The 57,671-nt window shown below is 43.4% G+C and carries 44 protein-coding genes, 2 tRNA genes, 1 pseudogene and 1 riboswitch (1 of these 48 running past the window's edge); of the genes and pseudogenes, 24 read left to right on the top strand and 23 right to left on the bottom strand.

Translation table 11 applies throughout. From position 1 onward, the window contains the following. Nucleotides 1-1,895, top strand: partial view of a chemotaxis protein CheB gene (locus AC6RV6_RS20460; protein WP_500242728.1) — the 3' end only. Its footprint begins 2,605 nt before the window's first position; the window shows 1,895 of its 4,500 coding nt (coding positions 2,606-4,500); its start codon lies beyond the left edge, outside the window; its stop codon occupies nt 1,893-1,895. 44 nt (nt 1,896-1,939) lie between these two features. Here the strand turns inward: AC6RV6_RS20460 and AC6RV6_RS20455 are convergent, their stop codons facing one another. The 5 genes from AC6RV6_RS20455 to AC6RV6_RS20435 form a co-directional block, all read right to left on the bottom strand. Next, nucleotides 1,940-2,389 carry a PPC domain-containing protein gene (locus AC6RV6_RS20455; protein WP_500242727.1) on the bottom strand — a complete coding sequence of 150 codons (450 nt, stop codon included), beginning with the start codon at nt 2,387-2,389 and terminating at the stop codon, nt 1,940-1,942. Nucleotides 2,390-2,565: 176 nt separating this feature from the next. Beyond that, nucleotides 2,566-3,192 carry a hypothetical protein gene (locus AC6RV6_RS20450; RefSeq protein WP_500242726.1) on the bottom strand — a complete coding sequence of 209 codons (627 nt, stop codon included), beginning with the start codon at nt 3,190-3,192 and terminating at the stop codon, nt 2,566-2,568. A 55-nt stretch (nt 3,193-3,247) separates the two neighbouring features. Continuing rightward, complete coding sequence (gene argS / locus AC6RV6_RS20445; protein ID WP_500242725.1) at nt 3,248-5,356, bottom strand: arginine--tRNA ligase; 2,109 nt, start codon at nt 5,354-5,356, stop codon at nt 3,248-3,250. A gap of 16 nt (nt 5,357-5,372) precedes the next feature. Beyond that, entirely contained in the window at nt 5,373-7,232 is a 1,860-nt protein-coding gene (locus AC6RV6_RS20440) for a CHASE2 domain-containing protein (protein ID WP_500242724.1), read from the bottom strand. Between the two features lie 35 nt (nt 7,233-7,267). Continuing rightward, a complete protein-coding gene (locus AC6RV6_RS20435) occupies nt 7,268-7,633 on the bottom strand; it encodes a hypothetical protein (protein ID WP_500242723.1) in 366 nt (121 codons plus the stop codon). A gap of 79 nt (nt 7,634-7,712) precedes the next feature. Here AC6RV6_RS20435 and AC6RV6_RS20430 point away from each other — a divergent pair, with 79 nt between their 5' ends. Both AC6RV6_RS20430 and AC6RV6_RS20425 read left to right on the top strand, forming a co-directional pair. Continuing rightward, nucleotides 7,713-7,853: a hypothetical protein gene (locus AC6RV6_RS20430; RefSeq protein WP_500242722.1), complete on the top strand. Its 141-nt coding sequence runs from the start codon at nt 7,713-7,715 to the stop codon at nt 7,851-7,853. Nucleotides 7,854-8,065: 212 nt separating this feature from the next. Continuing rightward, on the top strand, nt 8,066-9,409 hold the full coding sequence (locus AC6RV6_RS20425) for a helix-turn-helix domain-containing protein (RefSeq protein WP_500242721.1): 1,344 nt from the start codon (nt 8,066-8,068) through the stop codon (nt 9,407-9,409). A gap of 42 nt (nt 9,410-9,451) precedes the next feature. Here the strand turns inward: AC6RV6_RS20425 and AC6RV6_RS20420 are convergent, their stop codons facing one another. Then, nucleotides 9,452-10,300, bottom strand: coding sequence for a FecR family protein (locus AC6RV6_RS20420; protein WP_500242720.1), 849 nt, complete (start codon nt 10,298-10,300; stop codon nt 9,452-9,454). A 127-nt stretch (nt 10,301-10,427) separates the two neighbouring features. Between AC6RV6_RS20420 and AC6RV6_RS20415 the strand changes: the two genes are divergently transcribed. Both AC6RV6_RS20415 and AC6RV6_RS20410 read left to right on the top strand, forming a co-directional pair. Then, complete coding sequence (locus AC6RV6_RS20415) at nt 10,428-11,558, top strand: AZOBR_p60025 family cell surface glycopolymer formation protein (RefSeq protein WP_500242719.1); 1,131 nt, start codon at nt 10,428-10,430, stop codon at nt 11,556-11,558. Nucleotides 11,559-11,610: 52 nt separating this feature from the next. Beyond that, on the top strand, nt 11,611-12,150 hold the full coding sequence (locus AC6RV6_RS20410; protein WP_500242718.1) for a tetratricopeptide repeat protein: 540 nt from the start codon (nt 11,611-11,613) through the stop codon (nt 12,148-12,150). Nucleotides 12,151-12,181: 31 nt separating this feature from the next. Here the strand turns inward: AC6RV6_RS20410 and AC6RV6_RS20405 are convergent, their stop codons facing one another. Together AC6RV6_RS20405 and def are read right to left on the bottom strand one after the other, a co-directional pair. Beyond that, entirely contained in the window at nt 12,182-13,054 is an 873-nt protein-coding gene (locus tag AC6RV6_RS20405) for an ArsR/SmtB family transcription factor (protein ID WP_500242717.1), read from the bottom strand. A gap of 60 nt (nt 13,055-13,114) precedes the next feature. Beyond that, nucleotides 13,115-13,645 (bottom strand): peptide deformylase, encoded by a 531-nt coding sequence (def, locus tag AC6RV6_RS20400; RefSeq protein ID WP_500242716.1) that lies wholly within the window; start codon nt 13,643-13,645, stop codon nt 13,115-13,117. A gap of 144 nt (nt 13,646-13,789) precedes the next feature. Here def and dnaA point away from each other — a divergent pair, with 144 nt between their 5' ends. From dnaA to AC6RV6_RS20375, 5 genes are all read left to right on the top strand, one after another. After that, nucleotides 13,790-15,130, top strand: coding sequence for a chromosomal replication initiator protein DnaA (gene dnaA / locus AC6RV6_RS20395; protein ID WP_500242715.1), 1,341 nt, complete (start codon nt 13,790-13,792; stop codon nt 15,128-15,130). A 246-nt stretch (nt 15,131-15,376) separates the two neighbouring features. Further along, nucleotides 15,377-15,664 carry a hypothetical protein gene (locus AC6RV6_RS20390; protein ID WP_500242714.1) on the top strand — a complete coding sequence of 96 codons (288 nt, stop codon included), beginning with the start codon at nt 15,377-15,379 and terminating at the stop codon, nt 15,662-15,664. 168 nt (nt 15,665-15,832) lie between these two features. Beyond that, complete coding sequence (locus tag AC6RV6_RS20385) at nt 15,833-16,462, top strand: YqiA/YcfP family alpha/beta fold hydrolase (protein ID WP_500242713.1); 630 nt, start codon at nt 15,833-15,835, stop codon at nt 16,460-16,462. A gap of 52 nt (nt 16,463-16,514) precedes the next feature. Further along, on the top strand, nt 16,515-16,652 hold the full coding sequence (locus tag AC6RV6_RS20380) for a hypothetical protein (RefSeq protein ID WP_500242712.1): 138 nt from the start codon (nt 16,515-16,517) through the stop codon (nt 16,650-16,652). A gap of 13 nt (nt 16,653-16,665) precedes the next feature. After that, nucleotides 16,666-17,631, top strand: coding sequence for an Npun_F2552 family protein (locus tag AC6RV6_RS20375; protein WP_500242711.1), 966 nt, complete (start codon nt 16,666-16,668; stop codon nt 17,629-17,631). 75 nt (nt 17,632-17,706) lie between these two features. On the opposite strand, the gene egtD is transcribed toward AC6RV6_RS20375, so the two are convergent. Next, nucleotides 17,707-18,708, bottom strand: coding sequence for an L-histidine N(alpha)-methyltransferase (egtD, locus tag AC6RV6_RS20370; RefSeq protein ID WP_500242710.1), 1,002 nt, complete (start codon nt 18,706-18,708; stop codon nt 17,707-17,709). A 156-nt stretch (nt 18,709-18,864) separates the two neighbouring features. Then, nucleotides 18,865-19,320: a hypothetical protein gene (locus AC6RV6_RS20365; protein WP_500242709.1), complete on the bottom strand. Its 456-nt coding sequence runs from the start codon at nt 19,318-19,320 to the stop codon at nt 18,865-18,867. 13 nt (nt 19,321-19,333) lie between these two features. On the opposite strand from AC6RV6_RS20365, the gene AC6RV6_RS20360 reads away from it, so the two are divergent. Beyond that, nucleotides 19,334-20,455, top strand: coding sequence for a DegT/DnrJ/EryC1/StrS family aminotransferase (locus AC6RV6_RS20360; RefSeq protein WP_500242708.1), 1,122 nt, complete (start codon nt 19,334-19,336; stop codon nt 20,453-20,455). Nucleotides 20,456-20,535: 80 nt separating this feature from the next. Here AC6RV6_RS20360 and ftsH3 read toward each other — a convergent pair whose 3' ends face one another. Continuing rightward, nucleotides 20,536-22,395, bottom strand: coding sequence for an ATP-dependent zinc metalloprotease FtsH3 (ftsH3, locus tag AC6RV6_RS20355; RefSeq protein ID WP_500242707.1), 1,860 nt, complete (start codon nt 22,393-22,395; stop codon nt 20,536-20,538). 386 nt (nt 22,396-22,781) lie between these two features. On the opposite strand from ftsH3, the gene AC6RV6_RS20350 reads away from it, so the two are divergent. Next, nucleotides 22,782-23,918, top strand: a complete 1,137-nt coding sequence (locus tag AC6RV6_RS20350; RefSeq protein ID WP_500242706.1) for a 5-(carboxyamino)imidazole ribonucleotide synthase — start codon at nt 22,782-22,784, stop codon at nt 23,916-23,918. A gap of 63 nt (nt 23,919-23,981) precedes the next feature. After that, nucleotides 23,982-24,062: transfer RNA gene (locus tag AC6RV6_RS20345), tRNA-Leu, on the top strand. 50 nt (nt 24,063-24,112) lie between these two features. On the opposite strand, the gene AC6RV6_RS20340 is transcribed toward AC6RV6_RS20345, so the two are convergent. Both AC6RV6_RS20340 and AC6RV6_RS20335 read right to left on the bottom strand, forming a co-directional pair. Continuing rightward, entirely contained in the window at nt 24,113-24,784 is a 672-nt protein-coding gene (locus tag AC6RV6_RS20340) for a CsgG/HfaB family protein (protein WP_500242705.1), read from the bottom strand. A 209-nt stretch (nt 24,785-24,993) separates the two neighbouring features. Next, nucleotides 24,994-25,065 (bottom strand) — tRNA-Asn (locus tag AC6RV6_RS20335). 165 nt (nt 25,066-25,230) lie between these two features. Between AC6RV6_RS20335 and AC6RV6_RS20330 the strand changes: the two genes are divergently transcribed. Both AC6RV6_RS20330 and map read left to right on the top strand, forming a co-directional pair. Beyond that, nucleotides 25,231-25,704, top strand: coding sequence for a hypothetical protein (locus AC6RV6_RS20330; protein ID WP_500242704.1), 474 nt, complete (start codon nt 25,231-25,233; stop codon nt 25,702-25,704). 88 nt (nt 25,705-25,792) lie between these two features. Further along, on the top strand, nt 25,793-26,563 hold the full coding sequence (map, locus tag AC6RV6_RS20325; protein ID WP_500242703.1) for a type I methionyl aminopeptidase: 771 nt from the start codon (nt 25,793-25,795) through the stop codon (nt 26,561-26,563). A gap of 232 nt (nt 26,564-26,795) precedes the next feature. On the opposite strand, the gene AC6RV6_RS20320 is transcribed toward map, so the two are convergent. Continuing rightward, nucleotides 26,796-29,510 carry a DNA methyltransferase gene (locus AC6RV6_RS20320; RefSeq protein WP_500242702.1) on the bottom strand — a complete coding sequence of 905 codons (2,715 nt, stop codon included), beginning with the start codon at nt 29,508-29,510 and terminating at the stop codon, nt 26,796-26,798. Between the two features lie 234 nt (nt 29,511-29,744). Between AC6RV6_RS20320 and AC6RV6_RS20315 the strand changes: the two genes are divergently transcribed. Continuing rightward, nucleotides 29,745-29,933, top strand: a complete 189-nt coding sequence (locus tag AC6RV6_RS20315) for a DUF4089 domain-containing protein (protein ID WP_500242701.1) — start codon at nt 29,745-29,747, stop codon at nt 29,931-29,933. Further along, the gene (locus tag AC6RV6_RS20310; RefSeq protein WP_500242700.1) at nt 29,930-31,309 is read left to right on the top strand and encodes an AtzE family amidohydrolase; all 1,380 of its coding nucleotides are present in this window, start codon (nt 29,930-29,932) and stop codon (nt 31,307-31,309) included. The genes AC6RV6_RS20315 and AC6RV6_RS20310 overlap by 4 nt, the downstream gene beginning before the upstream one ends. A 161-nt stretch (nt 31,310-31,470) precedes the next feature. Here AC6RV6_RS20310 and AC6RV6_RS20305 read toward each other — a convergent pair whose 3' ends face one another. From AC6RV6_RS20305 to AC6RV6_RS20295, 3 genes are read right to left on the bottom strand one after another with little or no spacing between them, the layout of a single operon-like run. After that, nucleotides 31,471-34,209: a protein kinase domain-containing protein gene (locus AC6RV6_RS20305; RefSeq protein WP_500242699.1), complete on the bottom strand. Its 2,739-nt coding sequence runs from the start codon at nt 34,207-34,209 to the stop codon at nt 31,471-31,473. Nucleotides 34,210-34,223: 14 nt separating this feature from the next. Continuing rightward, on the bottom strand, nt 34,224-36,986 hold the full coding sequence (locus tag AC6RV6_RS20300; protein ID WP_500242698.1) for a protein kinase domain-containing protein: 2,763 nt from the start codon (nt 36,984-36,986) through the stop codon (nt 34,224-34,226). Nucleotides 36,987-37,017: 31 nt separating this feature from the next. Further along, the gene (locus AC6RV6_RS20295) at nt 37,018-37,554 is read right to left on the bottom strand and encodes a GNAT family N-acetyltransferase (protein WP_500242697.1); all 537 of its coding nucleotides are present in this window, start codon (nt 37,552-37,554) and stop codon (nt 37,018-37,020) included. 154 nt (nt 37,555-37,708) lie between these two features. Between AC6RV6_RS20295 and AC6RV6_RS20290 the strand changes: the two genes are divergently transcribed. Beyond that, nucleotides 37,709-38,119: a VOC family protein gene (locus AC6RV6_RS20290; protein WP_500242696.1), complete on the top strand. Its 411-nt coding sequence runs from the start codon at nt 37,709-37,711 to the stop codon at nt 38,117-38,119. Nucleotides 38,120-38,227: 108 nt separating this feature from the next. Here AC6RV6_RS20290 and AC6RV6_RS20285 read toward each other — a convergent pair whose 3' ends face one another. The 3 genes from AC6RV6_RS20285 to AC6RV6_RS20275 form a co-directional block, all read right to left on the bottom strand. Beyond that, nucleotides 38,228-39,205, bottom strand: coding sequence for an SMP-30/gluconolactonase/LRE family protein (locus AC6RV6_RS20285; RefSeq protein ID WP_500242695.1), 978 nt, complete (start codon nt 39,203-39,205; stop codon nt 38,228-38,230). 79 nt (nt 39,206-39,284) lie between these two features. Further along, a complete protein-coding gene (locus tag AC6RV6_RS20280) occupies nt 39,285-40,142 on the bottom strand; it encodes an AraC family transcriptional regulator (protein ID WP_500242694.1) in 858 nt (285 codons plus the stop codon). Between the two features lie 8 nt (nt 40,143-40,150). Continuing rightward, nucleotides 40,151-40,351 carry a hypothetical protein gene (locus AC6RV6_RS20275; protein ID WP_500242693.1) on the bottom strand — a complete coding sequence of 67 codons (201 nt, stop codon included), beginning with the start codon at nt 40,349-40,351 and terminating at the stop codon, nt 40,151-40,153. Between the two features lie 66 nt (nt 40,352-40,417). On the opposite strand from AC6RV6_RS20275, the gene gloB reads away from it, so the two are divergent. The 4 genes from gloB to thiC all read left to right on the top strand — a co-directional run bounded on the left by gloB (nt 40,418) and on the right by thiC (nt 44,003). After that, entirely contained in the window at nt 40,418-41,191 is a 774-nt protein-coding gene (gloB, locus tag AC6RV6_RS20270) for a hydroxyacylglutathione hydrolase (protein ID WP_500242692.1), read from the top strand. Between the two features lie 85 nt (nt 41,192-41,276). Continuing rightward, complete coding sequence (rplI, locus tag AC6RV6_RS20265; protein ID WP_500242691.1) at nt 41,277-41,735, top strand: 50S ribosomal protein L9; 459 nt, start codon at nt 41,277-41,279, stop codon at nt 41,733-41,735. A gap of 160 nt (nt 41,736-41,895) precedes the next feature. Continuing rightward, the gene (locus AC6RV6_RS20260) at nt 41,896-42,444 is read left to right on the top strand and encodes a ferric uptake regulation protein (protein ID WP_500242690.1); all 549 of its coding nucleotides are present in this window, start codon (nt 41,896-41,898) and stop codon (nt 42,442-42,444) included. A gap of 70 nt (nt 42,445-42,514) precedes the next feature. Further along, a riboswitch (TPP riboswitch) is annotated at nt 42,515-42,609 on the top strand. A gap of 8 nt (nt 42,610-42,617) precedes the next feature. After that, nucleotides 42,618-44,003, top strand: coding sequence for a phosphomethylpyrimidine synthase (thiC, locus tag AC6RV6_RS20255; protein ID WP_500242689.1), 1,386 nt, complete (start codon nt 42,618-42,620; stop codon nt 44,001-44,003). A gap of 238 nt (nt 44,004-44,241) precedes the next feature. Here thiC and cdaA read toward each other — a convergent pair whose 3' ends face one another. Together cdaA and lysA are read right to left on the bottom strand one after the other, a co-directional pair. Beyond that, entirely contained in the window at nt 44,242-45,120 is an 879-nt protein-coding gene (gene cdaA / locus AC6RV6_RS20250) for a diadenylate cyclase CdaA (RefSeq protein ID WP_500242688.1), read from the bottom strand. A gap of 106 nt (nt 45,121-45,226) precedes the next feature. Continuing rightward, nucleotides 45,227-46,624: a diaminopimelate decarboxylase gene (gene lysA / locus AC6RV6_RS20245; protein ID WP_500242734.1), complete on the bottom strand. Its 1,398-nt coding sequence runs from the start codon at nt 46,622-46,624 to the stop codon at nt 45,227-45,229. 728 nt (nt 46,625-47,352) lie between these two features. Between lysA and AC6RV6_RS20240 the strand changes: the two genes are divergently transcribed. Together AC6RV6_RS20240 and AC6RV6_RS20235 are read left to right on the top strand one after the other, a co-directional pair. Next, complete coding sequence (locus AC6RV6_RS20240) at nt 47,353-52,152, top strand: GAF domain-containing protein (protein ID WP_500242687.1); 4,800 nt, start codon at nt 47,353-47,355, stop codon at nt 52,150-52,152. A 48-nt stretch (nt 52,153-52,200) separates the two neighbouring features. Then, entirely contained in the window at nt 52,201-56,952 is a 4,752-nt protein-coding gene (locus AC6RV6_RS20235) for a hybrid sensor histidine kinase/response regulator (RefSeq protein ID WP_500242686.1), read from the top strand. A 151-nt stretch (nt 56,953-57,103) separates the two neighbouring features. Here the strand turns inward: AC6RV6_RS20235 and AC6RV6_RS20230 are convergent. Then, a pseudogene (locus AC6RV6_RS20230) lies at nt 57,104-57,671 on the bottom strand (hypothetical protein); the annotation flags it as partial.

Here is a 57,671-nt window from a genome sequence, read left to right as displayed (position 1 = left end):
TTTTAAGAATCAATCAAGCCTTAGCCGATATTAATGGTTTTCCGATCGAGGCGCATCTGGGCAAACACATTGCCGACATCCTGCCCGAATTGCACGATCGCGTCGAACCTCTCCTGCAAGAAGTCATCGAGAAGGGGACTCCCATTGTGAATCTGGAAATTCAAGGCAGCACCCCCGCCGCCCCGGGGCAACAACGATGGTGGTTGGTGAGCTATTATCCTGTTGAATTTACCAATAGCGATCGCGGGGTGGGGGCTGTCGTCACGGAAATTACGGAACTCAAACGCATTCAGCAAGAACTACAAGACAGCCAACAACTTCTCCAATCGATTAGCGATTCCCTGCCCGGAATGGTTTATATTTACGATCTCCACCAGCAGGCGATTATCTACCAAAATACAGGCGGTGAGGGAATTCTTGGCTTTTCTCGCGCCGAAATTTTAACCCTAGAGACCAACTGGTTATTCGATTTGATACACCCCGAAGATCGAAAACGAATTACCGCTCATTACCAACGATTTTCAACTGCCCATCCTGAAGATATTTTCAGCATTGAATATCGCCTGAGACATCAAGATGGGGAATATCTTTGGTTTCGCAGTACCGATAAGATTTATAACGGTCTGACGAAGGGAACCCCCGAAAAAATCGTGGGGGTAGCGATCGATATTACTCCGCGCAAACATATCGAAGCCGAGCTCGAGGAAGCCAAAATTGTTGCCGAAACGGCCAATCAGGCCAAAAGTGATTTTCTCGCGAACATGAGTCACGAGATTCGCACCCCCATGACTTCGATTATTGGTTATGCGAGTTTGCTTGAAGATACTAATCTCAACGAACAACAAGTTAAATATATCAACAGAATTGAAAACAACTGTCAAATTTTATTGAATTTGATTGAAGATATTCTCGATTTATCGACTTTAGAAGCGGGGGAAATTACGACTGATTCGGATATTTTTTATCTCAATGGAACCCTCGATAATGCGATCGCGATTTTGCGACTCCAAGCGGATGAAAAAGGCTTGATGCTCTCTTCCCAAATTGCCCCCAATGTTCCCTTAAAACTGTACGGTCCTGAATTGCGCTTGCAACAAGTTCTGCTGAATTTGCTCAAAAATGCGATTAAATTCACCGATGAAGGGGAAATTGCGATCGAGGTTACTTGTCAATTGCCCCCCAATCCTTCTACTTCTTTTCTCATTGTGGAGTTTCGGGTACGGGATACGGGTATTGGGATTGACCCCAAAGATATTCATAAATTATTTAAACCCTTCAGTCAAATTGATGCCTCTAGCACTCGCCAATATGGAGGAACGGGTTTGGGTTTAGCCATTTGTAAAAAACTCGTTCACTTCATGCAGGGTGCGATCGGGGTTGAAAGCGAAGTGGGAGTCGGTTCTACTTTTTGGTTTACCGTACAGTTAAAGCTTCCCGATATGGCTCAACTCAATCTGAATTCTCCTCAACACGCGGTAACTCTAAATGTGGAAAATTCTCTCAACCCCGATCGCGTAAAAATTCTCATTGTTGAAGACGATCCTTCCAATCAAGAACTTCTCTTAGAGATGTTACAACTCTATGGGTATCATCACATTCTCATCGTCAATAACGGTCAGCAAGCCCTTGAATATTTAACTGTTTTCGACTGCGATATTATTTTAATGGATTGTCAGATGCCGATTTTGGATGGTTGGGAAACAACTCGAAGATTGCGACAAATTGAAGGAGAAGAACGACATACTATTGTTATTGGCGTAACGGCTCATGCGATGCCCAGCGATCGCGATAAATGCCTTGAAGCTGGCATGGATGATTATCTCAGCAAACCCGATATGCTGGCACATTTAATCAATCGCATTCGTTATTGGTCTTCTCTCGGGAATCAAGAGTAAAATGTGAGAAATGGGGAAGTTTTCCGGCTTTCCCCATTTTTCATTTAAATAGGTTTAAGGCGAGTCACTTTCAGGCGAAATTGTCCGCCTCCAGTTTCCCCAAAAGCCCGGACGCGGACGATATAATCCCCTTCATTCGTAATGCGGGCAAAAAGGAGAGAGTTTGTGCTTCCATCGGGTCCATCATCATTTTCAGCGACGGTAGAGCCATCCATCGCAATTAAAATCACGATAGGATCGAATTCGTCGGAAAGAAGATCGATCGCAACATTATCGCCTTGTTCTAATTTCACTTTATAGTCGCGAGAAAAACCTCCCTCTCCTGTCGGAATATCTTTTTGTGAGAGAAGGTCTTCAATCTCTTCTCCTGAAACTAAAGGTAAAGGGTTGTACATTTCTTGGGCTTTGACGGAAAGCGTTCCCAATCCAACGGTCAAAAACGTTGCACTCGCCAGTAATGTAGAGTACCAATAACGGGCAAAACGGTGTTTCATGAAATTTTTGCTCGAGCCTAACTCGTTCATTATGTCTTAATTTTCGTGGAATTGGCTAGTTTCTAACTAGCCTTTAAAGTTTACTCCAAACTCTCGGCTCTTGATTCCCGACTCTGTTTAGAACAGGTAGGATGTCAATCATCTTCTCTTCGTTCGATCTGCTGGAAATCCCGATCTCATTCTAAGCCAGTTTCTCTGTTGTCAAAATAGCGATCGATAATTCCTTGAAAAATGCCTAATACTTTTTCTAATTCATTAATATAGTATCTACGATCGTCGATGAGAATGCGATCGCCTTCGAGTTGCAAAAATTGCCAATCTTCTCCCGTTGTGACGCAACCGTAGATCGTAGGGATGGCATTGGCTTCGCGATCGTTAAATTGTTGCGCTCCGAGGCACTGAGCAATACACTGACCTAAACCACTTTTAATATCACTTTTTTTGGCTTCAACTAAGGAGATAATTGGGGGTTGCAAAGTGAGTGAGAGCGGTCCTTTTGATAAGATAAAATCACATTCTCCTTTTAGTCCTTTTTCTTCGTTTGCATCGAGTTTTTCTCCGGAGTAAATGGCAATGCGATCGGGATTTTGTCGTTCCAGTTCAATTAAAATTGGAGCAATGATAAACTCCGATCGCGCTTTTTCGCTCGATGAGGAAAGGGCTAATTTTAAACTATAACTGAGAGTTTCCTGCAGCCATTGACTCGCTTCTCGAGGCACAACATCTGGGAAAAGTGACTCGGATTGTTCTTTTAAGCCAAATACTTTTTTAACCCGAGCTAAAGAGAAATCACTATAGGACATAATGTCAATTCCACAATTTAGTCATTCCTTTTTTTGAGAATATCTAAAGAGTCTGTTACATTCGTTCCAGAACTGAAATTCCCAGTAAAGATAGTCCTTGTTTCAAGGTTCTCGCGGTTAGATCGCACAACATTAAACGGGAAGTACGAACGGGTTCTTCTGCTTTGAGAACCGGGCAGTTTTCAAAGAATTGATTGAATTTTTGACTGAGTTCATAGAGATATTGGCAAAGACGATTGGGATATAAATCTCGTTCGACTTCTGCCAAAATATCGGTGAGTTGTAAGAGGTGTTTGGCGAGGGTGAGTTCGGATTCTTCTTGGAGAAGAATGGGCTGAGAACTGGAGATGCGATCGCGGGCTGGGGGCAGTATTTTAACGGTATCGGGAGTTCCGAGAATTTCTTGTTTTGTCTGTTCGAGTTTTTGGTTCAATTGCTGGCGCTTTTTGAACAACAGGAGATGCTTAAAAGCAAACCACAATGTACATCCCACACCGGTTAATTGGAGAAGGGGAGAGAGAAAGGGAATGTAATGAATGGCGGTATGAAGTTTGACAATAACATCGAGAACAAAAATGCTTGCGACCAGAGTTCCCGTAGCGATCGCGATCGGTTTGAAAGTTGGCCAATTCTCTTGGAATTGTTGTTGGATATATTTGGGGCTGATTTTAGCGATCGCTGTTGTTTCTACTGTTGTGATTGCACTCGAACTAATTTTATCTTCTTTGCGTCCGATGCCTTGGGTTCTGACGTAAGCATATAAAAGATAAGGGGCGGTATTGCCTTTTAATGACAGCATGCGATCGTAATCAAAAATATATTCGCTGGTACGATTTTGACTCAAATCGGCATATTTAACGGCACTCACTCCCACGACTTCGGCCACATTTTCTTTAAAAGGTTCGCTTTCTGTGCGGTTATCTTCTTGCAAGCGAGTCTCTAAGTCTTGATAGGTACGAGAAACGGCTTCATCGAGTAAGTCTTTCAAACGGACGGTATCTCCCGCACGAGTTTTAAATTTCTTCCCGTCTTTACCTTTAACGACTCCAAAAGGAATGTGAACAGTCTCTACTGTATCGGGTAAAATGTCGGCTTTTCGAGCAACTTGAAAAACTTGAGCAAAATGATTGCCTTGTCCGGCATCAGTGATGTAAATAATGCGTTCTACTTCATCTTTTCCCGTGCGATATTGTAAAGCGGCTAAATCTGTGGTGGCATAATTAAAACCGCCATCGGATTTCTGGACGATTAAAGGCAGGCGATCGCCGTCTTTGTTGGTAAATCCTTCTAAAAATACGCACTTTGCGCCGTCGCTTTCCTCTAATAATCCTACGGAGTCTAAATGGTCGATAATACCGGGAAGTAAGGGATTATAAAAAGATTCTCCTCGTTCTTGCAGGTGAATATCGAGGCGATCGTAAATCTTTTGGAATTCTCGCCGCGATTGATCGCATAATAATTGCCAAGCGTGCAAGCTGTCTTCTGCGCCAGATTGCAAGCGCACGACTTCTTGACGCGCAGTTTCTTTAAATGTCTCATCTTCATCAAATCGCTGTTTAGCTTGGCGATAAAATGCGACTAAATCTTCCAATTCTAAAGCATCAGCCGTGGTGAGTGCGTCCGGTTGAACTTCCCGTAAATAGGCAATTAACATGCCAAATTGCGTTCCCCAGTCTCCTACGTGATTGAGGCGCAAAACATCGTGACCGCGAAATTCTAAAATTCTGGCAATACTATCGCCAATAATCGTAGAACGTAAATGTCCGACGTGCATTTCTTTGGCAATATTGGGGCTAGAAAAATCAACGATTATTTTTTGCGGTTGCTTTGCTGTTTCGACTCCCAACCGTCGATCGCTTGCCATCGCTGTTAACTGTTCTGTTATATAGTCCGGTTTAAGAGTGAGGTTTATAAATCCCCGGTCGATTTCAGGAGTCTCACAGAATAAAGATACATCAAGACGATGACAGAGTTCTTGGGCGATCGCAATCGGATTTTTCTTTAAGCGTTTGGTCAAACTCAAGGCAATATTAGATTGATAATCCCCAAATCTCGGATTGCTGGCCGGGACAACAAGGGGATCGGTATCGCGAAACTCATCACCAAAAGCGATGACTAAAGCATGACTAAATTTTTGCGTGAGTTGGTTTTGAATAGAAGACATGGTTATTGGTTATTGGTTATTGATTATTGGTTCTCTCTTCACTGTTCGCTGATAACTGTTCGCTGATAACTGTATAGATTTGGGTCATTTCTTGTCGCCCTCGCAGTTGAATTTCCATGACGGGTTTGCCTGTAAAGCGATCGCGGACTAATTCATAAGTTTCTCGGGAGATAAGAATATTATAGGGGCGTTCCTCCGTTATTTGTTTATTGAGGGATTCCAAGCGGGCGGCAATATTGACCGTATCTCCTACCACAGAATAGTTGAGGCGCTGCATTCCTCCCAAACTTCCCGCCATTAACAGCCCGGAATGGATGCCGACTCCGATGCGAATTTGGGGGGAATTGTTTTGTTGCAGTTCTACGTTCAATTGTTCTAAGCGCTGGTGCATGGCGATACTGGCGGCGATCGCATTCATGGCATCTTGTTGAATGTTTTGCGATTGAGTATGGGGAAAAGGCACGCCAAACACGGCCATAATGGCATCGCCGATATATTTATCGACAACTCCACCATGTTCCATAATACAGGCAGTCATGGTATCTAAATAGCGATTCAGCCAGCGAAAGAGTTCTGGGGGAGTCATCTTTTCCGAAATGCTGGTAAATCCGCGAATGTCCATAAAAAGAACCGTTGCAGCAAGTTCGGCGGCCAATAATTCCCCTTCTTGGAAAAATTCGTCTTTATGTTGCCAAATTAAACTCGCGGTTTCTGGAGAAACGTATTTTTCAAAGAGACTCATTAATTGCTGTTTTTCCCATTGTTCCCGCAATTGAATTCCTGTTGCGGTGAGGAAAAGGGTGCCGATGGGGGTGGCAACGGGAATCCAAAGGGTGCGCCATGTCAGCATCATTGAGGCAAGGGCAAACCAAACCAGAGGAAAAGCAAGAACCATGGCCAAGCGACGTTGTAGGGTGCGCTGAGCTAATAATAAACTGGCCAGCAGTCCGATGGGAATTAAGAGGAGAATTTCCCCCCATAAGGGCAAGCGACGCAAAAAGCGATCGCCGAGAAGATTATCGATAATGGCAGCATGGACGTATACCCCAGAGGTGGGCGGATTGACATCAAGAGGGGTTCTCAAAGGATCGTCCGCAGCAGTGGCGGTAAATCCCACGAGAACCAGTTTATTTTGTAAATCTTGGGGTTTAAAGTTTCCTTCCACAATATCGACAAAGGAATAGGTGGGTAAGAATTCTGTTTTTCCCACCCAATTAATGAGGCGATTTTGGAACTCGCGATCGCCATCCGGTGGGGGAATTTGAGCAATATTCGCTTTTCCTTCTGCTTCCCGCAAGAAGTTTTCCACTTCCACTACGGCTACCCCTAAATTGGGAATGGCAAAATTACTATTATTGACCCAGAGTGTGCCTTGACGGGAAATGCCATCGGGATCTCGTTTGTGGACGATTTGCCCTTGGTTGGCGGCAACTTCGGCGAGTAGAGGAACGGGTTCAAGGGGGGTCGATCGCCCATTTTCCAATCGCGTCCAAGTCCGTCCGAGGACGACGGTTCCTAAGTTGTCTATGGCGGCGGCAAGTTCTTGGTCTTGGGGGCTGCGATCGGCGAAAATAATATCGAATCCTACCACGAGGGGATAAGCGGGATCGAGGGATTGTAAAAGCTGGGCATAGCGATCGCGCTGCCATGATTGAAACTGTCCGTATGCTTGCAAGCTCTTTTCATCGATGCCAATAATGACGATGCGATCGTCCCATTCAAGGGGGGGTCGCAGTTGAAATAGGAGGTTATATCCCGTGCGTTCGAGGGGATTCCAGATTCCGGTTGGAAGAGAAATCAGGGTGAGAACCGTTGCGATCGCTCCCGCGATCCAAGGTGGATTCGTTCTCAAATAGTGTTGCAGGCGAGCAAACATTTAGATATTAATCATCGATGGTTTCTTCTCGATTATCAATTATCTTTCTGGGAAAAAAACGACTCACCCAGAGATTTTTTTTTCTCGGGATCGAGGGATTGATAAATGCCATCAATGCGATCGCTAAACAATTGTTGGATTTGGTCCGATAATTCTGCTTCTATTCTTGCTTTCAGGTGTACCAAAGTTTCACTATTTGAGGTGGTATTTTCCGCAATTTCAATGTTTGTGGCAAAATTCTTTAATAGGTTGCGTCTTGCTCTTTTGATTCTTTGATGCGCTTGCAGTTGAGAACACCCGAAAACAGTCCCGATTTGCGCGTGAGTCAGCGTCGTTCCGTTACAGAGAATTAAAGAATTTTGCAGGTCGAGGGATAAATTATTAATGGTTTCGTAAAGCATAACCCTAATCTTGTCGTGTTTTTTTGACTCCAACCCGCCTCTCTCTCAGGGACTGCGATCGCGAGAATCACGATCGGACATGGCTCGATCTCGGTTAGCCTTCAGAGTTTGTCCGGAATCTTGTCAACATACTAAAGCATACTTTATGGTTCGTCAAGTTTTTCTGGTGGAAAGTTTAAGAAGAAAAAGGGCAATCATTACAGCGATCGCCCTGAGTTAGATAGTTTGTTGATTATCTTTTTTCACCATAACATACTTAATAAGGGGCTTGACATAACTTACAATCAAGGTGATGGCTCTTGCTTAGCCGCGAACTCTAGCACGAACCTCAAACCCAAATATAATCGGGTTTTCCCCAATATTCAGTCATCGGGGAAACTTCGAGTTATGCTAAGTATAGTCCTTAAATTAATTCAGATTGCGCCAAAGTGTATGGAATTCGAGCAAGCTCTAAAACTGGTGGATGAAATCCTCTTTGTCAGGAAAAACAGGCATTTGAGCGATCCGGAGATGACAATCTTGCAAGGAACTTGGCAAGGGATCGCTTATGATGAGATGGCTTTGAGATCTCAATACAGCGTCAATTATTTAATGCGAGATGTCGGACCCAGCTTGTGGCGATCGCTATCGGAAATATTGGGAGAAAAAGTAAGTAAAAGTAATTGCCGCACGGTTCTCGAACGCTATCAAATGGGAGCAAAAAAGGGTCGTGAAGTTGCGATCGCACCTCAGTCCAAAAAGCAGAAACTTTCCCCAACTATTCCTCATATTTCCCCACAGCAAGACTGGGGAGAAGCTCCCGATATTACCCCATTTTACGGTCGCAAACAGGAATTACAAACCCTCGATCGCTGGGTGATGCAAGAACAATGTCGCATGGTTTGTCTTTGGGGAATGGGAGGAATCGGAAAAACGACTTTATCTCGTCAGTTTGTGGAAACTATTAAAGATCGCTTTGATTATTTATTTTGGCGATCGCTACGAAATTTTCCTTCACTTTTCGATTTATTGGCAGAAATTTTGCAGTTATTTAGCCAGAGAGAAACGTTAAAAGAGCGGGGAGTTTCGCTAATCTGGGAATGTTTGCAAAACCATCGCTGCTTGCTGGTTTTCGATGATGTTGAAACTATTTTACAGCCTAGCGATCGCTTAGGCGGTTATACCAAAGGATATGAAAATTACGGGCAATTTTTTAAACAGATAGGGGAAACGCTTCATCAAAGTTGCTTGCTATTAAATTCGCAAGAGAAGCTGAGGGAAATTATTCTGCTTGAAAATTCAACAAAAGTTGTCCATTCTTTAGAATTACCGGGTTTAACTTCAGAAGAAGCGAGAGAATTATTTCGAGACAAAAACTTGACTGGGGAACAAAGCTGGCCAGAGTTTGTTGAGTTGTATCAAGGAAATCCTTTGGCTTTAAATCTTATTCTGGTCACCATTCAAAAATTTTTCAATGGCGATGTTGCCAAATATATGAGGCTAAAAGCAACATATTTGCCCGCAGAAATTACCCATATTTTACAAGAACGATTTGCGAAAATATCAGCTTTAGAAATTAAAATTTTAACTCATTTGGCGCAATCTTCTCAGCCGCTTTCTTTGTTAGAGATCGCGAACAAAATTATAGATTGCTTAGAACTTGACGATGCGATCGCAGCGATCGAGTCTCTCCAACGGCGATCGTTAATTAAAATTAAAACTCAAGATAATGAAACAAGTTTTACTTTGCAACCTGTTGTGAGAAAATATGTTAAAAAATACCACTTAAAATTATAATCATTAAGGTGCGTTATGCTGTTGCTAACGCACCCAAAATTTCTAAGGAACGCGTAAGTTAGAGATATACTCTCGACCTAGAGGATCGACGATGGAAACTGTTAAGCGGCGATCGCTAGGAATGGGAATTTCGGCCACAAATTCACCCTGAGAATTCGGAGAGATTTCTTGACCGTTAAGATAAACAAAATGAATGGGATGAACCTCCGCCATCACGCGAACTCGTCCGTTAGATAAGAGTTCTAGATTCACTGTTTTTGCCTCTTTAATTTGACCCGAAGCAATGGGAGGTTTCCCCGGAAAAACAACTCCTCCACCTCCTTCACTGCATTCAATTTCTCCATCGGTTCCTTGGAGAATCACAGTGCCAGAAATGACAGCCATGCGAGTTTCTCCACTGGGTAATACCATTAAACCAAACTCCGTGCCTCGGACCCCGGCATTCCCGGAAGGTGTTTTAATATTAAACCGAGAGTCGGGATTATTAAAGCGGCGAACTCTAACTCTTGTTCTCCCTTTAGCTAGAAACATTCCGGTTGTTTTTCCTCCACTATCGAGAATATCTAAATTTGTAACTCTCATTTGAGAGTTTTCGCCGACCTCCACCGTACCGATAGTATCATCCATTTCTAGGGTCGCCATAGAACCCGCACTCGTTTCCAAACCTACCCCTGTTTCGCTGACCGGGACGCGATCGCCAACCTTAACGGGTTGACCATTAAACGTTGCATTTCCTTCCAGAGCGCGAATTTGGACGTAGCGATCGGGAGTAGTATTATCTGAGGTCGCACTTTGAGCAATTTGAGGAGTCGTCCAAAATAACAATCCTCCGAGAAAGAATAAAAGCGGCCAAAGTGCGATTTTAGGTCGTTTAAAGACAAAGTGAAACATTCTATACATAGGAATTACTCGCAATGATTCTCGGTCATTGATACTAACATTTAATTTACAGATTGAGGCGACAGTCATCAGGACTGATAAGATATTTAGGCGATATCTTCGTTGATTTTTAAGTTTTATGAAAATTTTTCCGCGATCGCTTCTGGCCAGAAATACGGCGATTACTGCTATTGTTGTTATTCTTGTTTTTTGCTTCCTGTATTTTATTAAGTTTTCCGGCAATATTACGGGATTTTTTCGTATTGGGGATGTTCTTCCCTTGTCCCCCTTTTTAAACCCACAAGATACTTTTATTTATCAAGGAGAATTGGGATATGATGGACAGCAATTTTTGAGTCTTGCTTTCGATCCATTTTTACAACAGGATGGAACAATTGCGGCACTCGATCACCCGCTCTATCGCTACCGACGAATTTTTTATCCTTGGCTTGCTTATTTTTTAGGGCTAGGAAATGCGCGTTTAATTCCTTATATTATGGTGGGTATTAATGGGCTTTGTATTGTTGCGATTGCCTTCTTATGCGGTCTATATTTACAAGAAAATTTAGAGATGAGATGGCGTTCGCTTCTCGTGCTTTGTATTCCGGGATGCTGGTTTGTTTTTTCCTTATCAACATCAGATCTATTGAGTACTTTGTTGCTCATCACTTCTCTTTATTGCTATCAAAAAGATAGACGAATTTTAACCGCAACATCTCTCACTCTAGCTTGTTTGACAAGAGAAACAGTATTGATTGTTTGGTTTGCCTTTATTTTGGTGAGTTACTGGCAAAGAAACTGGAAACAATTGCGATACTTGTTTCTCGTTCTCGTTCCTGTTTTTGCTTGGAATTTTTATGTATTGATCCGCTTTCAAGATCGCGGCACATTAGGAACAAAAACAAATTTTGATTATCCTTTTTTGGGAATAATCGATAAAATTACGGGCTTTTTTCAAAATGAATTTACGGTGAGTACCATTTTTGAAATTTATTTGTTTGCCATTTTGATTGCTTGTTTTATTTTAATCGCATTGCATAGTTATCGCAGGCTAGAACAAAATCGCTTAATTTTAGGGGTGACTCTGGCTTATGGGTTGCTATTTTGTTTTAGCAGTATTACAATTTTAGGTTATTATTTAGACTTCTCGCGGGTTTATATGGATGTTTACTTTTTACTATTGTTAAGTGCAGGAGAAGGAACGATCGCGATCGCTCCCCTGGCAGCCTCGGGTTTGGCAAGTCTTGCTTTTCTTCTCATACAGTCATAATCAATTCAAAAGTCAAAATTTTGAATTCAAAAAATGGTCGGCAATCTTAATCATGAACGAACAAAATAATTTAGAGAAAAAAGAAGTATTTCAGCGCAATTATCAAGCTGGCAAGCTCGCATTTGAACGCGGCAAATATAGAGCGAGTGTTACCTATTTAGAAGCTGCTTGCAAATTAGTCAATCGTCCTTCACGTTTAGGGGGAGAGGTGCAAATGTGGTTAGTGACAGCTTATCAAGCAGCGAATGCCAGCGAAGAGGCGATCGCGTTGTGTGAAAAACTTTTACTTCACTCCGATCCCCAAACCAAAAAACAAGCAAAAAATTTACTGTATATTCTCAAAGCACCCCAGCTTCAACGTCCAGAAGAATGGATGACTAATATCCCCGATCTGGTTAATTTAGAGGAAAGTCGCTCATATAATCGTTATGCTGGCGTTAAATCCAAGCCGCAAGTCAATCGCGATCGCTTCATCAATGAGTCTTCCTCTGTCGATCCCCAAGAAATTAATACTCAGGATAACCAATTTATCGGTGTTGCCTTTATTCTCCTCTTATTCATTTTAGGAGGCTTGTTCTTTTGGAGTCATTAAATTAATTAAAATTTCCCGAACTGGCCACAGTTTAGAGAGAAATACCGCCTAAATGCGATCGCAATTGTTCGAGCATTGTTTGAGTATTAAGAGGGAGTTGAGACAATAATCGAGAAGCCACACTTAAAGTTTCTTCCTTTTCTCGCGAGACTTGCCACTCTCGAATTAAACCCAATAAGAGATGTTCTGTATTAATGAGAAGATTTCCTCCTGCGATCGCTTCTTCAAGAGAGAATTCCAAAACTCGTTTTGCCTTGGGAGTTAAGGGTATTTTTTCCCCCGTACCTCGACCTTCACCAATAAATTCTTTAACTGTTTTTCGCGTTTCTCCTAAATCCATCCCCCAAGATTTAAGCAAATATGCGGCTTTTCCGCTTCCTTCTCCCATCAATCCCAATAAAATCTGTTCCGTGCCAATAAAATTATGTTGTAAGCGAGCCGCTTCGTTACGAGCCAGTAATAAAACTTGTAAGGCTTTTCCTCCCAAGCGATCGTAAATTGCCGTATCGACAAGATGTTCGAGATCGTCTTCATCAGGAACATCTAAAAAATGATTTTCATTAATGAATTCATCTTTCATATTGCTGACCTTACTCCAGTCAACAACTCGCCGACGCACGCAACATTCTGCATAAAAAAATGCCAATAAATCTTCTAAAATATCAACATCGATCGCATAGTAGACAAACTTTCCTTCTTGACGCGATCGCACTAATCCTTGTTGTTGCAGTTTGCCTAAATGAGGAGCGAGTTTCCTTTGAGGAATTTTGAGGCGAGCTTGTAATTCTGCTTCCATCATTCCTTGCGGGTGCTTTTTAACCAATAAACTTACAATAGTCAAACGTGCAGTAGAGCCTAAAGCCGCCAGAAGATCTGCATAGCGAGTAATGTTATCTTTTTTCATAAAACTCCATTTTGTTATTGATTATTGGTTGTTAGTTATTGGTACTCAAACAACCAATAATTAACAACCTGCAACAATTTTCTGATATTCTGTCTCAGTAAATCGATCTTCTGAACTTTCGAGGCGATCGATAAAAAGAATACCATTAAGATGATCGAGTTCGTGTTGAAAAATTCGCGCCATGAAATCCGTTAAGATGGTTTTGTGCAGATGGCCGTGGCGATCGCAATATTCCACCTCAATTTCTCGATATCGAGGCACTAATCCGCGCACTCCCGGTACGCTCAAACACCCTTCCCAACCCTTTTCAATGTCTTCGGAATGGTCTAAAATGTGGGGATTGAGCATCGCAGTTGGTTGCATCGTCGGAGCAGAAGGATAGCGATCGCTCGGCCTTGAAGCCACAATAAACAAGCGAGACGAGCAAGCGACTTGAGGTGCAGCAATACCGACCCCATTAGCTGAGGCCGCCGTTGCGATCAGGCGATCGATTAAGATTTGCACGCGAGGATCGGTAACATTTTTGATCGTCTTGGCTCGTTGTCGCAAAATAGAATGACCCAACCGAGCAATATCGAGAATTTCAGACATAATACGGAAAAAAAGCGACTTATCTCCTATTCTAGATTCTCGATCGCCGCGATCGAGTCGCGCAACAAGGACAAAGCAACAGATCTACCCCAAACTAAGATAAGATACAGAACCTCCGTCTCGAGTTTGCCGAAGCGACTCAAAATGCTCATGTCTCCCGATCGCCTGTGGAAAGCTATTTTAAAACGCTTGGAAGCTCAACTGACCCGTCCCACCTTCGAGACGTGGATCTCACCAGCGACCCTGCAAGAGTTGCGCGATCGTACTTTGATTATCCAAGCCCCCAACCCGTTTACGCGCAATTGGTTGCAGAAGCATTATATGGCGATCGTCACAGAAGCGGCGACGGAAATCTTAGGATATCCTGTAGAAATTCAATTCACCGCAGCGCGAGGGGATGATACCATCGGACGGCCGCTATCCCCACCGCGAGAATTCCCCAACTCTCTCCCTAGTGAGGATCGCCATCCCTTATCAACCCCGTTTAATCTCAAATACGTTTTTTCTCGTTTTGTGGTGGGTGCAAATAGTCGTATGGCTCATGCTGCTTCGCTTGCGGTTGCTGAGTCCCCCGGACGAGAATTCAATCCTTTGTTTCTCTGTGGTGGAGTCGGCTTAGGAAAAACCCATCTCATGCAAGCGATCGGGAATTATCGCTTAGAAATCAATCCCGATTCTAAAGTCTTTTACGTTTCCACCGAAAAATTCACGAACGATCTGATTACAGCGATTCGTCAAGATAGCATGCAAAGTTTTCGCGATCGCTATCGAGCAGCAGATGTCTTATTAGTCGATGATATTCAATTTATTGAAGGAACCGAATCCACCCAAGAAGAGTTCTTCTATACATTTAATACCCTACACGGAGCCGGAAAACAAGTGGTTTTGGCCGCCGATCGCTCCCCCGATCGCATCCCTCGTTTACAGGAGCGTTTGTGTTCTCGCTTTTCAATGGGATTGATTGCCGATATCCAGCCGCCGGATTTAGAAACCCGCATGGCAATTTTACAAAAGAAAGGAGAAGACAATAATATTCATCTTCCTCAGAACGTCATCGAATATATTGCGACTCACTACACTTCTAATATTCGAGAATTAGAAGGCGCACTCATTCGCACGATCGCTTATATTTCTATTTCCGGGCTACCCATGACCGTCGAACATATTGCCCCAGTCTTAAATCCAACAACAGAGAAAGTAAAAGCAACCCCCCAAGCAATTTTAGATACCGTATCGGAGACATTCAAAATTTCCATTGACGATCTCAAAAGCAGTTCCCGCCGTCGCGAAATTAGCCAAGCCAGACAAATTGCCATGTATCTGATGCGACAGCATACCGATTTAAGTTTACCGAGAATAGGAGAAGAATTTGGCGGGAAAGACCATACAACAGTCATGTATAGTTGTGACAAAATCGCCCAACAACGCCAGAAAGATAGCCAATTGAATCAAATCCTCATACAGCTTGGCGATTTAATTAAGTAATGGGTGATGGTTAATCTGCAAGCTGTCCCTCTATTCTTGAACTGATAACTGGTGACTGGTGACTGATAACTGTCTCTATGTGTCCTACAACACATTTACCAATGTTTAACAAGATTTCAAATCTTTTTTTAAGATTTAAAACATTTTTCGGATAATTCCGATTTAGGCTTCTAAGGTATAAAAGTAATCCCAAACCAAAGCCAAAATCATACTTTGTCTTTGCATTGCTATCAAGGAGCGTCCGTGATGAGACTACCTCGAAATTGGCTACTATCTATCTCTCTCAGTGCATTTTTTAGTTTTACTGTCCCCATTGTCACTTGTGCGGCAATTTTGGTGGGTTTGTGGGGTTTAAGCTGCATTCCGGCTTGTCAAGCGATCGCGGAAAACAATATCCAACGTGTTTTAGAATTTTTAGCCACTTTTGGCAATGGACACCCCGTCACAGGCAGTTTAACCATTGGCGGTGCATGGGGCTTTGTCGGCGGTTTGTTCGATTTGTGTACCCCCTATCGCTACCAACTGTCCAAATAAAGGAAAACAGAAAGAACACGAGCAATTTCTTTCTGTTCGGCCTTTATCGGTTCTGTTCTTAATTTATCTATACATTTTAATATAATTTGTTAGTATTAATCTTTCTTCAAAAAAAGCAATAAAAAAACTCAATCTTTGCAGTTACTACGTCTTTTTTTTCAAGAGTGAATGGATTATTTCTATCTACACGGTTTTGCCTCGAGTCCGCGATCGCTCAAAGCTCGATATCTACACGATCGCTTTGCAGAAATGGGAATTATTTTGCATATCTTGGAGCTTGATGGAGGAGATTTTTCACATCTTACTTTAACTCGCCAACTCCAAAAAGTTCAAGATACTTTTCCCAAGACAGATACTCCTATTACGGCGATCGGTTCGAGTTTTGGAGGTTTAACCGCCGCATGGTTAGCACAACAACATTCTCGCGTCCAGCGAATTATCTGTCTCGCCCCAGCCTTTAACTTTCTCCATCACTTTTTATCTTTGCTAGGAGAACAAAAACTACAACAATGGCAAGAAACCGGATATTTACCAATATATCACTACGGTAAAAATCGTCGCATTCCTTTACATTACGACTTTTTAGTAGATATGCAACGGTATCCGGACTCGATGTTGCAAGATGTTGTCCCAACACTCATTTTACACGGACTGCACGATGCGACAATTCCCATTCAAACCTCGCGTAATTATCAACAGAAACACCCCCATGTTAAATTAGTTGAATTAGAAAGCGAACATACTTTAGGAAATGTCTTGCCGCAAATTTGGCAAGAAATCCAACAATTCTGCCGGTAAGAGAGGTAGTTTGGTGATATTCTCTCAAAAATGAGAATTGCGAAAAATTATCGTGAAAAATTTTGCTTTGATTAGCGATCGCTGCCCGAGAGAATTTCTTGCATCCATGCAAATCCAAGTTGATTTAAAATCGAGAGAGGCGATCGCGATCGAATTCTTTCAATTTTTTAAAAATTATCGTACTCTATAAATAAAAACTGCTTATGCCTTCTGTCAGCTTAATTCGCGCCGAATCCTACGATCGCCTGCTTCTGCGTCAATCTTTAACCGAACTGCTCGAACCCTTGGGAGGAATTGAAGCCTTTGTTAAGTCTGGCGATCGCGTTCTCCTCAAACCCAATCTCCTGACAGGCAGTCAACCCACGCGGGAATGTGTCACTCGTCCGGAAATCGTTTATTGTCTCGCGCAAATGGTTCGAGAAGCCGGAGGAAAACCTTTTTTAGGAGATAGTCCCGCTTTTGGGAGTGCGAAGGGAGTCGCAAAAAACAACGGCTATCTTCCCTTTGTCGAAGAATTAGATATTCCCATCGTCGAATTTAGCGGGCAACGCTACGCCGTTAACAGTAGTAACTTTAAGCACTTGCGTTTATCCAAAGAAGCCCTTGATGCCGATGTTGTCATTAACTTGCCCAAAGTCAAATCGCATATTCAACTGACCATGACCCTTGGTGTCAAAAACCTATTTGGTTGCGTGCCGGGAAAAATGAAAGCATGGTGGCATCTCGAAGCAGGAAAAGATGCCAGTCGCTTTGCAGAAATGCTTGTAGAAACTGCTCGCGGGATCGCGCCAAATCTGACGATTATTGACGGAATTATGGCTCATCAAGGCAATGGTCCGAGTGGCGGAGATCCTCGTTTCTTGGGACTTCTCGGCGCATCGGCGGATGTTTTTGCCCTCGATTTGGCTTTATTGGATCTTTTAAACGTCGAGCCAGCTCTAGTCCCGACGGTAGTTGCGGCTCGGAGTTTGGGAGTCTGTCCGGAATTCTCTCAAATTCACTTCCCCAAACAGTCTCCTGTCAATTTGCAAGTGAAAGATTGGAAACTTCCTGAAGCTCTTATGCCAATTGATTTCGGGTTACCGCGTATTTTTCGTTCCACCTTTAAACACTTTTATATCCGTTTTATCCAAGAACCAATGGCCGCCTATAGCGATCGCAAAGAATAGGCAAAATTGATGTGATTGAGGGCAAATTGCCGCTTCTAACCAGAAGAAAAGTCCCCCAGAATCGGGGGATTTAGATTATTTTTGGCATAAAATGACCCCAAACCATTCTCGATCGTCCGTCTGCGCTTGTAATACTGATAATCCTAAACTCTGCAAATTTTGCTCGAGGGTTGGGAGGGCAAATTTACGAGAGATTTCTGTCAGAATGCTTTCGCCTTGCTGAAATTCTACGGTTAAATTTAACGATTCTAAACTCACGGAATGCGATCGCAAACAATCTAAATACATCTCGATCTGGCATTTTTCTTCGTTATAAATAGCGCGATGGGCAAAATGATTGAGGTCGAAATTTCCCTGAAAACGCCAATTGAGGTGAGCGAGTATATTGAGATTAAAAGCTGCCGTTACACCTCGATCGTCATTGTAGGCAGATTCGAGAATGGCTTTCTGTTTTTGTAAATCGATGCCGAGAAGGAAATAATCTCCCGATTGTAGAGTGCTAACCAAGTGAGACAAAAAGCGATCGCTTTCTGGCGGCGAAAAATTTCCCAAGGTACTGCCTAAAAATAACAGCATTCTTGCACCCAAAGCAGAAGGCGCAAGCTGTTCGAGTGCCTGCTCGTAAGTTCCCACCAAACCGCGAATTTTCAAAGCAGAATAATCCAACAATAATTGTTTGGCACTTTCGGTTAATATTTCGCCGCTAACATCAATAGGGACATAAGATAAAGAAGAGTATAGCTTTTGGTAGGCATTGAACAAAAAACGGGTTTTTGTAGAACTACCACTCCCTAATTCGACCAATTCACAATGACCTGTTTTGCGAGCGATTTCTAAAGCATATTCTTTTAAAATACCTGCTTCTGTACGAGTGGGATAATATTCAGGTAAATCGCAAATTTCCTCGAACAAAAGAGAACCTTTTTCATCGTAGAAATAGCGCGGCGGTAGCATTTTAAATGGATATTGCAAACCTTGGCAAATATCTTGCCCGTTGTCGATTGCGTTTTCGGCTGCAACTTGTTCGAGACAGCGAATATACAGAGAATCACAGGAAATTGAGTTGGCAATCGTCATTTCAGTAAACAGTGAACAATGAATAGAGTGTAGTGCAGTATTCTTCTTTTTCTCGTATTGAAAAGAAGAAGTCTCTATCTTCAAGTTATCCTTTCGGAGAGCGTGAGAATTTTCCAGTCATTTTGCACGATACTGCAATCCGGTTTTCCTGACAAGCTAGTTCTCCAAGTTTGTCCCATACCCACTTCTGATAACACTAAAAGAATATTCTAAGATGTCATTAGATTGTCGGATGGCTTCTTCTTCATTGGCAACAACAACAACCGTGCAGAATCCAGAGGTATCGATATACCAGTAAAACCAACCCTCAAGCATCGCAAAATCACACTCCTTCACATCGATTTGAAAGCCTTCATAGGTTTTAGTCAGTAATAGGGAAGTTGGGCGGCGATCGCGTTCGGGAGGTGCGATCGCGGCGATCGCTGAGAAGGAGAAAAATATTCCCAGAAGGCAAAAGAGAGGAAAGAAGCGAGAGAACACCGGATAGCGTTCTGTGCCGTTTTTTGAGGGGAATTGACGCATCTTAGATAAGGGAGTGACATTTGCAAATAAGAATAGAGTAAAAAGGAAATAAGGAATTTGCAATTCAGCAATCTCTTGTCCTTTATCCACTCATTATTTAATTATGACAGTTCCCTTTGTTGACCTGACTCTTCAACATCAACCCCTAGAAGCCAAAATTCAAGAAGCCCTCATGACTGTGGTTCGACAAGGGGATTTTATTCTGGGAAAAGCCGTGACTGAGTTTGAAAATACTTTTGCGGCGGCTTCAAGGGTTCAGTATGGCATAGGGGTCAGTTCCGGAACAGAAGCGATCGCTCTCGGTTTGCACGCCTGCGGAATTGGGGAAGGAGATGAGGTTCTCGTTCCAGCGAATACGTTTATTGCGACGGTTATTGGTGTCTTGCGAAGCGGTGCAAAACCGGTTCTGGTAGACTGCGATCGCGCGACGGCACTCATCGATCTTGAAGTGGCAGCTAAAGCGATTACGCCTCGGACAAAAGCAATTCTTCCGGTTCATCTCTACGGACAGATGGTCTCTCCTTCTCGGCTACAAGACTTTGCTAAAACTTATAATCTCCTTATTTTTGAAGATGCTGCCCAAGCTCACTTAGCAGAACGAGAAGGAATGAAAGCGGGGAGTATTGGTGCCGCCGCCGCTTATAGTTTTTACCCGAGTAAAAATTTAGGCGCGTTGGGAAATGGGGGGATCGTTCTCACGAATGAGGAAGCGATCGCGAAAAAAGTCCGTTCTTATCGCAACTATGGAGCCTCAAAAAAATACGTCCACGAGGAACTCGGGACGAATAGCCGCCTTGATACCTTACAAGCGGCGGTACTCAACCTCAAACTCCCCCATCTCGAAGGCTGGAATCGCGATCGCAATCGTGCGGCCCAAAGTTACGATAAGGCGATCGCGGCATTGAATTCAACGGGCATCGTGCCAATGCAAAATCAAAGCGGGACGGGACATATCTATCATCTTTACGTGATTCGCGTTCTTTCTGCCTCAACCCTCAGCCGCGAGAAAATTCAAGAAAAACTCGGCGATCGCGGCATTCAAACGGGCATTCATTATCCGATTCCCTGCCATTTGCAACCCGCTTACAAGTTTTTGGGCTATCGAGAGGGAGATTTCCCCCAATCTGAATTATTATGTCAAGAAATCCTTTCCCTGCCCATGTATCCGGGTTTAACCGAGGAAAATATCGCGATCGTAGTTTCGGCTTTGCAAGAAATGTTTTAGCGATGTTTAATTAAAAATATAAGAGGGTGCGTTCAATTGAACGCACCCTAAAGATTTTCAGGTTTCAGAAGGAATGACAATTAGGCAAATGCAGCCATTTTGACTTCATTGACATTCAAGAGTTCTTGTAATTCTTCGGCATCAACGGTTTCTTTTTCGACTAACATTTCGGCAAGGCGATCGAGAATGCTGCGGTTTTCCGTGAGAACTTGCTTGGCGCGATCGTAAGCCACATCCACCAACTGGCGGACTTCATCATCGATAAGGGCGGCGGTTTCGTTAGAGAAGTCGCGATCGGCAGCAATTTCCCGACCGAGGAAGACATTCCCATTTTGACGACCCAAAGCCACCGGACCGAGAACGTTGCTCATGCCGAAACGGGTGATCATCTGGCGAGCCACTCGCGCCACCTGTTGCAGGTCATTAGAAGCTCCTGTGGTGACTTCTTCTTCCCCAAAGATGATTTCTTCTGCGATGCGACCCCCCAAAGCAACTGCCATTTGATTTTGCAGGTAAGAACGAGAGTATAAGCCCGAGTCCATGCGTTCTTCGCTGGGGGTGAACCAGGTTAACCCGCCCGCGCGACCTCGAGGGATAATACTGATTTTCTGTACGGGATCGTAGTCCGGCATCAATGCACCGACTAAAGCGTGACCGGCTTCGTGATAAGCCACGAGTTGCTTGCGTTTCTCGCTCATCACGCGGTCTTTTTTCTCCGGACCCGCTAAAACGCGATCGATCGCATCGTTGACTTCATCCATCGAAATTTCCGTCAGGTTGCGCCGCGCGGCTAAAATTGCGGCTTCGTTTAACAGGTTGGAGAGGTCGGCACCGGTAAAACCGGGGGTGCGGCGAGCGATTTTGTCGAGATCCACATCTTTCGAGAGGGTTTTGCCTCGGGCGTGAACTTGCAGGATTTCCCGACGGCCGGCATAGTCCGGGCGATCGACCACAACTTGGCGATCGAAGCGACCGGGACGCAACAAGGCCGCATCGAGAACGTCTGGGCGGTTGGTGGCGGCAATAATGATAATGCCTGTATTGCCTTCAAACCCGTCCATTTCTGTGAGTAACTGGTTTAAGGTTTGTTCCCGTTCGTCGTTACCGCCACCTAAACCCGCGCCGCGACTGCGACCGACGGCATCAATTTCATCGATGAAGACGATACAAGGGGCGTTGGCTTTGGCTTGTTCAAAGAGGTCGCGTACCCGAGAAGCACCCACCCCGACAAACATTTCCACGAATTCAGAGCCGGAAATACTGAAGAAGGGAACGCCTGCTTCTCCGGCAACGGCTTTGGCAAGGAGGGTTTTACCGGTTCCCGGAGGTCCGACCAAAAGAACGCCTTTGGGGATTTTTGCTCCAATTGCCGTGAAGCGATCGGCGTTTTTGAGGAAGTCTACAACCTCGGCCAGTTCGAGTTTGGCTTGTTCGATGCCGGCGACATCGCCAAAAGTGACTTGGGTTTGGGGTTCCATTTGCACTCGTGCCTTGGATTTCCCGAAATTCATGGCTTGGGAACCTGGACCGCTAGAGGCGCGACGTAACAAGAAAAATAAACCGATTAATAGTAAAGCAGGGACGAAGAGACTGCTGAGAATGCGAAACCAGAAACTGTCATCTTTGGGAGGTTGAACAGCAATATCAACGTTGTGTTCCGTTAAAATTTGAATCAGTTGGGGATCGTTGGGCAGATTGACGATCGCTTGAGCACCATTGGGATCTGAGGGATCGGTGACAATGGCTTGGGTGCGATCGGCGCTGAGTTTAATGCGATCGATGCGATCGCCTTGGACAGCTTGAATGAGTTGGCTATATTTCCAAGTTGTGCGATTTTCCCCCGGACTCTCTAAGAAGGCAGAACCCAAGGCGAGGACGACGATCACCAAAAGAACGTACAGTCCTGCATTGCGCCATTTTTTATTTTTGTTGTTGCTCACGCGGTGGAACTCCTATCGTAACGATGTAATGGTGGGTATGAATTGCGGGCTTCCCAAGCTGTCGGCAGCAAACAGACGTTCTCGGGCAGATTTATTATTTTGTGTTTCTCATGTCACTATATTAACTAATGTTAACCTTTCTCAGACAGTTTTGCGGTAGATTGGCGATCGCGACTCGTCATTTCAATGAACAATGAACAATGAAACCGAGAGTTTGGGAATAAGGAGACTTGAGACCTTAATTATTTTGTCACGACCATGAGAAAAAGCGATCGCTCTTGACAAAATACCCTTTACCCAAAATGTTTCTGAAGAATAGACCGGCATCCTCCTTGCAAAACGCCCTCAATCCGAGATAATCAAAGAGAAGATCGGGGAATGAAGCAATGAAGAAAGTTGGTGTAATCGGTGGAGGACAACTGGCGTGGATGATGGCTAAAGCTGCAAAAACTCGCAATCTCGAACTGATCGTCCAAACCCCCAGCCCCGAAGATCCTGCCGCCAAAGTTACGACTCATCCTATTTTAGGCGCGATCGCCGATGCACGAGTCACGCAAAAACTCGCCCATTGTTGCGACGTTATTACGTTTGAAAATGAATTTGTCAATCTAGAAGACCTGAAAATTCTTGCCGGACAAGGGGTTTGCTTTCGTCCCAGTTTGGCATCCTTAGAACCCTTATTAGACAAAGCCGATCAGCGCCAATACTTACAAAAGCTGGGCTTGCCCGTCCCTCGCTTTCAAGTCATTGATAAAGATGCCGCGATCGCTTCAAAATATGGTTTTCCCGTTGTTCTCAAAGCGAGAAGACACGGTTACGATGGGCGCGGTACGTTTATCCTTAACAATCAAAACGAGCTAGAAACTCTCTGGGAGCGCTTAGAACGCCCTTCGATGCTCATTGAGGAGTTTATCCCCTTCACCTGCGAACTCGCGGTGATGGCAGCAAGGGGAGTCCGTGGGGAAGTGGTCGTGTATCCCATCGTGGAAACCGAACAAGAGAACCAAGTCTGTCGTCGCGTTTTTGCCCCAGCAAATCTTTCCCCCGAAGTCAATGCAGAGGTGCAGCGTATTGCCACAATCCTCCTCGATCGCCTGCAAGTTGTGGGCATTTTCGGGATCGAACTCTTCCTCACCCGAGAAAACCGCGTCCTCGTTAACGAAATTGCCCCTCGTACTCACAATTCCGGCCACTTTACCTTAGATGCTTGCGATGTCTCGCAGTTCGCCATGCAGCTTGAAGCGGTGACGGGAATGCCGTTAACATCGCCGAAAATGACCTGTAATGCTGCCGTGATGGTCAATTTATTGGGCTGGGAAAATTCGCAATCCGATTATCTCGACAAACGGAAACAATTGGCCGAGATTTCTCGTGCTTTCGTTCATTGGTATGGAAAAGCCGAATCTCGTATCGGGCGCAAATTAGGTCACGTGACTGTATTGTTGGAGGAAGAAGACAACAGAAGCGCGATCGCTCAGCAAATTGAGTCGATTTGGTACGAGCGATCGGCAGCAGAAGCATGAGAGGTGAATTAATATTCCCCTTTTTGAGCAAAATTTGTTAGGATGGTAAACGGCAAAATTACTGCGGACGTGGCGGAATTGGTAGACGCGCTAGATTTAGGTTCTAGTGTCTTTGACGTGAGAGTTCGAGTCTCTCCGTCCGCACTTCTCTTCACAAAAAGCCCTCAAAAATTGGCGATTTGAGAGCTTTTAATTTATAGTCTTCGTTTGGCTTTCACAATATCTTCTGCAAGTTCCTCAACCGCCGCTTCTACGGCTTCCGCGAGAAGATCGTCATCGGCACCTTGGCTGGAGCCGCTAATACCGCTCACGCTACCGCTTGCCTTACTAGCGCTTACTTGTTCTTCAACTTCTGTGGTCGCTAAAATGCTGCCATCTTCAGGATTGATAATTCGCACGGTAATTTCTACCGTGGCCACGGTTTCCTCGTTGCAAACTCGGGCCACGATCGCTCCTACGCAAATTCTTTCCTCGTCAATATCAAAACGAGTCACCGTCCCATCGATCACCCCATCGATTCCTTTGGCATGAGCTGCCGCCAAAGCCTCACGGAGATCCACAGAATACCACCAGCGATCGCTCTCACCAATTTGGCTGCTATCGACGAGGGAATAAGTTCCATCATTAACCAATTCATTAATCAAACGCTCGCTGATGCCTCGAGCGGCACCAACTCCGCGATAAGAAGAATACCAACGAGACGAACTCGCCGCGTCAAACTCGAGTACGACAATTTTCAGTTTTTCACTTTGAGCAACGGCAGGAGAATCAAAACCGGGAGCAAATTGAGGGGACAGAAAACCACCTGTTAGTAGGGCCGCCCCAATTGTCATCGGAATTAAGCGCAAATGTTTTAATACTTTCATCGGAATTATTCTAATTGGCAATCATGCTTTTTGTTTCGGCATTTGCGAAGAAACAAAGAACATGACATTTTTATAACACTTAAAATTTGTATTAATCTATAGTGTTGCAAAATTGATAACTAATAAGCGATCGCTCAGCCCAACAAAATTTGCAGGAAAAAATAAAATTTGCTAGTTCCAATGTACTAATTTTAGTTGATTCATTTAAACTCCCCAGGTAAGATTCGAACTTACGACCAATCGGTTAACAGCCGACCGCTCTACCACTGAGCTACTGAGGATTACTTTGCATTTGCAGCAACGGTTTCCTATTATAGACACTCTCAACTCAATTTGGCAAGTCCCCCCGGAAATTTTTTTTCAATTACAAATTCTTGATGAGGATTTCCTGATTATTACAAGGGTTCGAGCTACTGTAGAATCAGTGCCGCCACCGTTACAACCTCATGCTCGCCTATCACCGCAAACCCGTATGCCTGTCTTTGATCTCTGTCGATCTGCCCTTGCAATCTACCTTTGAAACCTCTGCAACCCTCTATCGCAAAGATGTCGAACGATTTCATCTCCTATTAAAACAGCCGGCTTTTCCCGATCGCATCTCGACTTCAACGGCTTTCACCGATAATCATGATGGCCTCTTATGGTTGGAGTTATCCACCCATCGCGTCATTATGACCATGCAAGGGCAAGGGAAACTCGGCTATCGTCATTTTTGGGAAAAAGATCGCGATGGGATGAGCCGCTATTGGTTGCACGATGAAACCTTCGATCGCAAGGGATCTTTACAGTTGAGAAATTTTACCCATCAGTTGCACTTATCCGGTGACGACTTGCCCGATCGCTTGCGTCTCGAATACCAACTCTACTCGGGTAAATTGCAATTGGGGCAGTATATTTTAAGTTTGGATATTCAGCATTGATTCTCGAAAAGCGATCGCGCAATAAAAATGAGAAAATACAATAAAAATAAATTGAACCGAGAAAATAGTACCAAATCGAACAAAGTCAATGGGTAACGAACAGATTACATTACTATCGCGTAGAGAACTCGAAGGCATGAGACTGGCGGGACGAGTGGCCGCCGAACTGCTCGACCATCTGGGTAAAATGGTCAAACCGGGAATTAGTACCCTAGAACTCAATGAGGAAGCGGAACGATGGACGCAAAAACGCGGGCTGAAAAATGCACCTTTGGGATATGGTAGCCCTCCTTTTCCCAAATCGATCTGTACCAGTGTCAATGAGGTGATTTGTCACGGCATTCCCAACGCCAAACATATCCTAAAGGATGGAGATATTATCAATATTGATGTCACCCCCATTGTTGAAGGCTATCACGGCGATACTTCTCGCACTTTTTTTGTGGGAACACCTTCCCCGACGGCTAAAAAGTTAGTGGAAGTAACGGAAGAATGTTTGTCTCGCGGTATTGCGGCGGTGAAACCGGGGGCTAGAATTGGCGATATTGGGGCGGCAATTCAAGAATATGCTGAAGGACAAGGGTTTTCTGTGGTGCGAGATTTTGTCGGTCACGGGGTCAACCGTGTTTTTCACGCTCCGCCACAAATTCCTCATTATGGCACCCACGGTAAAGGGAAACGCCTGCGATCGGGGATGGTTTTTACGATTGAGCCGATGATTAATGAAGGGACGTGGAAGCACGATTTATTGTCAGATGGCTGGACGGCATTAACGAAAGATCGCAAACTTTCCGCTCAATTCGAGCATACGATCGCCGTGACTGCTGACGGGGTAGAAATTTTGACCAAGCGAGAGTAAACCCACGGGATGACAAGGTGTGCGATCGCGTTGATTTGGCAGAATGTATAGTCATTCCAAATAAGGATGAGACGACTATTTGACTAGAATCCCAGAATTTCAAGGTTCTGATGTCTCAGTCTAAATCGAAATTACTATATCTCTCAATGATGTCAGGTCTGGATGATATTACGCGATCGCTTTTTGAGGGTGTGAGGGAATGAATGCGATCGCAAAGAAAACAATGCTATCGTTACTCAGATTTTTGCGTATGAGGATCCCAAGGACCGATAACTGTTTCATTGTTATTTTCTTTGGCTGCAAGTTTGTGGTTTAGATGCAGGAGTTTTTCAAGAATGTCATCTTCAGAGGTGAATTGATAGGCTTTCATGACAAGGCGATCGAGGTACTGGTGGAGTTGGTAAAGTTGGCTGGATGGTTCGTGAAAAAAGGCGTTATAAAGTTGGGTAATTCCCCATTGTTTGCGCTCCATTTGTTCATTACGGTATTCATGCAAGTCTAAAGCAGTTTGACGAATTTTCTGTGAGATTTTGAAAGTTGGTGTTTGAGGAAAAGGGAAGGGTTCAAAACAGGTTGTATTGGTGTAACGAGTATCGCCTTTAAGAGTTGAACTTTGTGCTTTTACCCAGAGACGATGAACTTGAGATGTAAGAAGACCAAGAATATAGAAATCATCTGAAGCAATAACCATATTTGCTTCACAAGGAAGAATTGAAATATCAACAGGAATAAATATAAATAATTTGGAAACTTTAGGAACAGCAAAATATAGTTTGAGTTTTGTTAAGGCTTTTCTCATTGATGGCCTAGGTCTTTCAAATAGCCACCAATTTTCTTTTAATTTTTGATTCTTTTTCTTCTCTCGTTCTATCTTGACAGTATTTCTAACTCTTTCTAAGGGTTCTCGATAAGTTGACGCTTCTTCTATGGACATTCGGTAAAAATCAATCACCCATTCTGATTTCAAAAATGGATTGATTAGATTTTGACCATCAACCATTGGTTTAAGTATATTTCTATTTCTTGGTTCTTTTTTAATCCATTGATTTGCTGTATTTTCAGAAACAATAAAACCCTTTCCAATGAGTTTACAAGACTCAAAAGAATAGTTTTTATTGGCTCTGATTGTTTGGGATGATATGAGGGAAATTTCTTGTTTTAATGATGTTGAAATAAATTTAACAGGAAGACGATCTAAAAAGATCTGTTTCTCTTGTTGTTTAGACCAGTTAACAATACTAACATGAACATTCGCTTCTCCAGACCATTTTTGAGTTGAAATTGCTTCATGAATAACACCACCATTCTTAACAATATATTCCAGACTTGCTAAACGCCCTGAAACTTGAGAAATAGAATTAGTTCCCACTAAACCTGCTCGTCCTGTTTTGTTAAGATAATCGTGAGCTTGTCTGAACCAAAATACACAAAAATCGGGTTGCCCTTTGACATCAGAAAACTTATTATAGATTCTCTCAACATATTTATTTTCAAGCTCGCTGCGTAACTTTTTCCCCCCTAAAAATGGCGGATTGCCAATAATTGCATCCGCATACGGCCATTCTGAAAACAAAGCATCATGACAAACAATATTCTTATCTAAAGTATCTAACGGTAATGTTGATTCAATCAAACCCAAGCGATCGACTGCGACCTTTCTAGCTATCATTAAAGTCACTCTTGCCAACTCCACTGCAAATGGATTAATATCCATGCCAAAAAACTGCAACGGCGTAATAATTCCGATTTGTTGTTGTTGTTTTAAAGTTTTTGATTTGCGCCGAGATGATATTTTTTCTAATAATAATTGCTCGATTCGTTTCAATTCCTGATAAGCCACATAGAGAAAATTACCCGAACCACAAGCTGGGTCTAAAACTCGATAGTTTCTTAATTCTATAACTAAGCGATCTAACTCTTTTATTGTATTAGCTGCCTCGATTTTTTCCTCCCAAAAACCACTAATCGTCGGACGAACGATCGCCATAATATCTGCTTCCGAAGTAAAATGAATTCCTCTCGCATGCCGTTCTTTTTTGTTTGCTGTTCCTTCAAAAATATTGCCAAAAATTGCCGGACGAATCTTGCTCCAATCTTGCCTCGCTGCCACATCTAAAATCTCTAATTCTTGCGTTGTTAAAGCGATCGCATGGATCGTTGTAAACAAACCTCCATTAAAATAATCCGTTCCCTGATATCGTCCCGCAGAAGTCATTCCCTGCGTATTCATTTCTTGAAATAAACCCCCTAAAATATCGTAAGAACTTTCCCCTTGCAAACAATCCTGAATGCAAGCCACAAATAAATCTTTGGGCAAAAGTCCTCGATCTTCTGCAAACATTGCTAAAACGCATTGTAAAATAAACCGTTGTGCTGTCAAGCGATCGAATTCTCCAGACTTTTCTCCTCTGTTGTAAAGAATGCGAAATAACTCTCCCATACGTCGTCCCGCAATTTCCGTTACTTCAACTTGATTGTTGCGGAAAACAGAAGACTGTTGATGCAATTCCATAAAACCAAATGCCCGCGATCGCGCCACCAATTGCTCTAGTGGTACAATATCCATTGGTTCATCTAATTGCTGATTGAAATCATAAATCCAAAATTCGTCAAAATTACAGAGAATAACATAGCGTGGGCGATCGGGAACTAATCTCGTCCAATATTCAAAGGCTTGAGGATAATGTTTATTCAAGTTTTCGCCGCGACTTTTCATTTCAATTAAAACTCGAGGTTTCCAAACTAAATCTGCAAATCCCATATTCCCTTTTTTGCTCCCTTTTTTGATTACTTTTTCGTAAACTGCCCCGGCTTCTAATGCTCCTTCATGACCAAAAGCACGAAAAAAGCGATCCAAGAAAATTTGTGCTTCTTGTTTTTCCTTTCCGGTAATATTATCTTGACAAAAGAGAACAAATTTTTCTAAAGTTTCAGGTGTTGAAAACATGAATCAGAATTAAATTAGATAAAGATAGAGATAACAAAATTGTTGCTAATCATAACAGATTTACAAGAGTGCTGGCTTCGCAAATCCAGACCGGCGATCGCATCAATGGTCGCGCAGATCCGATCCAGCTTTGAATAACCGGAGTTTTGATACATCTGTCAGCAATCTTGATAAGTGCGATCGCATTTGAAGAATTTCAGTTAAAGTTAAACTGGTATTCTTTTTGTTAGACAAATGCCTCGAGAGACTATCGATTGGGTTCAATATACCAAGCAAGCCACGCAGTTACTAGACTTGCCTCTTGCTCCAGAAAATTTACCTGAAGTTGTTGCCAATTGGGAAAGTATTGTTGCGATCGCCCAATTGGTGTCAGAATTTCCCTTACCTGACGAAATCGAAGCCGTAACTGTTTTTGAACCATGATTCCGGATCTAAAGACTGCGGATGCTCTCTCTCTCGCCAAAGCAATTCGAGGCAGGATGGTGACGGCAGAAAGTGTAACTCGGGAAATTTTACAGGAGATCGATCGCCGCGATCGCGACCTCAATTGTTTTACAACTCTACTGGCAGAACGCGCGATCGCGGATGCTCGAGGGATCGATGGCGAAATCGAGAAAGGACGCAATGTCGGTCTTTTGGCGGGGGTTCCCTTGGCGGTGAAAAATCTCTACGATATTGCCGGAGTCGTCACCTTAGCCGGAGCCAAAATTAATGCCGAGCGCTCTCCGGCTTTAGAAGATGCAATGGCGATCTCTCGACTCAAACAGGCAGGATGCGTGTTAGTGGGGGCATTGAACATGGATGAGTATGCCTATGGGTTTACCACAGAAAATGCTCACTACGGTACAACGCGCAACCCTCACGATCGCGATCGGGTGGCAGGCGGCTCTTCGGGAGGTTCGGCGGCGGCGGTGGCGGGGGGACTCGTCCCTCTTGCCCTCGGATCCGATACCAATGGCTCCGTCAGAATACCCGCAGCATTTTGCGGCATTTATGGCTTTAAACCCACCTATGGGCGCGTATCGCGATCGGGGATGACATTATTGGCCAGCAGTTTGGATCATGTGGGCGTTTTTGCCCGTTCCGTACGAGATATTACCGCAACTTTTGATTTTTTGCAGGGAGAAGACCGTCGCGATCCGGTCTGTACTCGTCATCCTCCCGAGCCTTCTCTCTCGCAAATTAATGGGGGCATTGGAGAGCTGCGAATTGCTGTCGCAGATGGATATTTTGCGGAGGGAGGAGAACCAGCAGTTTTTGCAGCCGTGGCGGAAGTTGCCAATATCTTAAAAGTGAGAGGAAAAGTAACGATCCCCGAGGCGCATCGAGCGCGGGCGGCAGCTTATCTTATTACCGCTTCAGAAGGGGCAAATCTACATTTACCGGAGTTGCGATCGCGCCCCCAAGATTTTGACCCCGCGACTCGCGATCGCTTTTTGGCTGGAGCGCTGATCCCTTCCCAGTGGTACATTCAAGCTCAGCGCTTTCGCCGTTGGTATCGCGATCGGGTTCGGGATATTTTCCGCCACGTCGATATTATTCTCGCTCCGACAACTCCTTGCGTTGCTCCTGCGATCGGTCAAAAAACCATCACCATTACTGGGGAAAAAATGCTGGTGCGTCCCAATATGGGGCGTTTTACTCAACCTCTTTCTTTTATCGGCTTGCCTATCTTGTCTGTTCCGATACATCTCCCCAATACACTGCCGTTAGGAGTGCAAATTATTGCGGCTCCTTTTAATGAGTCTTTGGTATTGCGAGTGGCTTCAGTTTTGGAGCGTCATTTCAAGGAACAATGAACAATTATCAGTTCCGACCGCTCAACAGGGAGGCTTGAAATACGGAAGTTTTTGTGTTTTCCCTTTGGGTAGTCCTAAACAGATTTTAAATATTATATCCTTACATCTGGCGGACTACCCGTGTTTTGACAAAAACAAGATTTTTTCTGATTAGGATTTATTTAGTTTTTTACTTTCATAATGGCAAAATGCTCTAATAATAGGCGATGGATAAAAATATAGCCTCCACCTACTTTCTGTATAAAAATTAATTGAGTTGCATAATCCAAAAAACGGGCATAATTCCAAGGAATAGAGCGATCGAAATATAAAATAATTCGCAGGGTAAAATGTTGCAAGCAAGCAATTCCTGCTGGAGAAGCCATACCAAAAACTAGCCCAAAAATTGCGCCAAATAGCAAAGGCAAACCGACTAAACTGGCAAGAGGTGATAAAGCGATAATGCCAATTAAAGCAAAAAATGCCATATTTTTTACAGATTGCCAGATTCCTTGATTGGGAATAGTTCGCTGTTGAATTCCTCCTCCTGTTAATCCGCGCAATAAAATAAATATAACACCGCTTCCCAAACCACTGATCCCATAAAGACAACCTTCTAATAAGTATCGATTCCAACCTAAAAACCACCCGAAACAAAGATAAGCAAATACAGAGACGATCGCCACGATAATTCCGATTCGCATCCCCGGTAAAAGTGCTGCTTTGGCTTTCGCGGATGACCATTTTACCATCTCCACGGGTTCAATTTTTGCGATCGCAAATCCGAAAACGAGACCGACAATGATTCCTCCACATAATCCTAAAATTAATCCGGCAATAATCCCATTATGAATTCCTCGGGTCATAGTCAAATTTCCTCCAGCAAAAACACCAGAAATCAATCCACCTAATAGTCCGACTCCTAACGCATAAGTCCAGTGTTTTCGTTTGGTTTCTAACCAAGTCGGTTGTATTCTTTCAATTAAAAATACGGTTTGGGATTCTTTAACCATTTGTTTGGCCAGATAAATCAACCATCGCTTCGCTTTGTGTTTGGGATAAACTTGTTCGGAAAAACGGCGAGCGAACATTTTTTCAATATAGGTATTAAAAAGATTACTGCGGAGTTGGGTTGAATTTTGACGAGGTAAATCTTGAATATTCATGCCGCGATAAGCGAGAGTCATAATACTTAACATTAAAGGCGATCGCGCGAGTTCTTGTAAAGATTCATCAGTATTTAAAGCTTGATGAATAGCAGTAAGCCCCGAGCCGATCGCGCTCAAATACAAGCGAATTTGTTCTAATGTTAGTGGTTGTAAATAAATTGCAGCTTGAAAGCATAAACGAGAAGAAAGTCTTTCATAATCTTTAAGACGGCTACAAACAACCAGTTCAGTTTGTCCGTTATTTTGGCAAAATTGATTTAAGGCTTGTACGCAATGTTGCTGTTTATTGGGACTGACTTCATCTAAGCCATCAAATAGTAATAAAAGTTGCTGATCTTGCACCCAAACTTTTCCTAATTCGGGGGAAACTTGATATTTTCGATGTAATTCTTGAATCAACCAATCTTGTATTAATTGTTGTTCTCCTAACCATGAAGAAAGATTAAAAATAACAGGTAAAGGTTGCCTTAAATCAGCTTTTATGCGTATTATTAGATCGCGAGCGAGTTCGAGAAGTGTAGTTGTTTTCCCCGAACCCGGTTCACCTAAAATAAGGAGAGTCCTACCGATTCCCAATTCATCAAATTTATTAATGATTGGCATTTTTGAAGAGAGATTTTCACGATCGCACTCAGAGTTTTCCCAAACTATTCCCCAAGGTTTTGCGATCGCTTCGGGATGTTCTTCTATTCCTAATTCTAGCAACACTCGACCGTGTAAGGAGTTTTCTAAAACACCTTTAATCCAATAATTCTTAACTTTATTGAGTAAAATTTTACGGTTGCGATACTCTTCTCGGGAGAGGATTCTAGCTGGAGGAAGTTCTGGGGGAGTTGGCGTGCGATCGCTAGATTGAAGAGGAATATCAATCTCGGGTTTGGCAATAATTAAAGGTTGCGTGGTGGCATTTGTCGAACTGGTATTGCGATCGTGAAATAATCGTTCTAAATTTTGTAACGCAAAGGTGGCATTCTGATAGCGCTGGCGATAATCATAGCGTGTCATTTTACTCAAAAAAGTAATAAAAGCATCGCTAATCGGAATAGGAGTTTGTAAGAGATTGCAGTTTAATTCATCATTGCGATCGCGAGGAATTTCTGTCGCGTGCAACCCGCTTAATGCTTGCATGGCAATGAGTCCTACTGCGTAAAGATCGCTACTAAAATGAGGTTTTGCTGCCTGTTGTTCGCTGGGCATATAAAGAGGAGAACCAATAACAATGGTATAACTAGTTTTGCCGGCAATGGATGTGACCTGACTGACTTCTTTAACGGCACCAAAATCGATTAAAATAATACTACGATCGCTAGCTCTGCAAATGAGATTTGCAGGTTTTATATCTCGGTGAATAGTGTTGCGATCGTGAACAAATGCCAAGACTTTTAAAATATTTTTGACTAATGCGATCGCTTTTTCTTCAGTCCAAGGTTTTCCCAAAATAAGTTCTCGATCTAATGTTGCACCTTGAATATATTCTTGCACTAAATAAAACTCATTATTTTCCTCAAAATGTGCCAATAACCGAGGGATTTGAGGATGATCGCCTAATTGGTAGAGTGTTTCAGCTTCGCGATCGAAGAGTTGTTTGGCAATTTGCAAACTACTGGAATCGTGAAACTTAGGTTGGAGTTTTTTCACCACACAGAGGGGGTTTCCGGGTAAATGAGCATCTTTAGCGAGGAAAGTTTGACCGAATCCTCCTCCTCCTAAATGCTGCACTACTCGATAGCGATTGGCTAAGATCGTTTCCATTGTCACCCTTAATGTTATTTGATTTCAGCAAAGTATTCTAATAATAACCGATGAATAAAAATATAACCTCCTCCTACTTTTTGTAATAAAATCAATTGCGTTGCACGATCGAGAAAGCGTGCATAATTCCACGGAATGCGATCGTCAAAATAAAGAATTGTTCGCAAAATCAAATGCTTGATACAGGCTTCTCCACCTCCGGCGGCTAAACCAAAGACTAGACCAAAACAGCCCCAAAATATAATTGACCAACTGATTAGATCGGCAGCTATTGCAAAAACAAGAAAGCCAATTGAACCAAAAAGTAATGAGCTTTTTGCAGATTGCCAGATTCCTTGATTGGGAATAGTAATGGTTTCAATTCCAGGACTTTTAAACCCGCGAACAATGCCAAACATGATACCAATACTAATCCCAAAAACTAAACCTCGTAATGATATATTATGATTGGCTTCCAACCAAGTTGGATTCAGGATTTTCCAGTGTAAGGGATTGGTTAAGGCTTCGTATAAAATACGCAGCGTTGTTCCTAAAATTGCACCTAGAATTGTGCCTGTTATGAGATTTTTGCGACCGCGTTTCCACGACCATTTTAAGGCTTCAATAGGTTGAACTTGATAAATCCCAAAAATTGACCAAGATAATCCCGCACCAACTAACAATGTGACGATTAATTTATCAGGAGGCAGGAAAACATTAAGAAACAAACCTGCAATCAAAAAATATGTTATAATTAAACTCATAACGTAAATAATACGATGCCGCTTCTTTTGTAACCAATTGGGTTGTATTCTTTCGAGTAAAAAAACAGTTTGAGAATTTTTTGTCATTTGCTTTGCCAATTGGCTCAGCCATTTTTTTACTTGCTGCTTTGAATAGCGATCGCTATTTCCGCGACGATTAAACATGCGTTCGATATAAGCCTGAAATAAATGCTTTCTCTGTTCTTCAATCGTTCTTTGAGGAGCATCTTCAAGAGGAATATCTTGATAAGTTAATGTCATAATACTTAACATCAGAGGAGACCGTGCCAATTCTTGTAATGTTTCATCATGTTTTAGGGCTGTTTTTAACGGCGAGAAACTTTCTCCCATTGTTTGTAAATAGTCTTGAATTTGATTTTGAGTTAAAGGTTGCAAGGAAATTGCAGCTTGAAAGTATAATTTTGAGGATAGATTTTCATAATCTTGAATGCGGCTACAGACAATCGTTTCAGTTTGCCCAAATTCTGTACAGAATTGATTGAGAGATTCAATACAAGATTGACGTTTTTCAATGCTAACTTCATCCAAACCATCGAGAAGAAGTAAGAGTTTTTGTTGTTCGAGCCATTGTTTGCTAATTCCTTTAGCAACTTGATATTTTGTATTGAGTTCTTCAATAGCCCATTGCGAGATCGATCGCTTGCGATCGCCCCAAGAAGACAGATTCAAAACAACTGGAATAGGGAGAGAAATATCTTGATTGGCTCGAGTAATTAAATCTCTTGCTAATTCCAATAAAGTTGTGGTTTTTCCCGAACCGGGTTCGCCTAAAATCAATAAAGTTCTACCAGCACCCAATTCGTCAAATTTATGAATAAGACGAATTCCTGAAGCAAGAAATTGACGTGGAGTATCGCTACTTTCCCAAATTAGCCCCCAAGGACGCTCGACAGCATCGAGGCGTTCTTCTAATCCTAATTCAATTAATGCTTTCCCATGCAGCGAAGTTTCTAAAACTCCTTTAATCCAATAATTAGTAACTTTATTCAGTAAAATATGTCGATTGCGTGATTCTTCTCGAGAGAGAGTTGGTTGGCTGAAAAGATCCTGATATTCTGGAGGAAGTGAAGTGGGAAGTTCGTCTATTTTTTGAGGAGTAAATTCAGTTTGTTCGTCTTGTACGATCGCATCCGATCCGATCGCTTTCGATATTGTTATTCCGATCGAAGTTGCTTCTATTTGAGATTGCTCTTGTTCTAAGCTAAGATTTAGTTGTTTTAGGGCTTGTAAGGCTTCGGTTGCGTTAGTATAGCGCTGTCGGTAATCAGATCGCACCATGCGATCGAGAAAGTCGGCAAATTCTGGACTGAGGGAAGGAGAAAAATTGAAAAAATGGGTGTGAATTTCTCCGGTTTTATCATAGGGAAATTGAAGAGGAGATAAGCGGCTTAAGGCTTGAAAAGCAAGAATGCCAATCGCATAAATATCGCTGCTAAATTGAGGCTTAAACGATTGTTGTTCGAGGGGCATATAACCGGGAGTTCCGATCGCAACAGTCAGATCGCTATCTCCTTGGGAACGCACTTGTTTTACTGCACCAAAGTCAATAAGAACGATTTCGCGATCGCGTTTTCTACGAATAATATTAGCAGGCTTAATATCCCGATGAATCACGCGAGATTGATGCACGAAAGCCAGCACTCGCAATAAATCTCGAATTAAGGTTATCACAACATTTTCAGTCCAAAGATGACCATTTTTTAATTCTTGTGCAAGGGTTTCTCCTTCGATATATTCTTGAACTAAATAAAATTTTCCTTTTTGCTCAAAATGTGCCAGCAAACGAGGGATCTGAGGATGTTCTCCGAGTTTGTAGAGGGTTTCAGCTTCGCGATCGAAAAAGTGTTTTGCTATCTCCAAACCTGCTTCATTGTCTAAGTTAGGCTTGAGAAGTTTGACAACACAAAAAGGATGTTGGGGTAAATGAATATCTTTTGCTAAAAAAGTTTGTCCAAATGTGCCTCGTCCCCAACTTTGAATAATTTGGTAGCGACCTGTTAAAATTTCATCCATAAATAAAATAGTTATCAGTTGCCATCACTGTTCACTGTTTAAGGATGGCATAAAGGCAGACATCTTCAAAAATGTCCCATTTTCGCATGCGATCGCGTAGCAATCCTTCTTGACGCATTCCCAGTTTTTGCAAAACTCGCCCAGAAGCCGGATTTCGTGCCATATGATACGCGTAGATGCGATGGAGGCGTACAACCTCAAATCCATAGGCGATCGTGATTTTGGCGGCTTCAGTGGCATATCCCCGACCCCAAAATTCTACCCCAATCCAGTAGCCGAGTTCCCCTTGCAGATGTTCTAATTCAATATCTCGCAGTCCGATCGCGCCGATTATTTGTTGGATTTCTTTACATTCGATGGCGCAATGAATGGCTTTTCCGTCCGTAAAGTCTATGGGGTGACTGGCAATCCATTCTTGGGCTTGGGATAAGCTGTAGGGATGAGGAATAGAGATGGTCGTATCGGCAATTTCTCGCTTTCCAGCAAGGTTTTTGATGCGAGGGGCATCTGCTAAAGTAAAAGGACGCAGGAGTAAGCGATCGCTTTCTAGAGTAGGTTGTTCTCGCATCAGTCTCGATGAATTCAATAATAATAAGAATTTTATATAATAAGCGATCGGGATGATGGAGAGAGCGCGATCTCCTTTTCTCTTTCTTAGTTGATATTTTTGTATTAGTCTGTCATAATCGATCCTTGATTATTCCTTGATGGAAATGAAAAAAATGGACGAAAATCCCAGTATTCTCAATCATATCTCAATTGGGGTCAGCGATCTCGATCGCGCCCGTACTTTTTACGATGCGACTCTAGCACCGTTAGGCTGTCGTCGCATTGAAGAGATGGAATTTGCCACATCTTGGGGAAAGGTATTCCCAGAATTTTGGATCGGTTTGCCTTTAAATCAAGAAAAAGCCAGTGCGGGAAATGGGGTTCATATCGCCCTTACGGCACCCAGTCAAGAAGCCGTTGATGCCTTTTTTAAAGCAGCTTTAGAACACGGAGGAATATCCGACGGCGAACCCGGAATTCGTCCCTATGCACCGGGTTATTATGCAGCTTATGTTTTCGATCCCGATGGCAATAAAATTGAGGCAATGTATATGCCCAATATGGGAGCAGAATATCTGCAATAATAGCTTGTAAAACCATGATTTGAGGGTTGAGTTGTCCTCTTCCCTTTTTTTATGGATTTGAAAAATGCGATCGCCTAATTTTTCCTCCGTGTCATTAAATTTCTCGACTTAAAAATCCCCGTGAATTCCAACATCAAGACGAACAACTTCTGCGGGAACAATTCCTGTTGATGGAGGCAGAAACATCCCTCCATTCGTCACAATATAAATACTGGTTCGATCGCTCTCTCGATGCCCAAATGCAATAGCCGTACTTCCCGTAACTCCTTGTTCTGCTGTGGCAATTGTGGCGATCGCACTATCGGGAGAAATTCGCACCACGCTATTAAAAATGTGAGTTGCTCCATATAGGTTTCCCTCGCGATCGAAGGCAAAATCATCAATGACTACATTCTCGAGAAAAATTTCCGGTTTCCCTGCTGAAAAATCTCGTTGCAAGGGAATTTTTACTAAATGCGCCTTGTCTGAATTAGAGGCATATAAGACCCCCGAAAATATCTTTAGTCCATTGACCCCCGGAGTCATATTTTCAGACATCGATCGCTCCAGAAAAGGGTGTTCCAGCCAGATTTTCACCTCTCCTCGACGGGCATCCAATTCCCAGATCGCCCCGCGATAAGAGTCAGCGATAAGATAGCGATCGCCTGTCAATTTGGTTAACCCATTGAGAAACATCGCCTCGGGCAAATGTGCCAAAATTTTGACGCTACCTCGACGAGAAACTTTAAAAATACTGGGAATGCCCGTTTCATCCCATCCTGTCACTAAAAGTGCACCGCGATCGCCCCAAGCTAACCCAACAATCTTACCGCTAATTTCTGCATGAATAGATTGAGTTCCATTGGGATGCAAGCGAAGAATTTTGCCCTCCTCGTGACTGGTAATAAAAAGTGTGCCATCACCATCAATCGCAATGCTTTCTAAAAAAGTATTGATGGGAAAACGAGCAATAGAATGTACCGGTGCTAATTCTTGGGGCGTATTTTCATAGAGTGGGGGCAAATTTTGTGCTAAAGCGCGATCGGAAAAATTCGCAATTTGTAAGATTCCTAAAGATAATGCTGCTGTTAAAGCGATCGATTTCATTGATTTCATTCCTCACGATGTTGTGTAAATCATTCTGAAAGAAGGAGGAAACAAAAATCTTGAAGGTTCTTGCGCTTTTTTAGAAGATTTGTGCGATAAAAGCCTTAGGAGTCATTCCGACCCACTGTTTAAAATGGCGCGTCAAATGGCTTTGATCGGCAAATCCAACCTGTTTCGCGACTTCTGCGATCGCCCATCTTCGGGTTGCTAACAATCTTTTTGCTTCTTCAATACGACAGCAAATGAGATATTGATGGGGGGCAAGTCCCGTTTCTTGGCGAAAGAGACGGGAGAAATGATAGGGACTCAAACAGGCAATTCCTGCAAGTTCTGCAATTGTTATTTTTTGGTCGAGGCGATCGCGCAAATAATCGATAACTTTTTTCATACGAGAATTGGGAAATCGATCCGAATGTGAAGGGACTTGAGATGGAAAAACCGAATAATTGCGAAGTAAATGAATAACGAGTAAATTGGTTAGAGATTCAAGAGATAACGATTCGTCTAATTCTGAAGTTTTGAGTTCTTGTAATAATGATTGTCCTAAATAATGGGTGTGAAAATCTGGCTTGCCAAATTGGTTAATCAGTTCAATATTGTCGTTCAGATCTGAAGCTCTGGCAATTTGTGTTATGAGTTGAGGTGAGAAAGAAATAGTTAAAACATTGGCACAATGATTCCACTGCCATTGACGCGGCTCTCCTGCTGGCGTTAAAGTCATATATCCCGAGGCGATCGCGGCTTTATCTTCTCCTCCATCTCTTTGTCGAAATAAGTTTCCCCCTTCTCCTAAATTCAAAGTCATAATGTGATGAGGAAGTGCTGAAAACTCCACCTCATTCGGTTGAAAATTATACTGTGCGATCGCTATTTGACCCCCCAGAATTTCTCGGGCTAACATTGGCGGTGCGATCGATTCTTGCGACTCAATGGACATGGCTGGAATTATTCAGGATCGACAGAGTGAATTTTTCCCATTTGGAAACTATCAAAAATTTGGTTGATTTTCTTGCGATCGCGATCGCTAACCGCCAGATCCGATAAAAACAGACTGACTAATTGAAAATGCTCGCGCCGAGTCAAGCGACCCGTTTTGAGAATTTGCTCGAGGGGAAATTGGGAATTAGTGGAAACTCGCTCTGGCATCGTTCTACACCCGTTCGCTTTGATGATAATGGCAATATTATTTAAAGTAAAGAATATTTTTCTCTCATGCAAGTTATTCGTATTCCCGTCCTCTCTGACAACTATATTTTTCTGCTCCACGACGCACCCCGAAATATTGCCGCTGTCGTCGATCCTGCGCTAGCACGTCCTGTATTGCAGCAACTTAACAGCCTCAATGCCCAACTTGTAGCGATTTTTCACACTCACCACCATTGGGATCACATCGGTGGAAATCAAGAACTTTTGCACCACTTTCCCAATTTGCGAGTGTATGGGGGTGCTGAGGATCGCGGTCGTCTCCCCGGACAGCAAATATTTTTAAAAGATGGCGATCGCGTAGATTTTGGCGATCGCACGGCAGAGGTGTTTTTTGTCCCCGGCCATACCCGCGCCCATATTGCTTACTATTTTCCGCCTCGCAAAGCAGACGAAACAGGAGAGCTTTTTTGTGGCGATACTTTATTTGCAGGAGGGTGCGGGCGATTATCTGAAGGCACGCCCGCACAAATGGTGAATTCCCTCGGAAAATTGCGAAATTTGCCCGACAAGACCCGGATCTGGTGCGCTCACGAATATACCTTGAATAATCTCAAATTTGCCCTAACTGTCGAACCTCACAATAGCGAACTAAAAACCCGTTATGCAAAAGTTAAAGCCATGCGATCGCGCCAAGAACCCACAATTCCTTCTGCGATCGGCATCGAAAAACAAACTAACCCTTTCTTACGCTGGGATAAACTGGAAATCCAGCAAGCAATGGGAACAAAGGATAAAGTGAAAACCTTTGCTCGCCTGCGAGGGAAAAAAGATTTATTTTGAACAACTTTGAGAAAAAACTCGATTGCATTGTAATATAGAAGATTGCGACCAAATTGTAGAAAAAATTTTAGATTGACGGAGAATTATGGCCAAGCGCGTACAAGTTGTCTTAAATCGAGATGTCAGCAAACTCGGCAAAAATGGCGATGTCGTTGATGTTGCTCCAGGGTATGCCCGCAATTATCTCGTTCCCCAAGGAATTGCCATGCGAGCGACTCCCGGTATCATTAAAATGGTGGAACAAAGAAGAGAGAAAGAGCGCCAGCGCTTACTCGAAATCAAGCAACAAGCCGAAGCCCGCAAGACAGCCTTAGCGACGGTAGGACGCTTGGTTATTCGCAAGCAAGCTGGAGAAGAGAAAGCCATTTTTGGGACGGTGACGGCGCAAGATGTCGCCGATGCCATCCAAGAAAGAGCCGGTCAGGAGGTTGACAAGCGCGATATTACTATTCCCGACATTCGCAAACTGGGCAATTATCAAGTCGAACTCAAACTGCACGCAGAAGTCACGGCAATGGTTGAAATTGAAGTTGCACCCTTGTAGAAGCGTCTGGGGAATTGAGGTTTCACGAGTGCTTAAGTCATCTTCCTCATTCCTCGATCGCTCATTAGGTAATTGACTAAGATTCTCAATTAGTAAAAATAGTTGAAAATGACTGGGAAAACGGCCTATTATTTTCAATAGGTCGCTCTTTCTGAGAATCATGTTGCCTTATACCGCGAAGACCCTCAAAGCCGAACTCAATTCTCGAGGTTGGCGTTTAACGCCACAACGGGAGAAAATCCTGCACGTTTTCCAGAATTTACCCCGGGGAAATCATTTAAGTGCAGAAGAACTTTTTCAAGTTTTAGAGCAGCGTGGCGAAGCAATCAGCCTGTCTACGATTTATCGCAGTGTTAAACTCATGGCGCGGATGGGAATTTTACGAGAATTAGAACTTGCAGAAGGTCACAAGCATTATGAACTCAATCAACCCTATCCCCATCATCATCACCACATGGTGTGTATTCAATGCAATAAAACCATTGAATTCAATAATGATTCGATTTTAAAACAAAGTCTCAAACAGGCAGAAAAAGAAGGATTTCAGTTGATTGATTGCCAATTAACCGTCATGACAATTTGCCCGGAAGCCCTGCGTTTGGGCTGGCCGTCAGCTTTGCCGAGTAATTGGTCCTGTTCGCGATCGATTTCTGAGGGGTATGAAAGAGAGACAAATTATGCAACCAGCGATCGCGCCGAGGAAGAATAGAATTTCTGGGCAATTTGGTTAAAATTCTTAAATGTTAGGCGTTTCTGTTCTGAGCGATGATAGTATTCCTTTTTTAAGCTAGGGGTGCCCGAACACCGGGCTGAGAAAGACCCTTAGAACCTGAGACTGGTTAGCACCAGCGTAGGGAAGCTGTAATTACGAGGAAATTCTATATGCGGACAGAATGGGTTGCCAAACGGCGCGGTCAAGGAAACGTGACTCAAATGCACTATGCTCGTCAGGGTACGATTACTGAAGAGATGCACTACGTCGCCAAACGGGAAAACCTGCCTCCGGATTTGATTCGGGAAGAAGTGGCGCGGGGACGGATGATTATCCCTGCAAATATTAATCATCCCAACCTCGAGCCAATGGCCATCGGCATTGCATCTAAGTGCAAAGTGAATGCAAATATCGGCGCGTCTCCTAATTCTTCTAACTTAGAAGAAGAAGTAGATAAGTTAAATTTGGCGGTTAAATACGGCGCGGATACGGTGATGGATCTCTCCACGGGTGGCGGGGATCTCGACATCATCCGCACGGCTATTATTAAGGCTTCTCCTGTTCCCATCGGTACGGTGCCCATTTATCAAGCTATGGAAAGCGTACATGGATCGATTGAAAAACTCAAACCCGAGGATTTTCTGCATATTATCGAAAAACACGCCCAACAGGGGGTGGACTATATGACCATTCATGCGGGCATTTTAATCGAGCATTTACCTTTAGTGCGCGATCGCATTACGGGCATTGTTTCTCGCGGGGGAGGAATTATCGCCCGGTGGATGCTGCATCATCATAAGCAAAACCCCCTTTACACCCATTTCGATGAAATTATCGAAATCTTTAAAAAGTATGATGTTTCCTTCAGTTTGGGAGATTCTCTGCGTCCGGGTTGTACCCACGACGCATCCGACGACGCACAATTGGCAGAGTTAAAAACCCTCGGACAATTGACTCGTCGGGCGTGGGAACATGACGTACAGGTGATGGTAGAAGGTCCCGGTCACGTACCCATGGATCAGATCGAGTTTAATGTTAAGAAACAGATGGAAGAGTGTTCCGAAGCGCCTTTCTACGTCCTTGGTCCTTTGGTGACAGATATTGCCCCCGGATACGATCATATTACATCCGCGATCGGGGCGGCGATGGCGGGATGGTACGGAACGGCGATGCTCTGTTATGTGACTCCCAAGGAACATTTAGGCTTGCCGGATGCCGAAGATGTCCGTAACGGGTTAATTGCCTATAAAATTGCTGCTCATGCTGCGGATATTGCCCGCCAGCGTCCGGGTGCGCGCGATCGCGATGACGAACTCTCGGCAGCGCGGTATAACTTCGATTGGAATCGTCAATTTGAACTCTCTCTCGATCCCGATCGCGCTCGAGAATATCACGACGAAACCTTACCCGCCGATATCTATAAAACGGCTGAATTCTGCTCCATGTGCGGACCCAAGTTCTGCCCAATGCAAACCAAGGTTGATGCCGATGCCCTCACGGAATTGGAGAAATTCTTAGCCAAGGAAAAGGAAACTGTAGGGGTTTCTCAGGGATAAAGGTCAGTTCGTTATCTCAATTATGACAGGTTAAACGAGAGATATAAACCCTCGAGTTTAACTTGTCATCTTGATTGGTAAAACACCATTTGACCAAAAAGAAAAGGTCTCAAATCTCCCACTTTAGATTTTTGATGCTATCGGGAAAGATTGTTTAAAAATGGGTTGGCCAGAAGGATTTCGCAAAATTTTGCCTTCTTTATTGTTCGAGTCCCGTTCTTAACTCTTAACTCCTCCATCAACTTCCAAACAAGCGCTGAAATAACGCCCGTCCTTGAGCGCCCAGCCGACGACTCAAGCGTCCGATATTGGGGGTTGTATCTCGCTCTACAGAAGTTGAAAATCTCTGCTCTAATAACTCTTTTAATTTACTGCTCGTTAATGGTCGATTTAAACTCCGTCCTTCAGCCAAAGAAATCGATCCCGTCTCCTCCGAAACTACGAGACACAAACAATTATCGACGCGTTCCGTAATGCCCATTGCTGCTCGGTGACGAGTTCCCAACTGACGAGAGGCCACGCGTTCTGAGAGGGGTAAAATAATTGAGGCGGCAACGATGCGAGAACCGCGAATTTGTACTGCCCCATCATGTAAAAGCGTACTGGTTTGAAAAATAGTTTGGAGGATTTCCTTAGAGATTTCTGCATCTAAAGGAACCCCCGACACTGAAAAAAAGCGATCGTCAATGGGATCGCCTGTCTCCATGATAATCAGCGCCCCCGTGCGATTTTGCGAGAGTTCCTTAATGGCATCCACAATTTTATCAATAGTATTTTCCTGCTCGGGAACGAAACGATGAGAAGTTTGAAAAACGTGTAAAAGATCCCCACGTCCGAGTTTTTCTAAAAACTGACGAAATTCTGATTGAAAAACCACGGCCATTGCGACTGCCGACCCTAAAACCAATCGTTCCAACACAAAACTTAAATGCGGTAACATGAGTTTTTCACTCACAACAGCCGCCAGCATAAGGACAATTAACCCTCTGACCATCCAGAGAGTCCGCCGTTCCCCGATCGCAAGGAGAACTAAATAGGTCAACAGGAGAACGAGGCCAATATCAATAATTTCGAGTAACCAAGGAGAAATTGCGTTCGGGTCAACCAGAAAACCCATTGATAATTAATATTTAATAATCGATCGTGAATAGAGATTTGGGAGCAGAAGATTTTTAATTTCAGAACTTAAGGGAGGAGAATGATCGGCGCTCCTCCCAACAGGTTTAATCCTCAATCAGGTGCTTGGGCAGTCGGTCTTGACGAATTAAATCTGCATAAGTTTCCCGTTCCAAGATTAAATGGGCTTTTCCTTCCTTCGCGATCGCGGCGGCGGGACGAGCAATGCGATTATAGTTAGAAGCCATGCTGTAATTGTAGGCTCCCGTTGCCAAAACCACCAAGACATCTCCGGCTCGGGTTGCGGGCAGTTGGGCATCTTTAATGACGACATCTCCCGACTCGCAATGCTTTCCCGCAACGGTGACGGTTTCTGCGATCGGAGCCGACATGCGATTGGCGAGGACAGTCCGATACACTGATTGATAAGTGATAGGTCGCGGGTTATCCGACATGCCTCCATCTACAGCAACATAAGTTCGCATTTCTGGGATTTCTTTGCGACTGCCGACAGTATAAGCGGTCACGCAAGAGGACCCGATAAGAGATCGTCCGGGTTCGCACATGAGTTTCGGTAAGGGTAAATTGTGAGTTTCACAAGCATGAGCAACGGCACGACAGGCAGCACCGACCCATTCTTCAATACTGGGAGGATCGTCGGCTTCGGTGTAGCAAATGCCTAAACCGCCACCAATATTTAAGGCTTTGACCGATAACCCTGCCGCGATCGCGCTTTGCAACCATTCCACCATTACCCCGCCTAAATCTTGATGTGGTTGGCGCTCGAAGATTTGCGAACCAATATGGGCGTGCAGTCCGATAAAATCCAGTTGGGGGCGATCGCGAATCCAAGCAAATACCTCGGATAATTGATTGGGATCGAAGCCAAACTTACTATCGATATGTCCCGTGCGAATATATTCGTGGGTATGACATTCAATACCCGGGGTCAGCCGCACCATAATAGGAACGGGAGTCTTGGCGGTCGCAGTCTCGGCGAGCATCTCTAATTCCAGCCAATTATCGACCATGACCGTACAGCCTTCACGATAGGCATATTGCAATTCTTCTAAGGACTTATTATTGCCGTGAAAATAGATGCGATCGGCACTGACTCCCGCTTGTCGAGTCGTATATAATTCCCCCCCAGAAACCACGTCAAATCCCAATCCTTCACTGGCAATGACGGCACAAACCGCTAGACAACTCCAAGCTTTAGAGGCGTAAATGACCTCAGATTCCCCGGCATAGTGACGGATAAATGCCTCGCGATACTGACGGCAGGTCGTTCTCAGGGTTTGCTCGTCTAAAATATAAAGAGGGGAACCAAATTCTGCTAGTAATTCCGTGACATCGCAACCACCGATTTCTAAATGGTCGCGATCGTTGACGCGAGCGGTTAGGGGGGCAAGAATCTGATTGGGGGAGATTACGCCTTCATCCTCTGAGGGACGTTGCAAATATTGCAAACTTGTATTTTCAATTTTAGGCTGGGTTAAGAGCATACGTGGATTTTGACGATTTTGTACGGTGTATTTGAGAGCCAGATCGCGATCTCGACTCAAAGTTTTAGGCAGCGCGATCGCTAATGATTTTTTGCCAAGGGAAATTTTATCTTTGGCAATTCAATAACACATTCTCTCTACTTTAATAATTTTCGAGACTTTTATGGGGTTTCTCGAAAACAAGAGTCATGATTGAATCGCGTTTTATTCTGACTCTAAAAGAGGCTTGATTTTCGACGCGAATCAAAAATAGGAAGTGAGTCTCGCAAAGCGAACTCGGGTGATGGGGTCGGTTTCGTAGCATTCCTCCAAAGTAACATCGGTAAAAACCTCTTTATCCAGCCAATGCGATTGATTACAATTATTCTAATCGATACGATAACTAATTTCGCGATCGCAATGCCCTCCTTGCCATCATCTGCGATCGCGCCAATGAAGGCGATCTACTTAACTTAGACCCTTTTCTGACCGCTAAAGTGGGAGGCTTGAAACCTTAATTATTTTGGTCAAGCAAAATATATTCGGCAAGTCCGTGCGAGTCGTTCCTAAATTTTTTTAAGAATTCAGAAACCAATGGTCAACCTCGCACATTGTCAAAACTGCTTAAAATTTATTGACAGAGTGAAAATTGTGCCTCTAGAGCGAGTCGTGCCACAATAGGAGAACGATTAATCTTCCTAGCCGAAAAAACTAAAACCGGAAATTTCTTAAATTAATCCTTATTTCCCATGACAGCGATTTCCTCTAACCGTTCGACTCCCGATCCCAATATCGTTAATGGAGCGAGTAGCCCGTCAGATGGCGAAACTCCTGCCAAAATTGCGCCCCCGAGCCTAGAACGAGAATTCGAGCAACTACGCCAACAACTCGCCCGAGTGCAAGACCAGATGCGCCAGTCTCGCGATCGCAATACTCTCCTCGCTATTACTTGCGATCGCCTGCGAGAACTCCTGCAAGCCTCCCGGGTGTTGGTGTATCGCTTCACCAGCGAAAGTCAAGGAAACGCGATCGCGGAAGCCATCGAACGAGGTTGGACTCCCACCCTCGGGGAAATGATACCTGCGACTTTTTTCGGAGGCGATCGCCAACAGGATTACGATATCGTCGATTGCATGGCCATCGACTACATTGCCAGCACAAAAGTTACCCCTTATCAACTGCAACTCCTCGAAAAACACCAAGTCCGCGCCGGACTTAGTTGCCCGATCCGTATAGGGAGCATGGTTTGGGGGCTGCTCTCCGTTCAACAGTGCAATGAGGCGCGGCGCTGGAGTCAAAGCGAGATTGGCATTCTCGAACAAGTTACCACGGCTCTCGCTCTCAATTTAGTCGGCTATCAATTCCAAGAAGAAATCGAGCGCCAGCAAATCCGTGAAAATGCTTCTACCAAAGTCATTACCCGCATTCGCCGCTCCCTCGATATCAAAACCATCTTTCAAACCACTACCCAAGAAGTCCGTCAGTTATTGAAAGCCGATCGCGTGGGAATTTATCGCTTTAACACGGATTGGAGTGGCAAATTCGTCGCAGAATCTGTCGGTGCGGGCTGGTCTTCCCTCATGCAAAACCCCGTCGATCCGGAACTTTTGCGGGAGAATAGCGAAGATTGCAATCTCAAATTGATGGTGGAAGGCAGCGATCGCAATGGGCGAGGAGAAATTGTTGATACTTATCTAGAACAAACAAAAGGGGGAGGTTATACGAAAGGACAAAAGTACCGCGTTGCCAATAATATTTATGAGAAAAATTTTCCGGCTTGTTATATTGAACTCCTAGAGCGCATTCAAGCGCGAGCTTATTTAACTGTTGGCATTTATCAAGGTACGAAACTGTGGGGACTGCTGGCAACGTATCAATGCTCCGCCCCGCGCACTTGGGAACAAGGGGAAATTCGCCTACTGGTACAAATTGCCGAGCAGTTAGGAGTCGCCCTGCAACAGGCTTCTACCCTTCGCCAACAGCGCTTGCAAGCTGACAAGCTAAAAAAGGCTGTCGATCGCGAAAAAACTGTGGCGCTAACCGTCGATCGCATCAAACAATCCACTGATACGCAAACAGTCTTTCGGGTAGCAACAGAGTCCATTCGCAAACTGTTGAAGAGCGATCGCGTCGTTGTTTATCGTTTTAAGCCGGACTGGAGAGGGGAATTCGTCGCCGAATCCGTAGGAGAAGGTTGGATATCCCTTGCGACAGCACAAAGCACAGATTCCGTGATTCTTGCAGGAACGAAAGATAATATTGACACGGAAGGTTGCACTATCAAACAAATGCAGGTACAAGAATTAGCCGCACGCGATACTTATTTGAAAAACACGAAAGGTGGAACCTATCGAACAGGAGATAAATACCGAGCTTGCAACGATATTTACAAAGCAAATTTTCCGGGCTGTTATATCGATCTGCTGGAAAGTTTTCAAGCACGTGCTTACGTCACCGTGCCGATCTTTTTAGGGAATCAATTATGGGGATTGTTAGCCAATTATCAATGTTCGGGAGCGAGAATTTGGGGGCAAGAAGAAATCGATCTTGTGGTGAATTTGGGTTCTCAATTAGGTCTAGCTTTGCAACGCGCTGAAGATATGGAACAGGTGCGATCGCAAACAAAAAAGTTAGAAGAAGCCATTCAACGAGAACGAACTTTAGCTTTAATTGGCGATCGCATCAAACAAACGCAAAATACCCAAGCAATTTTTGATATTGCCACTCGAGAAGTCCGTCAATTACTGCAAGCCGATCGTGTGGGAATTTATCGCTTTAACACGGATTGGAGTGGGGAATTTATCGCCGAGTCTGTGACTGGAGGTTGGAAGTCTTTGTTACGAGAACAAATTGAAAATGAAAGCCTCTTAGAAGGGACAAAAATTAACATTGATACAGAAGGTTGTACGGTTAAGGAAATGGCAACTCGCGATCTCATGAGCAAAGATACTTATTTGGAGCGCACCCAAGGCGGAACCTATAAAACAGGAGATAAATATCGAGTTTGTAATGATATTTATAACGCAAATTTTCCTCGCTGTTATCTTGACTTATTAGAACGATTTCAGGCACAAGCCTACGTCACGGTACCGATTTTCCTCGGTCAAAAACTTTGGGGACTGATGGCGACATATCAATGTTCCGATCCGAGGCAATGGAGTCCAGAAGAAATTAATCTTGTGGTGAATTTGGGTTCTCAATTAGGGATTGCCTTACAACGAGCGCAAGATTTAGAACGAGTACAAGCTCAAGCAAAAAAATTAGAAGAAGCGGTAAAACGGGAACGGACTTTAGCTTTAATTAGCGATCGCATCAAACAGTCCCAAGATACTGACGATATTTTTAAAATTGCTACCAGTGAAATTCGCCAACTCTTGAACGCCGATCGCGTAGGGATTTATCGTTTTAATGAAGATTGGAGCGGAGAATTTGTCGCCGAAGCTGTCATCGGAAATTGGAAGTCTTTGTTACGAGAACAATATGAAAATGACAGTTTATTAGAAGCTACAAAAATTAATATCGATACAGAAGGCTGTACGGTTAAGGAAATGGCAACTCGCGATCTTATCACTAAAGACACTTATTTAGAACGCACGCGAGGAGGAACTTATAAGACTGGAGATAAATATCGTGCTTGCAACGATGTTCGAGAGTCTGGTTTTCCGCGCTGTTATCTCGAACTCTTAGAGCGATTTCAAGCTCGTGCTTATGTTACTGTACCGATTTTTCTCGGGGAAAAACTCTGGGGCTTGATGGCAACCTATCAATGTTCGAGTCCGAGACAATGGAATGAGGAGGAAATTAACCTCGTCACTAACCTCGGATCTCAATTGGGGATTGCTTTACAACGAGGACAAGATTTGCAACGGGTTAAAGCTCAAACCCGAAAACTGGAACAAGCGATTGAACGAGAACGAGCGATCGCCACCATTAGCGATCGCATCAAACAGTCCCAAGATATCGCCACTATTTTTAAAATTGCCACGCGAGAAGCCCGCAAGATATTTAATAGCGATCGGGTAGGAGTCTATCGTTTTAATGAGGATTGGAGTGGGGAATTTATCGCCGAATCTGTCAAGGCAGAATGGTTGCCTCTTTTGAGCGTGCAGACAGAAGATATCACTCTCCTCGAAAAAACCAAAGCTAATATCGATACGGAAGGCTGCACGATTAAGCAAATGCAGGTGCGCCAACTTGCTTCTCGCGATACTTATTTACAGGATACGGAAGGCGGAACTTATCGCAAAGGAGAACAATTTCGCGCCTCTAACGATATCTATAATTCGGGCTTCTCTCCCTGTTATCTCGAACTCTTGGAAAGTTTTCAGGCACGCGCTTATATCACCGTGCCGATTTTTCTCGGGGAGAAGCTCTGGGGCTTGATGGCTAACTATCAATGTTCGGGACCGAGGCAGTGGGATAGTGAAGAGATTCAAGTGATGGTACAGTTGGGATCTCAATTAGGTCTGGCTTTGCAAAGAGCAGAAGATTTAGAACAACTGCGCCAACAAGCACGAAAGTTGGAAGAGTCGGCACAACGGGAAAAAGAAGCGCGGGAATTGCTACAACGTCGGGCAATTCAATTATTAATGGCAGTGCGCCCAGCTTTGGAAGGCGATTTGACCGTCCGCGCCCCTCTCTCAGAAGATGAATTGGGCACGATCGCCGATGTTTATAACAATACCTTGCAAAGTCTGCGAAAGATTGTCATGCAGGTGCAAAACGTAACGGCAGAGGTCGCCCAAAGCTCAACCGGTAGCGATACGCAAATTCGCAAGCTGGCAGTACAGGCACAACAACAAACCCGAGAGCTAAATATTGCCCTCGATGAAGTACAGCAGATGGTGAACTCGTCCAAAAATGTAGGAGCGAATGCCCGAGCGATCGAACAAGCCGTACAGAATGCCAACGAGACAGTTAAATCGGGAAATTCGGCGATGAGCCGCACCGTAGAAGGGATTTTAGCAATTCGGGATACTGTGGCAGAAACCTCACAGAAGATCCGGGAACTCAGTGAATCTTCTCAGAAGATCGATCGCGTGGTTAATCTCATTGGGGACTTTGCCACTCAAACTCAATTGCTTTCCCTCAATGCAGCGATCGAGGCAACTCGGGCGGGAGAATATGGCAAAGGCTTTGCGGTGGTTGCCGATGAAGTGCGATCGCTCGCACGACAATCTGCCAATGCAACCTCGGAAATCTCCAATTTAGTCGCAGAAATTCGCCAGCAAACCGGGGAAGCGATCGCCGTCACTGAGTCGGCAATTTCGCGCGTGAGTGCTGGGACGACATTGGTGGAAGAAACCAAGGGAAATTTGAATGCGATCGCGGCAGCAACCGCTCAGATCGGCCAATTGGTGGAAGATATTACCGAAGCAACTCAAGCACAACTCGAGCGATCGCAGTCTGTTACGGAAACAATGCGAGCAGTTGCTGACATTTCTAACAGTACTTCGGAGGAGTCGGTAGAACTTTCGGAAACCTTCCAAAATTCTCTAGCAACCGCACAGCAATTACAAGAAGTCGTGAAACAATTTAAAGTGAATTAAACTAACGAACAGCGAACAATTTATTGCATTGGTAATCGGTGATTAAAAATGTCTGAGCTAAAAGAACTGGATCTGCAAAAACTCGCTGGCAAAATGGCAAGCGCACTCTGGTCTTCTGTTAAAAAATGGGATTATTTTACCCAAGATACAGTCGGGCGAGAAATGGCTAAAGCTGCGGATACTCTTTGGGGAGAAGAACATCAAAATGGTCAAACTATATCTATTTCAATTGAAGAAGAAGAAGAAATTCCCCATCACTCATCATCAAAATCAATCGCTATTTCCTTTGATGACGAGGAAGAAATCGAAACCGAACCGAGGGGATTTTCAGCAGACATTCCTTGGGAAGAAAGTCAAACTGGAGAACGCGATTGTATTTCTGAATCCAATCTGCAAAATGGACAAGAAATAAGAGAAGAAGATATTTTTGCTGTACCTTCCCTAGAAATTTCTTTTGATAATGAAGTCGAAACCGAGCCGAGAAGGTTTTCAGTAGATATTCCTTGGGAAGAAAGTCAAACTAGAGAACGCGATCGCCATTCTAAATCCAATTTGGAAAATGGACAAGAAATAAGAGAAGAAGATATTTTTGCTGTACCTTCCCTAGAAATTTCTTTCGATGATGATGAAGAAGAAATCGAAACCGAGCCAAGAGAACTTTCAGCAGATATTCCTTGGGAAGAACATCAAACTAGAGAACGCGATCGCCATTCTAAATCCAATTTGGAAAATGGACAAGAGATAAAAGAAGTCGATATTTTTGCTGTACCTTCCCTAGAAATTTCTTTCGATGATGATGAAGAAGAAATCGAAACTGATTCGAGTATGCAAAGTTTGCAAACATTAGAAGAAGAAGAGATTTTTTCTTTTCCTGTTTCTATCGCACTGGATTTTGGCGATCGCGAAGAAGAAATTGAAACAGACAGCAACATAAAAACATTCCCAGATCCAATTTTCACCCCCCCAACAATGGAGAATCAGCCCTCATCTAAGCCTTCAAACCCTAATCCCTCACCACCTCGATCTTCACAACCTTTACGAAACCCAGAAGGTTATGAATACTTTTTGAGCGAAGCCAGAGAGTTATTAACTGAAATCGAGCAGCAATTATTTGCGCTCACTCCAGAAGCCAGTACAAATGAGATTTATGGTTTAATGCGAGCCACTCATACTCTCAAAGGTGCTTCTGCCAATGTAGGATGCGAAACAATTAAAATCATTGCTCACAATTTAGAAGATGTCTTTCGGGCAATGCTTGCGCCTGAAGCCATTATCGACCAAGAGTTAGAATCCATGCTGTTTGAAGGCTATGAATGCTTGAGACTGGCAATATCGGCAGAATTGGCCCCGTCGGAAGGCACCGATCTAGATGATGACCTCTTAAATCGTGCGGCAGACCTCTTTGTGCGATTTCAAGCCAAACTGGGAGATTGTTTCGATCATCAACCTCCTTTGCCCACCTCCGAAGAGCTAGGATTCGACCTCACTAAATCTATCTTTGAAGTTGGTGTCAATCAAAGAATAGAAGAATTAAAAGAACTTTTATCAAAGGGTGCAAATCAAGACGCGATCGCCACGACCCTCACCGAACAAGCCAATGTGTTTGTCGGATTGGGGGAATCCTTGGGGTTGCCGGGGTTTGGAGCGATCGCGACGGCAATTTTGGCAGCGATCGCAGCGCATCCCGAGGAGGCGATCGAGATTGCCCATCTTGCTTTAGAAGACCTCGAATGCGCCCAAAAATTGGTGTTAGAAGGCGATCGCGAGAGCGGAGGTCAACCCAGTAAACTGTTATTAGAATTGGCGAGAGAAACAACAACGACTACAGAAATCATACCGCAAGAAATCATACCGATTGAAGAGTTTGATGAGTTAGAAATAGGTCAAGATTTAGAAGATTTACTTGCGCCTTCAACGGTTGAAAATTCAACACTAATCCCGAACGAAGATCCATTTTCTTTTATCGATTCCGAGTCCCAGAGCGAGTCAGATTTAGAATTTAATCCCGATATAGGTTTAAATATTGTTGAAGAATTTCCGCTTATTTCTCCAGTAGAACGACAGGAATTAGAAGCGTCTTTTGAAGAATTAGAACTGCAAAATTCTCCAGAAGACGCGATCGAAGTTGATTTAGACGAACCCATTAATCTGATATCGGAACAAGAAGCCTTTTCAGACTCTGATTTTGAGAGGGAATTTGGAGAATTAGAACTGAGTGACGTATCTAGAGAATTAGAAAATACAGAAGTTAATCACTTGGAAACTGACGCGATCGCTCTTGAAGAAACCTTTGGCGATATTGAAAATCTGCCCGAAAATTTCGCTTTGGATGCACAAACCGAACAAACTTTAGACTTGGAGCTAGAAGCAGCGATCGCACCAGAAACGACTATAAAACCCGAAGGAGAACCAGATTTTATTCCCAGCAATATTTGGGATATTGACGATGAAAGGGCAGGGGAATTATTAGCCTCAGAACTCGATCTCGCAGAAGAAATTGCATTGGAAAATTTACCTATTGAAGAAGAAATTTTTCTGAGCGAACCGAAACCGCGATCGGCTTCACCAAATGCTCAAGAAATTCCTTCTCTCGAGGAAACTTTTGGTTCTGTCGATTTGCGAGACACTTTCAGCGATTTTCCTGAAGAATCCGAACCTATCTTTTTAGACGATCTTCCCAAGCCGGTAAAACCGCAACAGAACCCAGAAAAGCGATCGCAAATTACTCCTCAAATATCTGAAACTCTTGCACCGCCAAACCCTCCTCAAATTGAGTCCGGACTCCCTTCTCAACCGATCGCCAAAACCTTACGCATTAACCTCGAACAATTAGAACTCTTCAATCACCTCGTTGCTGAACTTTTAATCAATCAAAATCAACTTTCCTTAAGAGACGAACAATTTCAAACTGCTATCCAAAAATTAACGGATTGGATTCGACAACATCGATTAACTCTCAATCAATTACGAGATCTCGTGACTCACTCTCTCTCAAAACAAGGGAGCGATCGCAATGGTCATTACAAACAAGTTCATCCTTTACAAAAAGCGCTCTATTCTGCTTTAGAAGAGGCTTCACAAATTACGCAAGCAACCGAAGATATTAACTTATTAGCAAGAACAACCACCTCAACGATTGAACGAGAACAACGTTTATCGAACCAACTGCGAGATAACGTGCAAACCGCGAGAATGATTCCTTTAGAGAACCTTCTCAAGCGATTTCCACCGATGGTGAAACAACTTTCTTTTATTCATAAAAAATCGGTTAATTTGCAAATACAAGGCGGGCAAGTAATGGTTGATAAGACCATCATCGATAATCTTTATGATGCCTTACTACACCTCGTTCGCAATGCCTTCGATCACGGTATTGAGTCTCCTGAGATACGTCGTCAAAGAGGAAAATCAGAGATAGGAAATATTTTAATTCGTGCTTACAATCAAGGCAATCGTACTATTATTGAAGTCCGAGATGATGGGGAAGGATTGAATATTGAGAAAATTTGCCAGCAAGGAGTTAAAAAAGGATTGATCGGAGATCGCGAAGCAAAAGAAATTCAACACCTCCCTCAACCAGAAGCGAGATTACTCGATTTGTTATGTTCTCCCGGATTTTCTACAGCTTTTCGAGTTAGCGATCTCTCTGGACGCGGTGTCGGTTTAGATGTCGTGAAAACCCAACTCGAACAAATTAAAGGCAGTTTAAATGTTCAATCGATCCCGCAACAAGGCACCATTTTTTCCCTGCAAATTCGGGAATCTTTAATGAACGCAAGATTGCTGATTTGTCAAGCAGGGCGATCGGTTTATGGATTTGTTTCTAATGAAGTCGAACAAGTTTTAATTCCGGGAAAAAGAATCAGGCATTTAGCCGGTCAAAAGGTATTAGATTGGCAGCAAGAAGAACAAAATTTTACGATTCCCATTTACGAACTCGTCACCTTGTTTAATTATTCGCGATCGCTGCCTCAATGTCGAGGTTTAGCAGGAGGAGAATTTCAATACCAAGAACTCTCTCCTATTTTAACCACTGGGGAAAATGTCGCCCCTATTCTCTTATTAAAAGGGAGTGAAGGGTTTATTGCCTTGGAAGTCGATCGCGTTCTCGAAGAACAAGAATTAGTAATTAAACCTCTCTCCAATGCGATCGCACCTCCTGCTTATATTTATGGTTGCAGTATTCTTGCTGACGGTCGTTTAGCCTTAGTCATCGATGGATTTGCCTTAGTCGGACAATCGCAAAATAAAGAAGCGATCGCACCCAAAAATTTCCAGCCAAAAGAGAATTTTTCTGGAGAAAAAATCCAACTTCCCACAGAGTTATCGACACAAACTCTCGGACTGTATATTCCCGAATCTGACACAATGGAGAAAAAGTCAATTCCTAATTTACCTTCTTCTCCTATCGTTAGCAATCAACCTAAAGTTAAAACGATTTTAGTTATTGATGATTCTCTCACCGAACGTCAAACTTTAACCTTAATTTTACAGCGATCGGGATATCGCGTCTTACAGGCAAAGGATGGTTTGGAAGCATTAGAACAATTAAAAAGTGGGGAAACTATTCATGTTGCTCTTTGCGATATAGAAATGCCTCGCATGAATGGTTTAGAATTTTTAAGTGTTGTTAAACAAGATAAAACCTTGCCGAATATTCCCGCGATCGTTCTTACTTCTCGCAGTCAAGATAAGTTTAAACAAATTGCCCTAGAGTTGGGTGCTTATGCTTATTTAACGAAACCTTATCTGGAACGAGAAATCCTTGCAGTTATTACAGAAGCATTACAAACTGTCTAACAAAAAAATAATTAAATTTGATTCATTCTCTACATTCTAAATTCATGGGTAGAATTTGGTCTACGGTTAAAGTTTCGATTTGTTTCCAGATTGAGAGTTCATAGATAATTTCCTTCTTTATTGTTTTTAGTTAGTTGAATTGTTTAGGTCATTATTTTCTAAATAAATCTTCGGAAATGCCAAAGTGTGACTCTAATTGTTTCATATAAACATTGAGCTTTCGTAAAACATAATCGGCAATCTGGCCTGGTGTATTATCAATAGTGTAACAAAACTCTAAACAAATTAGTTTCTGTGTTGTATCTATTAATATATCTGGTCGAATATTTAAATAGGGATGTTTTTTTTCACTTTTAAAGTGAAAATTCGGTCGATCGTTAAAAATATCTTGTAAAGCGAGGCAAATAGCTTTGTTAAGACAGCGATCGCTTATTCGTTTTTCATTAATATCTTTATTGAGTTTGGTAAATGCCTGTTGTGCATTATTGAGAGCTTTACGGATCGATCCACTTTTGCGTTTACCGGGTCTAACAGAAGTACGAGATAATTGCAAACACAGAGGAGTCCGCTTAAGGGTATCTTTTGCTACTGACTTTCCAATCCAATGTTGTGGAACATTGTATTTATCTTCATCAAGAAAATCTTTTCGTGATATCTTAATTCCCTCAGTACAGGACAAAACTTGCAAAAAGGCATGGGAAGAGGGTTTGATAGAAATT

The organism is Spirulina sp. LEGE 11439 (assembly GCF_059821285.1).
Note: the sequence above shows the minus strand (reverse complement) of the source record. Positions and strands in the feature narration are given on the sequence as shown.

What these genes read in the sequence shown, in the direction of transcription:
- AC6RV6_RS20455 (WP_500242727.1), bottom strand. Translation starts at nt 2,389, where the DNA reads ATGAAACACCGTTTTGCCCGTTATTGGTACTCTACATTACTGGCGAGT.
- AC6RV6_RS20450 (WP_500242726.1), bottom strand. Translation starts at nt 3,192, where the DNA reads ATGTCCTATAGTGATTTCTCTTTAGCTCGGGTTAAAAAAGTATTTGGC.
- argS (WP_500242725.1), bottom strand. Translation starts at nt 5,356, where the DNA reads ATGTCTTCTATTCAAAACCAACTCACGCAAAAATTTAGTCATGCTTTA.
- AC6RV6_RS20440 (WP_500242724.1), bottom strand. Translation starts at nt 7,232, where the DNA reads ATGTTTGCTCGCCTGCAACACTATTTGAGAACGAATCCACCTTGGATC.
- AC6RV6_RS20435 (WP_500242723.1), bottom strand. Translation starts at nt 7,633, where the DNA reads ATGCTTTACGAAACCATTAATAATTTATCCCTCGACCTGCAAAATTCT.
- AC6RV6_RS20430 (WP_500242722.1), top strand. Translation starts at nt 7,713, where the DNA reads ATGGCTCGATCTCGGTTAGCCTTCAGAGTTTGTCCGGAATCTTGTCAA.
- AC6RV6_RS20425 (WP_500242721.1), top strand. Translation starts at nt 8,066, where the DNA reads ATGGAATTCGAGCAAGCTCTAAAACTGGTGGATGAAATCCTCTTTGTC.
- AC6RV6_RS20420 (WP_500242720.1), bottom strand. Translation starts at nt 10,300, where the DNA reads ATGTTTCACTTTGTCTTTAAACGACCTAAAATCGCACTTTGGCCGCTT.
- AC6RV6_RS20415 (WP_500242719.1), top strand. Translation starts at nt 10,428, where the DNA reads ATGAAAATTTTTCCGCGATCGCTTCTGGCCAGAAATACGGCGATTACT.
- AC6RV6_RS20410 (WP_500242718.1), top strand. Translation starts at nt 11,611, where the DNA reads ATGAACGAACAAAATAATTTAGAGAAAAAAGAAGTATTTCAGCGCAAT.
- AC6RV6_RS20405 (WP_500242717.1), bottom strand. Translation starts at nt 13,054, where the DNA reads ATGAAAAAAGATAACATTACTCGCTATGCAGATCTTCTGGCGGCTTTA.
- def (WP_500242716.1), bottom strand. Translation starts at nt 13,645, where the DNA reads ATGTCTGAAATTCTCGATATTGCTCGGTTGGGTCATTCTATTTTGCGA.
- dnaA (WP_500242715.1), top strand. Translation starts at nt 13,790, where the DNA reads ATGCTCATGTCTCCCGATCGCCTGTGGAAAGCTATTTTAAAACGCTTG.
- AC6RV6_RS20390 (WP_500242714.1), top strand. Translation starts at nt 15,377, where the DNA reads ATGAGACTACCTCGAAATTGGCTACTATCTATCTCTCTCAGTGCATTT.
- AC6RV6_RS20385 (WP_500242713.1), top strand. Translation starts at nt 15,833, where the DNA reads ATGGATTATTTCTATCTACACGGTTTTGCCTCGAGTCCGCGATCGCTC.
- AC6RV6_RS20375 (WP_500242711.1), top strand. Translation starts at nt 16,666, where the DNA reads ATGCCTTCTGTCAGCTTAATTCGCGCCGAATCCTACGATCGCCTGCTT.
- egtD (WP_500242710.1), bottom strand. Translation starts at nt 18,708, where the DNA reads ATGACGATTGCCAACTCAATTTCCTGTGATTCTCTGTATATTCGCTGT.
- AC6RV6_RS20360 (WP_500242708.1), top strand. Translation starts at nt 19,334, where the DNA reads ATGACAGTTCCCTTTGTTGACCTGACTCTTCAACATCAACCCCTAGAA.
- AC6RV6_RS20350 (WP_500242706.1), top strand. Translation starts at nt 22,782, where the DNA reads ATGAAGAAAGTTGGTGTAATCGGTGGAGGACAACTGGCGTGGATGATG.
- AC6RV6_RS20340 (WP_500242705.1), bottom strand. Translation starts at nt 24,784, where the DNA reads ATGAAAGTATTAAAACATTTGCGCTTAATTCCGATGACAATTGGGGCG.
- AC6RV6_RS20330 (WP_500242704.1), top strand. Translation starts at nt 25,231, where the DNA reads ATGCTCGCCTATCACCGCAAACCCGTATGCCTGTCTTTGATCTCTGTC.
- map (WP_500242703.1), top strand. Translation starts at nt 25,793, where the DNA reads ATGGGTAACGAACAGATTACATTACTATCGCGTAGAGAACTCGAAGGC.
- AC6RV6_RS20320 (WP_500242702.1), bottom strand. Translation starts at nt 29,510, where the DNA reads ATGTTTTCAACACCTGAAACTTTAGAAAAATTTGTTCTCTTTTGTCAA.
- AC6RV6_RS20315 (WP_500242701.1), top strand. Translation starts at nt 29,745, where the DNA reads ATGCCTCGAGAGACTATCGATTGGGTTCAATATACCAAGCAAGCCACG.
- AC6RV6_RS20310 (WP_500242700.1), top strand. Translation starts at nt 29,930, where the DNA reads ATGATTCCGGATCTAAAGACTGCGGATGCTCTCTCTCTCGCCAAAGCA.
- AC6RV6_RS20305 (WP_500242699.1), bottom strand. Translation starts at nt 34,209, where the DNA reads ATGGAAACGATCTTAGCCAATCGCTATCGAGTAGTGCAGCATTTAGGA.
- AC6RV6_RS20300 (WP_500242698.1), bottom strand. Translation starts at nt 36,986, where the DNA reads ATGGATGAAATTTTAACAGGTCGCTACCAAATTATTCAAAGTTGGGGA.
- AC6RV6_RS20295 (WP_500242697.1), bottom strand. Translation starts at nt 37,554, where the DNA reads ATGCGAGAACAACCTACTCTAGAAAGCGATCGCTTACTCCTGCGTCCT.
- AC6RV6_RS20290 (WP_500242696.1), top strand. Translation starts at nt 37,709, where the DNA reads ATGGACGAAAATCCCAGTATTCTCAATCATATCTCAATTGGGGTCAGC.
- AC6RV6_RS20285 (WP_500242695.1), bottom strand. Translation starts at nt 39,205, where the DNA reads ATGAAATCGATCGCTTTAACAGCAGCATTATCTTTAGGAATCTTACAA.
- AC6RV6_RS20280 (WP_500242694.1), bottom strand. Translation starts at nt 40,142, where the DNA reads ATGTCCATTGAGTCGCAAGAATCGATCGCACCGCCAATGTTAGCCCGA.
- AC6RV6_RS20275 (WP_500242693.1), bottom strand. Translation starts at nt 40,351, where the DNA reads ATGCCAGAGCGAGTTTCCACTAATTCCCAATTTCCCCTCGAGCAAATT.
- gloB (WP_500242692.1), top strand. Translation starts at nt 40,418, where the DNA reads ATGCAAGTTATTCGTATTCCCGTCCTCTCTGACAACTATATTTTTCTG.
- rplI (WP_500242691.1), top strand. Translation starts at nt 41,277, where the DNA reads ATGGCCAAGCGCGTACAAGTTGTCTTAAATCGAGATGTCAGCAAACTC.
- AC6RV6_RS20260 (WP_500242690.1), top strand. Translation starts at nt 41,896, where the DNA reads ATGTTGCCTTATACCGCGAAGACCCTCAAAGCCGAACTCAATTCTCGA.
- thiC (WP_500242689.1), top strand. Translation starts at nt 42,618, where the DNA reads ATGCGGACAGAATGGGTTGCCAAACGGCGCGGTCAAGGAAACGTGACT.
- cdaA (WP_500242688.1), bottom strand. Translation starts at nt 45,120, where the DNA reads ATGGGTTTTCTGGTTGACCCGAACGCAATTTCTCCTTGGTTACTCGAA.
- lysA (WP_500242734.1), bottom strand. Translation starts at nt 46,624, where the DNA reads ATGCTCTTAACCCAGCCTAAAATTGAAAATACAAGTTTGCAATATTTG.
- AC6RV6_RS20240 (WP_500242687.1), top strand. Translation starts at nt 47,353, where the DNA reads ATGACAGCGATTTCCTCTAACCGTTCGACTCCCGATCCCAATATCGTT.
- AC6RV6_RS20235 (WP_500242686.1), top strand. Translation starts at nt 52,201, where the DNA reads ATGTCTGAGCTAAAAGAACTGGATCTGCAAAAACTCGCTGGCAAAATG.